The organism is Pseudomonas sp. MF08817 (genome assembly GCF_059862705.1).
Genome location: NZ_JCBCUY010000005.1, coordinates 112,138 through 168,445, shown reverse-complemented (window position 1 = coordinate 168,445; position 56,308 = coordinate 112,138). Strand labels below are relative to the sequence as shown.

50 protein-coding genes and 2 pseudogenes (2 of these 52 running past the window's edge) are annotated in these 56,308 nt (G+C 62.9%); 24 read left to right on the top strand and 28 right to left on the bottom strand.

The window, feature by feature from the left end; translation table 11 throughout:
• The 5 genes from AC19YR_RS05165 to AC19YR_RS05145 all read right to left on the bottom strand — a co-directional run.
• Positions 1-809: the 5' portion of a MetQ/NlpA family ABC transporter substrate-binding protein gene (locus tag AC19YR_RS05165; RefSeq protein WP_095109189.1), read on the bottom strand. 1 nt of this gene lie to the left of the window's left edge; only the first 809 of its 810 coding nucleotides appear in the window; it begins with the start codon at positions 807-809; its stop codon straddles the left edge of the window (only 2 of its three bases are visible, at positions 1-2).
• A gap of 80 nt (positions 810-889) precedes the next feature.
• The gene (locus AC19YR_RS05160) at positions 890-2,251 is read right to left on the bottom strand and encodes an LLM class flavin-dependent oxidoreductase (protein WP_500597423.1); all 1,362 of its coding nucleotides are present in this window, start codon (positions 2,249-2,251) and stop codon (positions 890-892) included.
• Positions 2,251-3,444: an SfnB family sulfur acquisition oxidoreductase gene (locus AC19YR_RS05155; protein WP_500597421.1), complete on the bottom strand. Its 1,194-nt coding sequence runs from the start codon at positions 3,442-3,444 to the stop codon at positions 2,251-2,253. Before AC19YR_RS05155 ends, AC19YR_RS05160 begins: the two co-directional genes overlap by 1 nt.
• 38 nt (positions 3,445-3,482) lie before the next feature.
• Positions 3,483-4,724, bottom strand: coding sequence for an SfnB family sulfur acquisition oxidoreductase (locus AC19YR_RS05150; RefSeq protein ID WP_500597419.1), 1,242 nt, complete (start codon positions 4,722-4,724; stop codon positions 3,483-3,485).
• 268 nt (positions 4,725-4,992) lie between these two features.
• Complete coding sequence (locus AC19YR_RS05145) at positions 4,993-5,754, bottom strand: hypothetical protein (RefSeq protein ID WP_095109185.1); 762 nt, start codon at positions 5,752-5,754, stop codon at positions 4,993-4,995.
• 819 nt (positions 5,755-6,573) lie between these two features.
• Between AC19YR_RS05145 and epsC the strand changes: the two genes are divergently transcribed.
• Together epsC and betT are read left to right on the top strand one after the other, a co-directional pair.
• Positions 6,574-7,500, top strand: coding sequence for a serine O-acetyltransferase EpsC (gene epsC, locus AC19YR_RS05140; protein ID WP_095109184.1), 927 nt, complete (start codon positions 6,574-6,576; stop codon positions 7,498-7,500).
• Between the two features lie 496 nt (positions 7,501-7,996).
• Positions 7,997-9,958 carry a choline transporter BetT gene (gene betT, locus AC19YR_RS05135; RefSeq protein WP_500597433.1) on the top strand — a complete coding sequence of 654 codons (1,962 nt, stop codon included), beginning with the start codon at positions 7,997-7,999 and terminating at the stop codon, positions 9,956-9,958.
• Positions 9,959-10,036: 78 nt separating this feature from the next.
• Here the strand turns inward: betT and AC19YR_RS05130 are convergent.
• The 9 genes and pseudogenes from AC19YR_RS05130 to AC19YR_RS05090 all read right to left on the bottom strand — a co-directional run.
• Positions 10,037-10,222 (bottom strand): annotated as a pseudogene (locus AC19YR_RS05130) (PIN domain-containing protein); the annotation flags it as partial.
• Complete coding sequence (locus AC19YR_RS05125; RefSeq protein WP_500597418.1) at positions 10,219-10,464, bottom strand: FitA-like ribbon-helix-helix domain-containing protein; 246 nt, start codon at positions 10,462-10,464, stop codon at positions 10,219-10,221. The pseudogene AC19YR_RS05130 and the gene AC19YR_RS05125, both read right to left, overlap by 4 nt.
• Positions 10,465-10,538: 74 nt before the next feature.
• Positions 10,539-11,375, bottom strand: a complete 837-nt coding sequence (gene tauD / locus AC19YR_RS05120) for a taurine dioxygenase (protein ID WP_095109180.1) — start codon at positions 11,373-11,375, stop codon at positions 10,539-10,541.
• Positions 11,376-11,417: 42 nt separating this feature from the next.
• On the bottom strand, positions 11,418-12,260 hold the full coding sequence (gene tauC / locus AC19YR_RS05115) for a taurine ABC transporter permease TauC (protein WP_500597416.1): 843 nt from the start codon (positions 12,258-12,260) through the stop codon (positions 11,418-11,420).
• Positions 12,257-13,036, bottom strand: coding sequence for a taurine ABC transporter ATP-binding subunit (tauB, locus tag AC19YR_RS05110; RefSeq protein WP_095109178.1), 780 nt, complete (start codon positions 13,034-13,036; stop codon positions 12,257-12,259). The genes tauC and tauB overlap by 4 nt, the downstream gene beginning before the upstream one ends.
• Before the next feature lie 91 nt (positions 13,037-13,127).
• Positions 13,128-13,292, bottom strand: a pseudogene (gene tauA, locus AC19YR_RS05105) (taurine ABC transporter substrate-binding protein); the annotation flags it as partial.
• Positions 13,293-13,536: 244 nt separating this feature from the next.
• Positions 13,537-15,120: a glutamate--cysteine ligase gene (gene gshA, locus AC19YR_RS05100; protein WP_095109177.1), complete on the bottom strand. Its 1,584-nt coding sequence runs from the start codon at positions 15,118-15,120 to the stop codon at positions 13,537-13,539.
• 215 nt (positions 15,121-15,335) lie between these two features.
• On the bottom strand, positions 15,336-15,719 hold the full coding sequence (locus AC19YR_RS05095; RefSeq protein ID WP_095109176.1) for a PaaI family thioesterase: 384 nt from the start codon (positions 15,717-15,719) through the stop codon (positions 15,336-15,338).
• Positions 15,719-18,043: a Tex family protein gene (locus tag AC19YR_RS05090; RefSeq protein WP_095109175.1), complete on the bottom strand. Its 2,325-nt coding sequence runs from the start codon at positions 18,041-18,043 to the stop codon at positions 15,719-15,721. Before AC19YR_RS05090 ends, AC19YR_RS05095 begins: the two co-directional genes overlap by 1 nt.
• Positions 18,044-18,403: 360 nt before the next feature.
• Between AC19YR_RS05090 and ompR the strand changes: the two genes are divergently transcribed.
• Together ompR and AC19YR_RS05080 are read left to right on the top strand one after the other, a co-directional pair.
• The gene (ompR, locus tag AC19YR_RS05085; RefSeq protein WP_095109174.1) at positions 18,404-19,144 is read left to right on the top strand and encodes an osmolarity response regulator transcription factor OmpR; all 741 of its coding nucleotides are present in this window, start codon (positions 18,404-18,406) and stop codon (positions 19,142-19,144) included.
• A gap of 116 nt (positions 19,145-19,260) precedes the next feature.
• Positions 19,261-20,574, top strand: coding sequence for an ATP-binding protein (locus AC19YR_RS05080; RefSeq protein ID WP_095109173.1), 1,314 nt, complete (start codon positions 19,261-19,263; stop codon positions 20,572-20,574).
• Positions 20,575-20,660: 86 nt separating this feature from the next.
• On the opposite strand, the gene rimK is transcribed toward AC19YR_RS05080, so the two are convergent.
• Positions 20,661-21,566 carry a 30S ribosomal protein S6--L-glutamate ligase gene (gene rimK, locus AC19YR_RS05075; protein ID WP_095109172.1) on the bottom strand — a complete coding sequence of 302 codons (906 nt, stop codon included), beginning with the start codon at positions 21,564-21,566 and terminating at the stop codon, positions 20,661-20,663.
• Positions 21,563-22,045 carry a retropepsin-like aspartic endopeptidase RimB gene (gene rimB, locus AC19YR_RS05070; RefSeq protein ID WP_095109171.1) on the bottom strand — a complete coding sequence of 161 codons (483 nt, stop codon included), beginning with the start codon at positions 22,043-22,045 and terminating at the stop codon, positions 21,563-21,565. The genes rimK and rimB overlap by 4 nt, the downstream gene beginning before the upstream one ends.
• 216 nt (positions 22,046-22,261) lie before the next feature.
• Between rimB and AC19YR_RS05065 the strand changes: the two genes are divergently transcribed.
• Positions 22,262-22,669: an RNA-binding S4 domain-containing protein gene (locus tag AC19YR_RS05065; protein WP_095109170.1), complete on the top strand. Its 408-nt coding sequence runs from the start codon at positions 22,262-22,264 to the stop codon at positions 22,667-22,669.
• 24 nt (positions 22,670-22,693) lie between these two features.
• Here AC19YR_RS05065 and AC19YR_RS05060 read toward each other — a convergent pair whose 3' ends face one another.
• Entirely contained in the window at positions 22,694-23,494 is an 801-nt protein-coding gene (locus AC19YR_RS05060) for a phosphatase PAP2 family protein (RefSeq protein ID WP_095109169.1), read from the bottom strand.
• A 101-nt stretch (positions 23,495-23,595) separates the two neighbouring features.
• Here AC19YR_RS05060 and hslO point away from each other — a divergent pair, with 101 nt between their 5' ends.
• Positions 23,596-24,498 (top strand): Hsp33 family molecular chaperone HslO, encoded by a 903-nt coding sequence (gene hslO / locus AC19YR_RS05055; protein WP_095109168.1) that lies wholly within the window; start codon positions 23,596-23,598, stop codon positions 24,496-24,498.
• A gap of 179 nt (positions 24,499-24,677) precedes the next feature.
• Entirely contained in the window at positions 24,678-26,225 is a 1,548-nt protein-coding gene (locus tag AC19YR_RS05050) for a phosphoenolpyruvate carboxykinase (protein ID WP_095109167.1), read from the top strand.
• 63 nt (positions 26,226-26,288) lie between these two features.
• Here the strand turns inward: AC19YR_RS05050 and AC19YR_RS05045 are convergent, their stop codons facing one another.
• A complete protein-coding gene (locus tag AC19YR_RS05045; protein WP_095109166.1) occupies positions 26,289-27,374 on the bottom strand; it encodes a S8 family peptidase in 1,086 nt (361 codons plus the stop codon).
• 161 nt (positions 27,375-27,535) lie between these two features.
• On the opposite strand from AC19YR_RS05045, the gene AC19YR_RS05040 reads away from it, so the two are divergent.
• Positions 27,536-29,467 (top strand): RecQ family ATP-dependent DNA helicase, encoded by a 1,932-nt coding sequence (locus AC19YR_RS05040; RefSeq protein WP_500597415.1) that lies wholly within the window; start codon positions 27,536-27,538, stop codon positions 29,465-29,467.
• A gap of 40 nt (positions 29,468-29,507) precedes the next feature.
• Here the strand turns inward: AC19YR_RS05040 and AC19YR_RS05035 are convergent, their stop codons facing one another.
• Positions 29,508-31,898 carry a penicillin acylase family protein gene (locus AC19YR_RS05035; protein WP_095109165.1) on the bottom strand — a complete coding sequence of 797 codons (2,391 nt, stop codon included), beginning with the start codon at positions 31,896-31,898 and terminating at the stop codon, positions 29,508-29,510.
• Positions 31,899-32,002: 104 nt separating this feature from the next.
• Complete coding sequence (locus tag AC19YR_RS05030) at positions 32,003-32,584, bottom strand: DUF6436 domain-containing protein (RefSeq protein WP_095109164.1); 582 nt, start codon at positions 32,582-32,584, stop codon at positions 32,003-32,005.
• A gap of 110 nt (positions 32,585-32,694) precedes the next feature.
• Here AC19YR_RS05030 and bipL point away from each other — a divergent pair, with 110 nt between their 5' ends.
• A complete protein-coding gene (gene bipL, locus AC19YR_RS05025; protein ID WP_095109163.1) occupies positions 32,695-33,636 on the top strand; it encodes a phospholipase BipL in 942 nt (313 codons plus the stop codon).
• A gap of 16 nt (positions 33,637-33,652) precedes the next feature.
• Here bipL and AC19YR_RS05020 read toward each other — a convergent pair whose 3' ends face one another.
• Positions 33,653-34,405, bottom strand: coding sequence for a DUF2059 domain-containing protein (locus tag AC19YR_RS05020; protein ID WP_095109162.1), 753 nt, complete (start codon positions 34,403-34,405; stop codon positions 33,653-33,655).
• Positions 34,406-34,513: 108 nt separating this feature from the next.
• Between AC19YR_RS05020 and AC19YR_RS05015 the strand changes: the two genes are divergently transcribed.
• Positions 34,514-35,146, top strand: coding sequence for a 2OG-Fe(II) oxygenase (locus tag AC19YR_RS05015; protein WP_095109161.1), 633 nt, complete (start codon positions 34,514-34,516; stop codon positions 35,144-35,146).
• Positions 35,147-35,148: 2 nt separating this feature from the next.
• A complete protein-coding gene (locus AC19YR_RS05010; protein WP_095109287.1) occupies positions 35,149-35,637 on the top strand; it encodes a 2-thiouracil desulfurase family protein in 489 nt (162 codons plus the stop codon).
• 9 nt (positions 35,638-35,646) lie between these two features.
• Here AC19YR_RS05010 and AC19YR_RS05005 read toward each other — a convergent pair whose 3' ends face one another.
• Complete coding sequence (locus AC19YR_RS05005; RefSeq protein ID WP_095109160.1) at positions 35,647-36,420, bottom strand: transporter substrate-binding domain-containing protein; 774 nt, start codon at positions 36,418-36,420, stop codon at positions 35,647-35,649.
• A gap of 133 nt (positions 36,421-36,553) precedes the next feature.
• Between AC19YR_RS05005 and AC19YR_RS05000 the strand changes: the two genes are divergently transcribed.
• Positions 36,554-36,991: a DUF4399 domain-containing protein gene (locus tag AC19YR_RS05000; protein WP_095109159.1), complete on the top strand. Its 438-nt coding sequence runs from the start codon at positions 36,554-36,556 to the stop codon at positions 36,989-36,991.
• Positions 36,992-37,097: 106 nt separating this feature from the next.
• On the opposite strand, the gene serA is transcribed toward AC19YR_RS05000, so the two are convergent.
• The gene (gene serA / locus AC19YR_RS04995) at positions 37,098-38,327 is read right to left on the bottom strand and encodes a phosphoglycerate dehydrogenase (protein WP_095109158.1); all 1,230 of its coding nucleotides are present in this window, start codon (positions 38,325-38,327) and stop codon (positions 37,098-37,100) included.
• Positions 38,328-38,531: 204 nt separating this feature from the next.
• Between serA and AC19YR_RS04990 the strand changes: the two genes are divergently transcribed.
• From AC19YR_RS04990 to AC19YR_RS04975, 4 genes are all read left to right on the top strand, one after another.
• Positions 38,532-39,926 (top strand): D-2-hydroxyglutarate dehydrogenase, encoded by a 1,395-nt coding sequence (locus AC19YR_RS04990; protein WP_095109157.1) that lies wholly within the window; start codon positions 38,532-38,534, stop codon positions 39,924-39,926.
• A 22-nt stretch (positions 39,927-39,948) separates the two neighbouring features.
• Positions 39,949-40,614 carry a fumarylacetoacetate hydrolase family protein gene (locus AC19YR_RS04985; protein WP_095109156.1) on the top strand — a complete coding sequence of 222 codons (666 nt, stop codon included), beginning with the start codon at positions 39,949-39,951 and terminating at the stop codon, positions 40,612-40,614.
• 257 nt (positions 40,615-40,871) lie between these two features.
• The gene (locus AC19YR_RS04980) at positions 40,872-41,798 is read left to right on the top strand and encodes an SdiA-regulated domain-containing protein (RefSeq protein WP_095109155.1); all 927 of its coding nucleotides are present in this window, start codon (positions 40,872-40,874) and stop codon (positions 41,796-41,798) included.
• A gap of 119 nt (positions 41,799-41,917) precedes the next feature.
• On the top strand, positions 41,918-42,832 hold the full coding sequence (locus AC19YR_RS04975; RefSeq protein ID WP_500597412.1) for an SdiA-regulated domain-containing protein: 915 nt from the start codon (positions 41,918-41,920) through the stop codon (positions 42,830-42,832).
• 6 nt (positions 42,833-42,838) lie between these two features.
• Here the strand turns inward: AC19YR_RS04975 and AC19YR_RS04970 are convergent, their stop codons facing one another.
• Positions 42,839-44,791 (bottom strand): autotransporter domain-containing protein, encoded by a 1,953-nt coding sequence (locus AC19YR_RS04970; RefSeq protein WP_500597411.1) that lies wholly within the window; start codon positions 44,789-44,791, stop codon positions 42,839-42,841.
• Positions 44,792-45,166: 375 nt separating this feature from the next.
• Positions 45,167-45,838: a ribose-5-phosphate isomerase RpiA gene (gene rpiA, locus AC19YR_RS04965; RefSeq protein WP_500597409.1), complete on the bottom strand. Its 672-nt coding sequence runs from the start codon at positions 45,836-45,838 to the stop codon at positions 45,167-45,169.
• A gap of 183 nt (positions 45,839-46,021) precedes the next feature.
• Between rpiA and ilvA the strand changes: the two genes are divergently transcribed.
• On the top strand, positions 46,022-47,536 hold the full coding sequence (ilvA, locus tag AC19YR_RS04960) for a threonine ammonia-lyase, biosynthetic (RefSeq protein WP_095109151.1): 1,515 nt from the start codon (positions 46,022-46,024) through the stop codon (positions 47,534-47,536).
• Positions 47,537-47,576: 40 nt separating this feature from the next.
• A complete protein-coding gene (locus tag AC19YR_RS04955; RefSeq protein WP_095109150.1) occupies positions 47,577-48,005 on the top strand; it encodes a DUF2269 family protein in 429 nt (142 codons plus the stop codon).
• Between the two features lie 111 nt (positions 48,006-48,116).
• Here AC19YR_RS04955 and AC19YR_RS04950 read toward each other — a convergent pair whose 3' ends face one another.
• Positions 48,117-48,773 carry a histidinol-phosphatase gene (locus AC19YR_RS04950; RefSeq protein ID WP_500597407.1) on the bottom strand — a complete coding sequence of 219 codons (657 nt, stop codon included), beginning with the start codon at positions 48,771-48,773 and terminating at the stop codon, positions 48,117-48,119.
• Between the two features lie 143 nt (positions 48,774-48,916).
• Here AC19YR_RS04950 and AC19YR_RS04945 point away from each other — a divergent pair, with 143 nt between their 5' ends.
• Positions 48,917-49,396, top strand: a complete 480-nt coding sequence (locus AC19YR_RS04945; protein ID WP_095109148.1) for an RNA pyrophosphohydrolase — start codon at positions 48,917-48,919, stop codon at positions 49,394-49,396.
• 22 nt (positions 49,397-49,418) lie between these two features.
• The gene (gene ptsP / locus AC19YR_RS04940) at positions 49,419-51,698 is read left to right on the top strand and encodes a phosphoenolpyruvate--protein phosphotransferase (RefSeq protein ID WP_500597405.1); all 2,280 of its coding nucleotides are present in this window, start codon (positions 49,419-49,421) and stop codon (positions 51,696-51,698) included.
• A 114-nt stretch (positions 51,699-51,812) separates the two neighbouring features.
• Here ptsP and AC19YR_RS04935 read toward each other — a convergent pair whose 3' ends face one another.
• Complete coding sequence (locus AC19YR_RS04935) at positions 51,813-52,559, bottom strand: NRDE family protein (RefSeq protein WP_095109146.1); 747 nt, start codon at positions 52,557-52,559, stop codon at positions 51,813-51,815.
• 111 nt (positions 52,560-52,670) lie between these two features.
• Between AC19YR_RS04935 and AC19YR_RS04930 the strand changes: the two genes are divergently transcribed.
• The 3 genes from AC19YR_RS04930 (at position 52,671) to AC19YR_RS04920 (ending at position 55,361) form a co-directional block, all read left to right on the top strand.
• Positions 52,671-53,453 carry a sulfite exporter TauE/SafE family protein gene (locus AC19YR_RS04930; RefSeq protein WP_095109145.1) on the top strand — a complete coding sequence of 261 codons (783 nt, stop codon included), beginning with the start codon at positions 52,671-52,673 and terminating at the stop codon, positions 53,451-53,453.
• Positions 53,454-53,528: 75 nt separating this feature from the next.
• Positions 53,529-54,341, top strand: a complete 813-nt coding sequence (gene lgt, locus AC19YR_RS04925; RefSeq protein ID WP_500597403.1) for a prolipoprotein diacylglyceryl transferase — start codon at positions 53,529-53,531, stop codon at positions 54,339-54,341.
• 48 nt (positions 54,342-54,389) lie between these two features.
• A complete protein-coding gene (locus tag AC19YR_RS04920; protein WP_500597401.1) occupies positions 54,390-55,361 on the top strand; it encodes a thymidylate synthase in 972 nt (323 codons plus the stop codon).
• A 31-nt stretch (positions 55,362-55,392) separates the two neighbouring features.
• Here the strand turns inward: AC19YR_RS04920 and cadR are convergent, their stop codons facing one another.
• Positions 55,393-55,842, bottom strand: coding sequence for a Cd(II)/Pb(II)-responsive transcriptional regulator (gene cadR, locus AC19YR_RS04915; RefSeq protein WP_095109142.1), 450 nt, complete (start codon positions 55,840-55,842; stop codon positions 55,393-55,395).
• A gap of 85 nt (positions 55,843-55,927) precedes the next feature.
• Between cadR and AC19YR_RS04910 the strand changes: the two genes are divergently transcribed.
• Positions 55,928-56,308, top strand: the start of a protein-coding gene (locus AC19YR_RS04910; protein ID WP_095109141.1) for a heavy metal translocating P-type ATPase. 1,845 nt of this gene lie beyond the right edge of the window; the window shows 381 of its 2,226 coding nt (coding positions 1-381); the start codon lies at positions 55,928-55,930; its stop codon lies off the right edge, out of view.

Below are 56,308 nucleotides of genomic sequence, written 5' to 3'. Positions count from 1 at the left end.
CAGCCTTCCCAGCCGGCTTGGTAGAGCGTGCCGTGGGCTTTATCCAGGGCGGCGCGCACTGCCGGCGAGTGCTGGTAGATGTCGACGAACTTAATCAGGCGCGGGTCGTCTTTTTTCTCGGGCTGGATGACGAACTGGATCACGTATTCCTTGTGGTCGAGGCCGTCGAACAGCAGGGCGGAGCCGGCATCGAAGGTGTTCGCCAGGCGGATATAGGCCGGGTAGCCCTGCACCAGGTCGGCGTCGTCATAGGCGCGCACCAGTTGTACCGCTTCGACTTGCAGGAGCTTGATGCCCTTGGGGTTGGCGATGATGTCGTCTTCGGTGGCCTTATAGCCCACGCCCGGTTTGAGGCTGATAAGCCCGGCCTTGGCCAGCAATTGCAGGCCGCGGCCGCTGTTGATCGGGTCGTTGGCGATGGCCACGCTGGCGCCCTGGGGCAGTTCGGCGAAGCTTTTGTACTTTTTCGAGTACAGGCCAACGTTGTTGATGATCCCGGGCTTGAACGGCACCAGGTCGAAACCGGCGGCGGCTTTGGCGTTTTCCAGAAAGGGGATGTGCTGGAAGTAGTTCACGTCGATATCCCCCGCCGCGAGGCTGACGTTGGGCGCGATCCAGTCGCTGAACTCCACCAGTTCGACCTTCAGGCCCTGCTTGCCGGCCTCTTGCACGGCGGCCTCCAGGGGGATGGCGAACGCCGCGGTGGTGCCGACCTTGAGCGGCGCCTCGGCGGCGAAAACGGTCGAACTCAAGAGCCCGAAGGCGAGGGCCAGTGCTTTGACTGGGTGGCTGAGGCGTTGGTTATTCATGGTCGGTTTCCAGTCAATAAAGGTGGGTGGTATCTGGCATCCATCTCCCTGTGGGAGGGGGTGTTCACTGGCATAAGAAATCAGTGGCGGTACTGGGCGCCGGTGTGCCGCTGGGGCAGGCGCGGGTGTTCGTGGAACAGTTTTTCCCGCAGGGTGCCGCTGTCGTAGGCGGTTTTGTACGAGCCGCGCCGTTGCAGTTCGGGGATCACCAGGTCGATGAAATCGACATAGCTTTGCGGGGTGACGATGCGGGTCAGGTTGAAGCCGTCCAGGCCGGTTTCGCCGATCCAGGATTCCAGTTCATCGGCCACTTGCTCGGCGCTGCCCACCAGGGTGATGTAGCGCCCGCCCAAGGCGTGCTGGTCGAGCAATTTGCGCCGAGTCCAGTCGTTGTTTTGCAGGATCTTGGTCGCCGATTGGATGGCGTTGCCCTTGACGTGCTGGATCGGTTCGTCCAGTGCGTATTGGGCAAAGTCGATGCCGGTGGAGCTGGAAAAATGCGCCACCCCCGCCTCGGCGCTGGCGTAGTGGCGGTACTCGGCCTGCTTGGCCAGGGCCTCTTGTTCGGTGGCGCCGACAATCACGTTCAGGCCCATGAACACCTTGATGTCGTTCGGGTTACGCCCGGCCGCGACGGCGCTGGCGCGTACCTTGTCCACCTGGGCCCGGGTCGCGGCCTTGTTCTGGCCGCTGATGAACACGCATTCGGCGTGCTGCCCGGCGAACTGCAAACCGCGCTCGGAACTGCCGGCCTGGAACAGCACCGGTGTGCGCTGCGGCGACGGCTCGCAGAGGTGATAGCCCTCGACCTGGTAGAACTCGCCGTGGTGCTCAACCTTGTGCACCTTGTCCGGGCGGGCGTAGATGCGCTGCACCGGGTCGTTGATGACCGCGTCGTCCTCCCAACTGCCTTCCCAGAGTTTGTAGAGCACTTGCAGGTACTCGTCGGCCTGGTCGTAGCGCCGGTCATGTTCGACCTGCTCGCTCAGGCCCATGGCTTTGGCGGCGCTGTCGAGGTAGCCGGTGACGATGTTCCAGCCCACCCGGCCACGGCTCAGGTGGTCGAGGCTGGACAGGCGCCGGGCGAACAGATACGGCGGCTCATAGGTGAGGTTGGCGGTCAGGCCGAACCCCAGGTGTCGGGTTACGGCGGCCATGGCCGAGACCAGCAGCAACGGGTCGTTGACCGGCAACTGGATGGCCTCCTTGAGGGGCACGGCCACCGAGTGCTGGTAGACGTCGTACACCCCGACGATGTCGGCGAGGAACAAACCATCGAACAGGCCGCGCTCCAGCAATTGGGCCAGTTCGGTCCAATACTCGAGTGTGTTGTAGTGGGTCGAGGTGTCTTGCGGGTGGGTCCACAAGCCGTGGTTGATGTGCCCGATGCAGTTCATGTTGAAGGCATTGAGGAGGATTTTTTTCTTCGCGCCCTGGCTCATCAGATCGTCCCCCGCAGTGGCGGGTTTGCGTCGTTGAGGTAGTAGTTGCCCACGGCGTGGTACTTCCAGCGCACCGGGTCATGCAGGGTATGCACGCGGGCGTTGCGCCAGTGGCGGTCCAGGCCATGTTCGGCCAGGGTGGCTTGGCTGCCGGCCAGCTCGAACAAGGTGCTGCCCGCCGCCAGGGACACTTCGGTGCTGATGGCCCGGGCCTCGGCGACGGCGATGGACGCGGCGGCCACGGTTTGCGTGTCGGCGTGGGCGTGGGCGCGGTCGAGGAATTCCCCGGCGCGCTCCAGCAGGGCTTCGGCGGCGTGCAGGCGGGCGCTGAGGTGGCCGAAGCTTTTCAGGGTCAGGGGGTCGTCGCTGGCCTTGTCGCTGAGGGCGTCGATCCACGGCCGGGTCTTGGTGCGCACAAAATGCAGGGCATCTTCAAACGCGGCGCGGGCGATGCCGGTGTCGATGGCGGCGTGCAGAAGCTGCGCCAGCGGGCCCACCGGCGTGGGGCGCTCGAAGGCACTCTGGAACGGGATCACGTCCTCGGCGGCGACGTAGACGTTGTCGAACACCACCGAACCGCTGCCGGTGGTGCGCTGGCCGAAGCCGCTCCAGTCGTCGATGACGGTGAGCCCGTGGCTGTCGGCGGGGACGAAGGCCAATTGCTGCACGCCGTGTTCGTCCACCACCGAGGTGGGGATGCGCTGGGCATAGATCGCCCCGGTGGCGTAGAACTTACGGCCGTTGATGCGATAACCGGCGCCGTCGCGACGCAGTTGGGTGGTGCGTTCGTGGGCGTTCTTGGTGCCCAGTTCGGCCAAGGCATTGCCAAAGCGCCGCCCGGCCAGCACCTCGGCGTAGAGGCGTTGTTGCTGGGCGGGGGTGCCGTTCACCCGCAGCACTTCGAGGGCGTAGAAGTGGTTCTGCGGGATCTGCCCCAGGGAGCCATCGGCCTGTGCGATCAGCGCGATGATCTTGGCCAGGGTGACGTGGGACACGTCCGCGCCGCCGTAAGCCTTGGGCACCGTGATGCCCCACAGCCCGGAGCGGGAAAACACTTCCAGCTCGGCGTGGGGCAAGCGGCGCTCGCGGTCGCGCAGGGCGCTGTCGCGCTTGAAGTCTTCGGCCAGGTCGCTGGCGACGATCAGGGCTTGCTCGTCGCTGGTAATCACCGCGACGTGGGGGGAATAGGTCATGTGTTTCTCCAGAGATCTGGTCAAAAGGCGGTGGGGCGTCAGATCCAGGAATGCCTGGCCGGCACGCTGCCATTGAGGCGATAGGCGCCGATGGCGTGGTACTTCCAGCGCACCGGGTCGTGCAGGGTGTGCACCCGGGCGTTGCGCCAGTGGCGGTCGAGGTTGAATTCGGCGAGGGTGGCGCGGCTGCCCGACAGCTCGAAGAGCTTTTCACTGGCCAGTAGCGCCAGTTCGGTGGTCAGCACCTTGGCTTCGGCCACCGCGATGGACGCGCGGGCGGCCGACGCGACGGTTACCGGCGCCGCGTTGACTTCGTCTAGCACCTGGCCGGCCTTGCGCAGCAGCACCTCGGCGGCGTGCAGTTCGATTTTCAGTTTGCCGATGTCGGCAATCACGTAGAGGTCGTCGCTGGCGCGCTCGACGTTGGCGTCGATCCATGGCCGCGCCTTTTCCCGCACGAAGCGGATGCTGTCGTCGATGGCTTCGCGGGCGATGCCCAGGTCGATGGCGGCTTGGATCAATTGCGAGACCGCGCCCTGGGTCGTGGGGGTTTCGCTCAGGCGCCAGTTATCGATGACCAACTCGGCATCCACCGGCACGTTGTTGAGCAGCACAGTGCCGCTGGCGGTGGTGCGCTGGCCAAAGCCTGACCAGTCATCGACGATGCGCAGCCCCGGCGTACCCCGGCGTACGAACGCCATGACCTGCTTGCCGTCATCGTTGAGCGCCTTGACCGCCACCCAATGGGCGAAGAGGGCGCCGGTGGAGTAGAACTTCTGGCCGTTGAGCAGCAGGCTATCGCCCTGGGCGGTGAGGCGGGCCTTGAGGGTCAGGGTGTTTTGGGTGCCGCGTTCGGGGCCCGCGTTGCCGATGCGCCAGCCGTCGAGGATGCTTTTGAACAGCTGTTTTTTCTGCGCCTCGGTGGCGCTGTCGATCAGCACGTGGAGGATGCCGAAGTGGTTCTGCGGGATCTGCCCCAGCGCCGGGTCGGCCGCCGAGATAATCGCGAACACCTCGGCCACGGTCGCGAACGACACCTGCGGGCCGCCGTACTGGCGCGGCACCGAGATGCTGCCCAGGCCGCTGCGGGTGAACTGTTCGATTTCCGACCACGGCAAGCGCCGCTGCTGGTCGCGCCGGGCAGCGTGTTGGCGTGCGGTTTGCGCCAGCTCGCGGGCCGCCAGCAGGGCTTGGGCGTCGTTGCGCAGCACTTGGGCGGGCAGCAGCAGCGGGGCGATGTCCAGGTCGCTGGACAGGGGTGCATCGGCCAGTGTGGACATCAGCGCCGCTCCTTGGCTGCACGCAATGCCCTGGCGTTATGCACTGGGGAAATTGTGTTCCGGACCATACCTACCTCACATCTCATGGAACGCCGCCGATGGGCGGCGAAAACGAAAACAAGAATGTCCGGTGGTCCGGTGCATATACCCTAATCGCGTATAAATAATTAATAAACTAACTTTTAGGAATATGCATAGAAGGTCAGAACGAGGCTTCGGGGCAAGGCAGGCCCGCCCCTGTAGCCATTGGCGGCTACAGGGGCGAGGGTCAGCCGCGCCGGGTTTCGGCGGCTTGCAGCGCGGGCCTGGCGGGGATCTGGTAGGGGGTGGCACAGCCGATGCGCAGCTTGCGCGGCGGCGCCCAGCGTGAGTTGTTGCCGGCGCGGTCGAGGATGCAATAGGTGATTTCCAACTGGTTGTCTTCGCCGGCCTCCAGGATCACGGCCGGCGGCACCCAGATGTTGATCGGCTTGCCCACCTCGTCGGCGCGCACCTTGGGCAGGTCCAGGCGCACGTCGCCCCAGCGCAGGGTGATTTCATCCTCGGCGGCCATGTTCAGGTACGGCGCGATGGTCAGTGGCACGCCGCGTTTGACCTGGTTGGCGTTCACCCCCTGGCGGCGAATGGCGCCAGGGATGGCCAAGGGTTCCAGGCTCTGATTCTCGTCGCCGCACAGGGGCGATGGCTGGCCCCCGGGGCAGTCGAGCTTGACCTGCACCCGCCGCGCCGCCGAGAGCAGCGGGCCGTGGCCCACGTGCATGAGGCGGTAGTGGACGCACGATGTGCCGTTGCGGATAAAGCTTTCGGGGACCCGCAGGCTGATGGTTTGGCCGATGTCGGCGGCTGCCAGCACGGTGGAGGTGACATAGCAGTCGTCCCAGAACAGCTCGATCAGGTCACCCTCATCCATGCCAGGGTAGGGCGCGATATCGATGAGCAGGTGGGCGGCGTTGGTCGCATTGACGTTGTGCTTGTGGGAACAGGACAGGCTGGGAGCAGCCAGCTCGGGTTGGGGGGCGGTACGGGTCATGGTGTTCTCCTTGAAACAGTGCAGCGAAGTCCGTTTCTGAACGGCCCTGGATGTTGAAAAGGAACATCCGTGGGGCGTCATAAGTTGCGCGTTCAATATGGGTGCGGTTGGAGTTTAAGTTGTTGTGGGGTGATCGGTATTAAACAGATAAGTGCTTGCTTGTTACAGTGTCAAGGGTGCGCGGGAGTGAACTTGTAAATAGAGATTTGTTCAGAAAACTCCTACTTGGAATTGGCATTAAGCGCTGGCCCTTGGCGAACTTTATGCCGATATAGCCGCGTTGAAATGGAGGTTGTAAGCGCTGCTGTAGACGGGGATAAGGGCGTGTTGTTACAAGCGCTGGGTGAATTTAATGTTGCTCGATATAGATATGTAGTGCCTGCGAAGTTCTAGAGTGTGAACTTCGATAAGTTATACCGATTTAATAAGGGGGCGAGCGCCGATGAGTGGAGTATGCCGGTAAGGAAGAGAAATAAAAATTCATTGAGTTGAAATGAAACTTTAGGGTGCGGCAGAGTTCGGTAACTTGCTCGAAAACTCTCGGGTGCGCCCATGTTGGGGGCGGCAAACAATGCCTTGTTCAGCACTCACGCCTTTATCGAAAAACCCTGGCAGGGGCTGTGGCTACCTCACCTGGCTTGTTGTTGAGCGCCGGCCAGCACCACGGCGGCGGAGTTCAGGCCGCCGCTGCCAGGAGCGACTGCCAACGGCTTATGCCCGAATGTGCTGGACACCATACAAACGGTTCTTAAACGGCGCTGGGCGGCGTGCCGTAAAGTGGAGGCCATTTTTGCCGCCGTCAGTGTGAGGAGTTCTACCGTGAGTGCGCGATCCAGCCATTGGCAATTGCAGACCATCGTCGGCCAACTGCGGGCCGCCCGCGATCAGTGGCGTTCGCAAAATGGCCGCATCAGCGGCGAGCAGGGCGGGCGGGAATTACCGTCCCGGGCGGCGATGGCCGAGATCCTCGAAGCCTTGTGCGGAGCGTTGTTCCCCATGCGCCTGGGGCCGGTTGACCTGCGTGAAGAGAGCGAGGACTTTTACGTCGGCCACACCCTGGACGTGGCGCTGAACGCGTTGCTCTGCCAGGCGCGTCTGGAGTTGCGCTACGTGGCGCGCCAGAGCGCCCGGGTCGATGAAGAGGTGGAGGCCCGCGCCATCGCGTTGATCCAGGACTTCGCCCTGGCCCTGCCGGGCCTGCGCAGCCTGCTGGATACCGACGTGCTGGCCGCCTACCATGGCGACCCGGCCGCCCGCAGCGTGGATGAAGTGCTGCTGTGCTACCCCGGCATTCTGGCGGTGATCCACCATCGCCTGGCCCACCACCTGTACCGCGCCGGGTTGCCGTTACTGGCGCGCATCAGTTCGGAAATAGCCCACTCGGCCACCGGCATCGACATCCACCCCGGCGCGCAGATCGGCCCTAGCTTCTTTATCGACCACGGTACGGGCGTAGTGATTGGCGAAACGGCGATCATCGGCGAGCGGGTGCGCATCTATCAGGCTGTGACCCTGGGCGCCAAGCGCTTCCCGGCGGACGAGGACGGCCAACTGCAAAAAGGCCACCCGCGCCACCCGATTGTCGAGGACGACGTGGTGATCTACGCCGGCGCCACCATCCTGGGGCGTATCACCATCGGCCAGGGCTCGACCATCGGCGGCAATGTCTGGCTGACCCGCAGCGTTCCGCCCGGCTGCAACCTTACCCAGGCCAACCTGCAACATGATGATGGGACGCAGAAGTAGGGGCTGGGCAATAGAGATCGCCGGTGGGAGCAACTGTCTTACCCCTGCCATTCGTCACTGCCACTTAGGCTGCCATCGCGAGCAGGCTCGCTCCCACAGAGGAAAAATGAAAATCCCACCCACACCACAGTAGGGCTGTGGTGTCGGTTGGTTTTCGGTTCAGGCAACGTGCTCTGTGGGAGCGGGCCCAGCCCGCGATGGTGTTTGGCTAGCCATCGCCTCGCTGCCGACGGTTTTAACGCTGAACGAAACTGTTTACCCCACGTCATACCCTTCCTTGAGCTAGCGTACGAAAGTACTGGCGAGCCTTACGATTAGTCCTCGAACCCTATCCATGTTTAACTTGAACGCTCGTTCAAGTTAAACCGGTGGTTCGCTGCCCGTACACAACAGGAGGCTTGCCTTTGCTGAGTCCGTTTTTTTCGGCCCCCTTTTCCATCCCTGAGGTGCATCGTCCATGAGTGCATCGTCTACTCCTACCTCCGGCCAGATGCGCATGAATGCGCCGGTGTTCTATTTCGCAGCCAGTTTCATCCTGGTGTTCGGCCTGGTGGTGATCGCATTCCCGCAGCAGGCCGGCGCCTGGTTGCTGGCGGCGCAGGACTGGGCGGCCAATACGGTCGGCTGGTATTACATGCTGGCGATGACCCTGTATCTGGTCTTCGTGGTGGTCACCGCGCTGTCTGGCTACGGCAAGATCAAGCTCGGTGCCGACCACGACGAGCCCGAGTTCAGTTACCTGTCATGGGCCGGGATGTTGTTCGCGGCGGGGATCAGCATCACGCTGTTTTTCTTCTGCGTTTCCGAACCCCTGACGCACCTGCTGCAACCGCCCCAGGGCGAGGCTGGCACCGCCGATGCGGCGCGCCAGGCCATGCAGGTGCTGTTTTTGCACTGGGGCCTGCACGGCTGGGGTGTGTTTGCCTTTGTCGGCATGGCCCTGGCGTACTTCGCCTACCGGCATAACCTGCCGCTGGCCCTGCGTTCGGCCCTGTACCCGTTGATCGGCAAGCGCATCAACGGCCCCATCGGCTATGCGGTGGATGGCTTCGGCATCATCGCCACGGTGTTTGGCCTGGGCGCGGACATGGGGTTTGGCGTGCTGCACCTCAATTCCGGCCTGGACTACTTGTTCGGCATCGCCCACACCCAATGGATTCAGGTCGGCCTGATAACCCTGATGATGGGCGCGGCGATCATCGTCGCCGTCGCTGGCGTCGATAAAGGCGTGCGGGTGATGTCCGACATCAACATGCTGCTGGCCTGCGCGTTGCTGTTGTTCGTGCTGTTCGCCGGGCCCACCCAGCACCTGCTCAACACCCTGATCCAGAACCTGGGCGACTACCTCGGCGCCTTACCGGCCAAGAGTTTCGACGTGTACGCCTACGACAAGCCCAGCGACTGGCTGGGCGGTTGGACGGTGTTCTATTGGGCCTGGTGGATCGCTTGGTCGCCCTTTGTCGGGCTGTTTATCGCGCGTATCTCCCGGGGCCGCACGATCCGCGAGTTCGTCTTCGGCGTGCTGCTGATCCCTCTGGGGTTCACCCTGGCCTGGATGTCGATTTTCGGCAACAGCGCCATCGATCTGGTGCTCAACCACGGCATGAGTGCCTTGGGCATGTCGGCCCTGGAAAACCCGTCGATGACCCTGTACCTACTGCTGGAAACCTACCCCTGGGGCAAAACCGTGATCGCGGTCACGGTGTTCATCAGCTTCGTATTCTTCGTCACCTCGGCGGATTCCGGCACCGTGGTGCTGTCCACGCTCTCGGCCCGGGGCGGCAACGCCGATGAAGACGGGCCCAAGTGGCTGCGGGTGTTCTGGGGCGCGATGACGGCCCTGGTGACCAGCGCGCTGCTGTTCGCCGGCAGTATCGATTCGCTGAAGTCGGCGGTGGTGCTGACCTCGTTGCCGTTCTCGATGATCTTGCTGCTGATGATGTGGGGCTTGCACAAGGCGTTTTACCTCGAATCCCAGAAGCAGATCGCCCAATTGCACTCCCTGGCACCGGTTTCGGCCTCGCGCCGGGGCAAGGGTGGTTGGCGCCAGCGCCTGAGCCAGGCGGTGCATTTCCCTTCGCGCGATGAGGTTTACCGCTTCCTCGACACCACGGTGCGCCCGGCCATCGAGGAAGTGACGGCGGTGTTCGTCGAGAAAGGCCTGAACGTCGTCGCCCAGCCCGACCCGGCCAACGACAGCGTCAGCCTGGAGATCGGCCATGGTGACGAGCACCCGTTCGTGTACCAGGTGCAGATGCGCGGTTACTTCACGCCGTCCTTCGCCCGCGGCGGCATGGGCCCCAAGGAACTGCGTAACCGCCGCTACTACCGGGCCGAAGTGCACCTGGCCGAAGGCAGCCAGGACTACGACCTGATGGGCTACACCAAAGAGCAGATCATCAACGACATCCTCGACCAGTACGAACGGCACATGCAGTTTTTGCATTTGGTCAGGTGAGGTTGGGGAGGCTCATCATGAGCGGGCCTATGCCCACAGGGCATTACGTAACCCCTGTGTGGTGATGGCGGTCTAAAGGCTTGCCAGCAGGCTGCTGCGGCGTTTGCCGGGCGGCAGACGCTCGATGCCGTGGAGAATCTGCGCCATGGTGATGGCGCTGATGTACAGATCACTGGCTACTTGCTGCTCTACCCAAAGCGAAACGACGAGCGCGGGTGGTGGCCGCATCAGCTCGGAAAGTAGGTTGGTGTCGAGCACAATCATTGTCCCAGGTCCACCACGCGGGGCGCGTCGCTGCGCTCGGGCAGATCAAGTTCCACGCTACCCACCTCGGCAAACCGCGCGCGAATGCGGCTGCCCCAGCCATCGCCGCTGGCCGCCTTGTTCAGTGCCTTGTGCAAAACCAAGCGGGCCTCTTCTTCCATGGAATGACCGCTGTGCGCTGCCTCGACCCGCAGTTGCTCTTTCACGCGGTCGTCTAGGTTGCGAATAGTCAGACTCGCCATGGTGCCTCCCGCTGCAATCAATGAAGTCATTGCGCTGTCAGCGGGCCGGCGGCTTGCCGTTGGTCATTTGCCGGCTAAAACGGCACATCCCCCAAAATCGTTGCCCGCTGCATCACCCGACGCTGCGGGCGGTAGTCGTCCACGGCGTAGTGCTGGGTGACGCGGTTGTCCCAAAAGGCGATGTCGTTGGCCTGCCAGCGCCAGCGCACGATGAATTCGGGGCGGGTGGCGTGGGCGAAAAGGAATTTGAGGAGGGTTTCGCTTTCGCTGCCGCTCAGTTCGTTGATGCGGCTGGTGAAGCCCTCGCTGACGAACAGGGACTTGCGCCCGCTGACCGGGTGGGTGCGTACCACGGGGTGGGACACGGGCGGGTTTTTCTGGCGTGCTTCTTCCCAACGCGCCAGGTCGGCGGGGGTGGTGCCGTAGCGCTCCACCGGGAAGGAGCGGGTGAAATCATGGGTTGCCGTCAGCCCGGTGAGCAGGTTTTGCAAGGGTTTGGACAGTGCCTCGAATGCCGCGATGCCGCTGGCCCACAAGGTATCGCCGCCCACGGCGGGCAGCAGTTTGGCGCTGAGCACCGCGCCCATGGCCGGGTTGGGCAGGAAGGTCACGTCGGTGTGCCAGATGGCGTTGTCGCCCACGTCGGTGACGGCGGTGTCGAGGATCAGCACTTCGGGCTGTTCCGGCACGTTGGGGTAGATCGGGTGAATGTGCAGATCGCCGAAGTTCGCCGCAAATCGCGCTTGCTGCTGAGGTGTGATCGGCTGATCGCGGAAAAACAACACCTGGTGCTTGAGCAGCGCCTGCTCAATGGCGTCCCGTTGTTCCAGGTTCAGCGGTGCGCTGACGTCGACGCCGCTGATCTGCGCGCCGAGGGCCAGGCTTATAGGGGTGATGGTCAGGCTGCTCATGGGGTTCCCTTTGAGTGTGTGGCGCCGAGCGCTCGGCGGTGATTAATGGGCCTGGCCGTGCCACGGCACCAGTTTGCGTTGCAGGGCGCGCAGGCCCATTTCCATGGCGAAGGCAATCAGGGCGATGACCAGAATCCCCAGCACCACCACATCGGTGACCAGAAATTGCGCCGCCGACTGCACCATGAAACCCAGGCCACTGGTGGCGGCGATGAGTTCGGCGGCCACCAGGGTGGACCAGCCCACACCCAGGCCGATGCGCACCCCGGTGAGAATGTCGGGCAGGGCGCTGGGCAGGATCACATGGCGAATCAGTTGTGCGCGGGTGGCACCCAGCGATTGCGCGGCGCGCAGTTTCGCCGGGTCCACGGTGCGCACGCCGGTGGCGGTGGCGATGGCGATCGGGGCGAAGATCGCCAGGTAAATCAGCAGCACCTTGGACAACTCGCCAATGCCGCACCAGATGACGATCAACGGCAGGTAGGCCAGGGGCGGGATCGGCCGGTAGAACTCGATCAGCGGGTCGAGGATGCCGCGAGCGATACGGTTGTGGCCGATGGCGATGCCCACCGGCACGGCGGTGAGCACGGCAAAGCCCAGGCCCAGGCCGATGCGCCCCAGGCTCGCGGCCAGGTGCTGCCACAGGGTGGAATCCATGTAGCCGCTGGTGGCCAGCAACCAGCCTTTTTGCAGCACGGCCGAGGGCGGCGGCAAAAACAAAGGCTCGATCAGGCCGCTGGCGGTCACCGCCCACCACAGGGCGAGCAGCGCCAACAGCGTCAGCACGCTGATGGTGCGGGTGCCGAGGCTGCGGCGCGGGGCGCCGGTGGGTGCCGCGTGGCCGGCAGGTTTGGCGACGGTGGCGGGGAGTTCGTAGCTGCTCATGCGCGCTCCTGGCGTTGGGAGAACACGCGGCTTAGCACATGCTCACGGGTTTCGATAAAGCGCGGGTCGGACTTGATCGCCCGCGCCGATTCGCCAGCGGCGTAGCGCTGGCCGAAATCCAGGCTCAGGCGCTCGACAATTTGCCCGGGGTTGGGCGCCAGCAAAATCAGGTCGGTGGCCAGGAACACCGCTTCTTCGATGTCGTGGGTAATCAGGAACACCGGTTTGGCGGTGCGCCGCCAGACTTGCAGGAGCAACTCCTGCATCTGTTCGCGGGTGAAGGCATCGAGGGCACCGAACGGCTCATCCATCAGCAGCACACGCGGGTCGGCGGCCAGGGCGCGAGCTAGGCCGACGCGCTGTTTCTGCCCGCCGGAGAGCTGCCAGATACGCCGTTGGTCGAACCCGGCCAGGTCCACCAGGGCCAGCATCTCGCGGGCGCGGCTGTCCCGTTGTACGCGGGGCACGCCGGCCAGTTCCAGGCCGAAACCGACGTTGGCAAGCACGTCCTGCCAGGGCAGCAGAGCATCGTCCTGGAACACCACGCCGCGCTCGGCACTGGGGCCTTGCACGGGCACGCCGTCGAGGGTGATGCGCCCGGCGCTGGGGGTGACGAAACCGGCAATCAGGTTTAACAGCGAGGTTTTGCCACTGCCGGATGGGCCCAGGGCCACCAGCAGTTGCCGGGGCCCCAGGTTGAGGGTGATGTCGGCCAGCACCGGCTCGGGGCTGCCCGGGTACTGTGCGCTGATGCGCTCCAGTTCTAACAAGGCCATCGCGGCGTACTCCGGGTCAGTTGGGGATGAACAGGGCGCTGACGTAGGGCGCGTAGTCCGGCAGCACGGCTTGCACCTTGCCCTGCGCCTTGAGGGGCGCGTGGGTGGCTTTTGCATAGCTGCCGTCGGCCCGGGCGACTGTGGCTGGGGCCACGGTGGTGTGGTACGCGACGGTGAGGTCCGCCGCGTGGGCGAACAGGCTGGCCGCCGCCAGGGTTAGGGCCGCCAGGAGGCGAAGGGGGGCGTGCAGTTTCATCGTGAAGCTCCTCATCGGGCGGCCGAGGTTTCGGCTGATGAGGAGACTAAATGATCTAAGAATTCAAAAATAAATAACTTTTTAGAATTAGCTTATGAGCAAGGCGCACGGCGGTGGGGGTTTTGTGCCAGCGCTTAACCTGTGGGAGCGAGCCTGCTCGCGATAAGGCTGGGGCAGGCGCTGCATATGTACTGGCAAGGAGGCCGCTAGCGCGAGCGGAGCGCCGCCCGGCCAGCTCCCACCGTCAGTTACTGATGGCCAGAATGCTCGCCTGGTAGGAACCGACAAATACGTCGAAATCGCCCACCTCGGTTTGCTCCAGTTCGGTTTGCTGGGCCAGGGAGCTGCGGGCCAGTTCTTCAAAGCGGGCCTGGTCCTCGGTGCTCAACGGCTCGCGGCGGAAGAATTCGGCGTGGGCCTGGCTCTGGCGCATGGAGAACTGGGTGAAGCTTTCCTGGTGCTCGGCCATGGCGGCCAGGACCTGGGCCGAGGGGGTCAGCGACGGGTCGCGGACCTTCGCCATTTGCGCATCCAGGGCCTTACTGTGGGCGTTGCCGCCGTGGCTCTGGTCGAGCAGGGCGGCCAGCGGGGCGATGTTCTCCAGCAACTCGGCGGCCCATTCCTTGAGGTCCACGGCCTGGCCATTGCGCTGCAATTGCAGGCCCGGGCGGCGGCCTTCCTTGACCACGCTGAGGAAGTTGGAGGTGCAGTTGCCGCATTCGTTGTTCTGGAACAGCGGGCTCTCGTTCAGGGCGCAATACAGCAAAAACGCATCGAGGAAGCGCGACTGCGGCAGGTCGATGCCCATCGGCAGGAACGGGTTGATGTCCAGGCAACGCACTTCGACGTACTGGATGCCGCGCGCCATGAGGGCCTGGATCGGCCGCTCGCCGGTGTAGGTGACGCGCTTGGGGCGGATGTTGGAGTAGTACTCGTTTTCGATCTGCAGGATGTTGGTGTTGAGCTGCACCCACTCACCGTCCTGATGGGTGCCGATTTCGACGTAGGGCGCGTAGGGCGTGGCCACGGCCTTGCGTAGGCTGTCGGTGTAGCTTTCCAGGTCGTTGTAGCAGGGCGTGAGGCCAGCCTGGGCGTTGCTCTGGTAACCCAGGTCGCTCATGCGCAGGCTGGTGGCATGGGGCAGGTAGAGGGTGTCGGCGTCCCACTGTTCGAGCTGGTGGGCGCGGCCCCGCAGGAAACCGGCGTCCAGCGCCGGCGAGGCACCGAACAGGTACATCAGCAGCCAGCTATAACGGCGGAAATTGCGGATCACGGCGATATAGGCGGCCGACTGATAGTCGCGGTCGGTGCCGACAAAACCTTCGGCCTGCTTGAGCAGCGGCCAGATTTTTTCCGCCAGGGAAAAGTTGTAGTGGATCCCGGCGATGCACTGCATGGTCTTGCCGTAGCGCAGCGCCAGGCCCTTGCGGTAGACGTACTTGAGCTGGCCGATGTTGGAGGTGCCGTAATAGGCGATCGGGATATCTTCCTCGGCCGGCAACGGGCACGGCATCGATGGACTCCACAGGTACTCGTCGCCGAGCTTGCTGTAGGCGAAACGGTGGATCTTGTCGAGGCTGGCCAGGGTGTCTGCCGGGTCGGGCAGGGCCGGGGTGATGAATTCCAGCAGCGACTCGGAATAGTCGGTGGTAATCAGTTCGTTGGTCAGCGCGGCGCCCAGGGCTTCGGGGTGCGGCGTCTGGGCCAGGCGGCCGGCCTCGGTGACGCGCAGGCATTCGCGTTCGATACCGTGCAGGCACTGTTGGAGCACCGAAAGGTTGGCGTGCTCGCTGAGCAGGGCCAGGCGGCGGTTGAGAAGTTCGCTCAAGTTGGATTCCTTCACGCGTCAGTCGCCCCAATATGGGGGTGGGCAGGACGGTCTACAAGGGTGAAGTAGAAACTGGCGTTTTCGCCTGGTTTTAGAGCCGGATCGGCCCGCATTGAAAATGCCGACTTCCATTCGTGAAATTGGCTACCGCGGATGAAGAAAATTCCGACGCCGCGTTTGCAGCGCCGAAATTAACCCAAATCCATGACCGGCAGCTATAGCGTTGCGAAGGTGCCTTGCGCCTTAGCGACCAGTTTGTCGCCCTGCATCACCTCGGCTTCGACCACCAGCGTGCGCCGGCCCGGGTGGATGACCCGCGCGATGCACTGCACCTCGCCGCTGTCCACGGCGCGGATGTAGTTGATCTTGCACTCGATAGTGGCGCTCTGCTGGTCAAAGCCGTGGCTGCTGGAACACGCCAGGCCCATGGCGATATCCACCAGGCTGAACAGCGCCCCGCCATGCAACTTGCCACCGCGGTTGCGCAGTTCTGGCGCCAGCGCCAGGGCGACTTCGGCCACACCGCCCTCCAGGCGCAGCAAGCGGCAGCCCAGCAGTTGGCTGAATGCGCTTTGCACCACCTCGGCGGGGGCGGCCATCAGCGCTTCTTCAACTGCTTGGCGTTGGCGAACAGCGATGCCATGGCGTTGTTGCTCGCCGCCGGCGCTGGTGCTTCCTTGCGTGGCGCGCTGCCTTGGGACTGGCGCGGTGCAGAGCCTGGGCGCGAGCCACGGGCGCCGTCGATTTTCTCGCCCGGAGTGTCGCCCATGCGCATCGACAGGCCCACGCGTTTGCGCGGGATATCGACCTCCATGACCTTGACCTTGACCACGTCGCCAGCCTTTACCGCTTCGCGCGGATCTTTGATGAACTTCTCCGATAATGCAGAGATATGCACCAGACCGTCCTGATGAACGCCGATATCCACGAACGCACCGAAGTTGGTGACGTTAGTGACGACGCCTTCGAGGATCATGCCCAGTTGCAGGTCCTTGAGGTCCTCGACGCCGTCCTGGAATTCGGCGGTCTTGAACTCGGGCCGGGGGTCGCGCCCTGGTTTTTCAAGCTCTTGCAGGATGTCGGTGATGGTCGGCACGCCGAAGGTTTCGTCGGTGTACTTTTTTGGGTCCAAGCGCTTGAGGAACGCGGCATCGCCGATCAGCGAGCGGATATCGCGCTCGGTTTCGGCGGCGATGCGCTGTACCAGCGGATAAGCCTCGGGGTGGACCGCCGAGGCGTCTAGCGGGTTGTCACCATTCATCACGCGCAGGAAGCCTGCCGCTTGCTCGAAGGTTTTTTCCCCAAGGCGCGAGACTTTTTTCAGTGCGGCGCGGGTCTTGAAGGCGCCGTTCTCATCGCGGTGGGTGACGATGTTCTGCGCCAGGGTGGCGTTGAGGCCGGAGATGCGCGCCAGCAGCGCCACGGAGGCGGTATTGACGTCCACGCCCACGGCGTTCACGCAGTCTTCGACCACGGCATCCAGGCCGCGGGCCAGTTTCAACTGCGACACGTCGTGCTGGTACTGGCCGACACCGATGGATTTCGGGTCGATTTTCACCAATTCCGCCAACGGGTCTTGTAGGCGCCGGGCAATGGACACCGCGCCGCGGATCGACACGTCGAGATCCGGGAACTCCTTGGAGGCCAGCTCCGAGGCCGAGTACACCGAAGCGCCCGCCTCGGACACCATGACCTTGGTCATTTTCATCGCCGGGTACTTCTTGATGAGCTCGGCGGCCAACTTGTCGGTTTCGCGGCTGGCGGTGCCGTTGCCGATGGCGATCAGGTCCACCGCGTGCTTGGCGCACAGAGCGGCGAGGATGGCCAGGGTCTGGTCCCATTTGTTGTGCGGCACGTGGGGGTAGACGGTGGCGTGGTCCAGCAGTTTGCCGGTGGCATCGACCACCGCCACCTTGCAGCCGGTGCGCAGGCCCGGGTCCAGGCCCAGGGTGGCGCGCGGCCCGGCGGGGGCGGCCAGCAGCAGGTCGTGCAGGTTGTGGGCGAAGACGTTGATCGCTTCGGTTTCGGCGCCGTCGCGCAACTCGCCCAGCAGGTCGGTTTCCAGGTGGGTGTAGAGCTTGACCTTCCAGGTCCAGCGCACCACTTCACCCAACCATTTGTCGGCAGGACGGTTCTGGTTCTGGATGCCGAACTGCTGGCCGATCATGCCTTCGCACGGGTGCATGGTGCCCGGCAATTCGTCGCCGACCTTGAGCGCGGAGCTGAGGATGCCCTCGTTGCGGCCCCGGAAAATCGCCAGGGCGCGGTGCGATGGCATGCTCTTGAGCGGTTCGTCGTGCTCGAAATAGTCGCGGAACTTGGCGCCTTCCTCTTCCTTGCCAACGATCACGCGGGCACTGAGGGTGGCTTCCTGCTTGAGGTAGTTGCGCAGTTTTTCCAGGAGGTTGGCGTTTTCGGCGAAGCGCTCCATGAGGATGTACTTGGCGCCTTCGAGGGCGGCCTTGACATCGGCTACACCTTTTTCCGCGTTGACGAAGCGTGCGGCCTCGGTTTCCGGGGTTTGCGTCGGGTCGTTGAACAGGCCGTCGGCCAAATCGCCCAGGCCCGCTTCCAGGGCGATCTGGCCCTTGGTGCGGCGCTTTTGCTTGAACGGCAGGTAAAGGTCTTCGAGGCGGGTCTTGGTGTCGGCGAGTTTGATATCGCGGGCCAGTTCCGGGGTCAGCTTGCCCTGCTCCTCGATGCTGGCGAGGATACTGACGCGCCGTTCGTCGAGTTCTCGCAGGTAACGCAGGCGCTCTTCCAGGTGCCGCAATTGGATGTCATCGAGGCTGCCGGTCACTTCTTTACGGTAACGGGCGATAAAGGGCACCGTGGAGCCCTCATCCAGTAGGGCGACGGCCGCTTCGACCTGTTGCGGGCGGACACCGAGTTCCTCGGCGATGCGGCTGTTGATGCTGTCCATAAAACCACCTGAAAAATTGTGAAAGCAGGCCCGCACCACCGGCTTAAGGGGGGCGCGCGCCTGGTTGAGCGGCCTGGCCGGCACCGCTGCCTGGATCGACAGGCAGCCTGTGGACCCGTGAAATCGAACGTTTACTGCGCGACCCGTGAAAATGGATAACGGCCACCGACAGTAACGATCAGACATTGCCCTACACAAAAGGCGGCGCATTATAACCAGCGATCTGTGCTTCGGGGGCATTGCACCGCGTAGGCACAATGGCTGGATTGCTGGCGCCAGAGGAAAAATCTGCTAACAATGCACACGGTGCGTATAACGGCAGCTACGCCATAATGCGCGCCGAGATCACAGGAGCATCCAATGAGCAGCACTGCACACACTGCTGAAGGCGAAAAAATTCTCATCGTTGACGACGATCCGGGGCTGAGCAGCCTGCTGGAGCGTTTTTTCGTCAGCAAGGGCTATCGCGCACGCGCGGTGCCGAACACCGAGCAAATGGATCGTCTGCTGGCCCGCGAGGTGTTCAACCTGGTGGTACTCGACTTGATGATGCCCGGCGAAGATGGCCTCAGCGCCCTCAAACGCATGCGCAGCCTCAAAAACCAAATTCCGATCATCATGCTGACCGCCAAGGGCGATGAGCTGAGCCGGATCAATGGCCTTGAAAAAGGCGCTGACGATTACCTGGCCAAGCCGTTCAACCCGGATGAGTTGATGGCTCGCGTCAAAGCGGTGTTGCGCCGTCAGTCGGCACCGGTACCTGGCGCGCCGGGTAGCGAAGACGAGAGTGTGACCTTCGGCGATTACGAACTCTCCCTGGCAACCCGCGAACTCAAGCGTGGCGACGAAGTACATATGCTCACCACGGGTGAGTTCGCCGTGCTCAAGGCTCTGGTGATGAACGCCCGCCAGCCGCTGACCCGCGACAAACTGATGAACCTGGCCCGCGGTCGCGAATGGGATGCCTTGGAGCGTTCTATCGATGTACAGATTTCCCGTCTGCGCCGGATGATCGAGCCTGACCCGTCCAAGCCACGCTACATCCAGACTGTCTGGGGTGTCGGCTACGTGTTTGTCCCGGATGGCACTGCGACCAAGTGACCGGTGATTTGTAGGAGTGAGCTTTTCGGGCCCTGTCGGATACCGGTAGCCCCGCAGGTCGCCCTCCGCAATTTTGCGAGCGCTGCTCGCTCCTGCAAAGTGTGTAGCTGTCGTCTATGAAGACCCCACTGTGGTTCCCCCAAAGTTTTTTCTCGCGCACCCTTTGGCTGGTGCTCATTGTCGTCCTGTTCTCCAAGGCACTCACCTTGGTTTATCTGTTGATGAACGAGGACGTGCTGGTAGACCGACAGTACAGCCACGGGGTTGCCTTGACCTTGCGTGCTTACTGGGCTGCTGACGAAGCCAACCGCGAAAAAATCGCCGATGTCGCTGGGCTGATCCGCGTGGTGGGCGCCGGTGTGCCGGAAGGCGAGCAGCATTGGCCCTACAGCGAGGCCTATCAGCGCCAAATGCAGTCTGAGCTGGGCGCTGACACCGAGGTGCGCTTGCGCATGCAGGCACCCCCAGCGCTGTGGGTACGGGCGCCGAGCCTGGGGGATGGCTGGCTGAAGGTGCCGCTTTATCCGCACCCATTGCGTGGTCAGAAAATCTGGAACGTCTTGGGCTGGTTCCTGGCCATCGGCCTGTTGTCCACTGCGTCTGCCTGGATCTTCGTCAGCCAACTCAACCAACCCCTCAGGAGGCTGGTGTATGCCGCCCGCCAACTCGGCCAGGGCCGCAGCGTGCGCTTGCCCATCAGCGACACCCCGAGCGAAATGGCCGAGGTGTACCGTGCGTTCAATCAGATGGCCGAGGATGTCGAACAGGCTGGGCGTGAGCGTGAGCTGATGCTCGCTGGCGTGTCTCACGACCTGCGCACGCCCTTGACGCGCCTGCGTTTGTCCCTGGAACTGATGGGCGACCACAGCGACTTGAGCGACGAAATGGTGCGCGATATCGAGGACATGGACGCAATTCTTGACCAGTTTCTGGCATTTATTCGCGACGGTCGTGACGAGTCGGTAGAGGAAGTCGACCTCAGTGATCTGGTGCGCGAGGTTGCGGCCCCCTACAACCAGAATGAAGAGCGCGTACGTCTGTGCCTGGAGCCGATCCAGCCGTTTCCGCTGCGCCGTGTGTCCATGAAGCGGCTATTGAACAATCTGATCGGCAATGCCTTGCACCACGCCGGTACGGGAGTTGAAGTCGCGGCTTATGTTTCGGGCGACACCAATGCACCGTATGTGGTGCTCAGTGTCATGGACCGCGGTGCGGGTATCGATCAGTCGGAGTTGGAAGCCATCTTCAATCCCTTCACCCGTGGCGACCGCGCCCGGGGCGGTAAAGGCACAGGTTTGGGGCTGGCCATCGTCAAGCGCATCGCGTCGATGCACGGCGGTAATGTCGAACTGCGCAACCGCACCGGTGGTGGCCTGGAAGCACGGGTGCGCTTGCCGTTGGGGCTCATGCTGCCGCGAGATGCAGTTTGACGGCAGCTGCAAGCGGCGAGCGATGAGCTGCAAGAGAGGTGCCATGCCTTGCTTTCCTCTTGCAGCTTGCAGCTAAAACCTTGCCGTTATCCTTTTCCTTTGGTTCGGGTCATGTTCGGCCCGCCATTCTTTTCCAAGTGCTGAATGATGATTCCCGCCACGTCCTTGTTGGTGGTGGTCTCGATGCCTTCCAGGCCGGGTGAGGAGTTCACCTCCATCACCAGGGGCCCGTGGTTGGAGCGCAGGATATCGACGCCTGCCACGCTCAAGCCCATGACCTTGGCTGCCCGCAGGGCGGTCATGCGTTCTTCCGGAGTGATTTTGATAAGGCTGGCGCTGCCGCCACGGTGCAGGTTGGAACGGAACTCGCCGGGCTTGGCCTGACGCTTCATTGCTGCGATCACCTTGTCGCCCACCACGAAGCAGCGGATGTCCGCGCCGCCCGCTTCCTTGATGTATTCCTGCACCATGATGTTCTGCTTGAGGCCCATGAACGCCTCAATCACCGACTCCGCCGCCGTCGCCGTTTCGCACATCACCACGCCGATACCCTGGGTGCCTTCGAGCACCTTGATGACCAGCGGCGCGCCGTTGACCATTTCGATCAGGTCGGGAATGTCGTCTGGCGAGTGGGCAAACCCGGTCACCGGCAGGCCAATGCCACGCCGCGACAGCAGTTGCAGCGAGCGCAGTTTGTCCCGCGAGCGGGCGATGGCCACGGACTCATTGAGGGGGAATACGCCCATCATTTCAAACTGACGCAACACCGCGCAGCCGTAGAACGTCACCGAGGCGCCGATCCGTGGGATCACCGCGTCGAAGCCTTCCAGCGGTTTGCCACGGTAATGGATCTGTGGCTTGTGGCTGGCGATGTTCATATAAGCACGCAGGGTATCGATCACCACCATCTCATGGCCGCGCTCGGTCCCCGCTTCAACCAAGCGACGGGTGGAATACAGACGCGGGTTACGCGACAGCACAGCGATCTTCATGCAACACCTGTGGCAGAGGTAGTGGAGGCCGGAAATACCGGTTTGTCTTGAACGTACTTGAGGCCCGGATTAACCACCAATTGGCCGGCGATCAGGGCTTTGGAACCGAGTAGTAAGCGGTAGCGCATGGACTTGCGGCAGGCGAGGGTGAATTCCACCTGCCAGACGCGATCGCCCAGGGCCAGGGGGGTGCGGATGACATACCGCACTTGCGCATGGCCGTTGGAGCTTTTTATCGTCTTGATCGCCACCAGCGGCGCTTCACAGTGGCGATGGCGCAGCTGCACCACGGTGCCCAAGTGGGCGTTGAAGCGCACCCATTTTTCGCCGCCGCGCTCGAAGGGTTCGATTTCGGTGGCGTGTAGGCTGGAAGTGCTGGCGCCGGTGTCGATCTTCGCCCGCAGGCCTGCCACTCCCAGGTCGGGTAGGGCGACCCACTCGCGTAGGCCGACAACGGTCAAATGGTCAAAAGTCTTCAAATAGGCTCAACCCGTAAAAAACCGTTCGCGCCGCAAGCGGCCGAATTTGCGGTATTCACGCAGAATAATGGGTAAAAGGCGACAGATATCTACGGCCCGCAGTGCCCGCCCTCAAGCGTCGGGCTGGGGCGCGGCATTCTAAACCGAGCGGGTGTCAGTCATGGCACAACAGAAACGGTAGTACAGTTCGGAAATATTTCAGAATGAGGAATTCCGATGGCACAAAAAAGCGAAGAGGATGACAAGGTTCGTCTGGATAAGTGGTTGTGGGCGGCGCGTTTTTTCAAAACCCGCGCCCTGGCCAAGGCGGCCATCGAGAGCGGCAAAGTGCATTGGCGCGGCGAGCGCTGCAAGCCCGGCAAAGAGCCTCGGGTGGGCGATGAGTTCCAGATCCGCGCCGGGCTCGATGAGCGCACGGTGGTGGTTTTGGCGTTGTCGATCGTGCGCCGAGGCGCGCCCGAGGCCCAGGCGCTATACGCCGAGACCGAGGCGAGCATCGCCAAGCGCGAAGCTGCCGCGGCCATGCGCAAGGCCGGTGCCCTGGGGGTGAGCACCGATGGCAAGCCGAGCAAGAAGCAGCGCCGCGACCTGTTCAAGTTCCGTGGCGCCAGTCACGCCGATTGACCGGCCAGCCACAGGGGGCCTAACTCACGCGGTGCGTACCACACTCAGGCGCGAGACCATGGGGATATGCCCCAGCAGCCGGAACAGCGGCTCGCTGACCCGCAACAGCGCCCCCGAGACCTTGGCCGCGAAGGGCGTGTAGTAACCCCAGCCGAGGGCCAGCACCGCCAGCAGGACACCGCCTATATAGTCGTCCTGGCCCCAATGGGCGCCAGCTACCAGGCGCGGCAGCATGAACAGGATCGCCAGGCCCCAGACCACCAGGCGTTGCCCCAGCGTGCGGCTGAACAGGCCCATGAACAGCGCCCAGATAATCAGCACTGAGGCGTGGTCACCGGGGAAGCTCTGGCTGGAACGGTCCTTGAGCTCCCAGGTTTTTTCCAGGCCCGGGAAATAGTCGCTCATGCGCACCGCGCCTTCGATCACCATGGACGGGCTGTGGTGCTGCCAGCCCATCTGGGCGGCTAGTTTGGAAAACAGCATGCGCACAAACAGCAACAGCAGCAGGATGGCGAGGAAGCCAAAGAACGCCTGGCGCACATGGATGGCCTTGAACACCCAGTCACCGCGAATCAGCAGCGCCAGTAGGATCACCCCCACTACCGCGTCGAACGGGCGCAGGCTGGCGACGGCCCAGGTGTGCAACCAGGCCGGATGGGTCGCCAATGGCGCATTGAGCAGGCCGAACAGCCACTCGTCGAAAATGACACAGAGCATCTGGCCCGTAGGCCACAACCAAAAACACAGCAGTGCAAGAGGTAGTAAGTTACACAACGCCAAGCGACCGAGGTTCCACCTTGCTTGGAACAAACCCGGATTGTTCATAAAATGCCTCCCGTGGCCGAACATTAATGCACCAAAATGGTGCTAGTCCGTGATTTTCGCCTCTCGTACACATTTTGTCATTACTTCAGATACCCAAACCTATGACCGATCTACCAGATACCGACTTCACCCAACGCTTCATCTTTGATGACAGCGACACTCGCGGCGAGCTGGTTGCGTTGGAACGTAGCTATGCCGAAGTTCTCGCCAAACACCCTTACCCGGAGCCTGTCGCGCAACTGCTCGGTGAGTTGATGGCGGCGGCGTCGCTGCTGGTTGGCACCTTGAAGTTCGACGGTTTGCTGATCCTCCAGGCCCGCTCCGAAGGGCCGGTGCCGATGCTGATGATCGAGTGCTCCAGCGAGCGCGAAATCCGTGGCCTGGCCCGTTACGAAGCGGACCGCATCGCTCCGGACGCGACCCTGGCCGACCTGATGCCCGGCGGCGTCCTTGCGCTGACGGTCGACCCGACCCAGGGCCAGCGCTACCAGGGCATCGTCGACCTCGATGGCGCGACCCTGTCCGAGTGCTTCACCAATTACTTCGTCATGTCCCAGCAGGTGGGCACGCGTTTCTGGCTGTATGCCGACGGGCGCCGCGCGCGCGGCCTGCTGTTGCAGCAACTGCCGGCCGACCGGATCAAGGACGAAGACGACCGCGCCGCCAGTTGGCAACACATCACCACCCTGGGCGGCACCCTGACCGCCGACGAGTTGCTGGGTCTGGACAACGAAACCGTGCTGCACCGCCTCTACCACGAAGAGCAGGTGCGCTTGTTCGATCCACAGCACCTGCACTTTCATTGCAGTTGCTCGCGGGACCGTTCCGGCACTGCGCTGGTTAGCCTGGGCCTGGAAGATGCACAGCAATTGGTGGTCGAACACGGCGGCCACATCGAGATCGACTGTCAGTTCTGCAACGAGCGCTACCTGTTCGATGCCGCCGATGTCGCTCAATTATTCGCTGGAGCAGGCGTAGACACACCCTCGGATACTCGCCACTAAAACGTTTCAGCGCAGGTGATTTACCTGACATTTGTTCAAATGAGGCCGTACTGACGGGAGGACCCTACTTTTTTTGGGTGTTTCTGGCATAATCCGGCCCACTTTTTTCGCGGTAGTAGTGCACAACTTTCTACTACAAAACGTTTGGAGCACTCGGCCACTGGCCGACGGGGAACCTCATGACGCAAGCCAACAACGCCGTGTACACCGATCTGAGTGTCGACGATCTGGTTAAAGAAGCCTTGAACCGCGGTGAAGGCGAGCTGTCCGACACCGGCGCCCTGGTTGTCCGCACCGGCCACCGCACTGGCCGCTCGCCAGTCGACCGTTTCATCGTTGAAGAACCTTCCACCCAGGACGCCATCGCCTGGGGCCCGATCAACCGCAAGTTCCCGGCTGACAAGTTCGATGCCCTGTGGGACCGCGTTGAAGCCTTCATCGGCGAACGCGAGCGCTTTGTTTCCCACGTCCATGTAGGTTCCGATCCTGCGCACTACCTGCCGGTCAAGATGACCACCGGTACTGCCTGGCACAACCTTTTCGGCCGCTGCCTGTTCATCAACCCCGAAGCCGGCCAGTACAACGCCGGTGGCAAGGCTGAGTGGCAGATCCTCAACGTGCCCGAGTTCGAATGCGTTCCGGAACGTGACGGCACCAATTCCGACGGCACCGTGATTCTCAACTTCGCCGCTCGCAAAGTGCTTATCGCTGGTATGCGTTACGCCGGCGAAATGAAAAAAGCCCTGTTCTCGGTACAGAACTTCCTGCTGCCAGCGGTCGACGTGCTGCCGATGCACTGCGCCGCCAACATGGGCGAGGCGGGCGACGTGACCCTGTTCTTCGGCCTGTCTGGCACCGGCAAAACCACCCTGTCGGCCGACGAAAGCCGTTACCTGATCGGTGACGACGAACACGGCTGGGGCGTTGGCGTGGTGTTCAACATCGAAGGCGGTTGCTATGCCAAGTGCATCGACTTGTCCGAGAAGAACGAGCCGGTCATCTGGAAAGCCATCCAGCACGGCGCCGTGCTCGAAAACGTCGTACTCGATGCGAACAAGAAGGCCGACTACGCCGACGACAGCCTGACCCAGAACAGCCGTGCGGCCTACCCACGTGAACTGATCGAAAAACGCGCCCCGCTGAACCTGGGCGGCGAGCCCAACGCGGTGATCTTCCTGACCTGCGACCTGACTGGCGTACTGCCGCCAGTGTCGATCCTCAGCGAAGAACAGGCGGCCTACCACTTCCTGTCCGGCTACACCGCCTTGGTGGGTTCGACTGAAATGGGTTCGGGCAGTGGCATCAAGTCCACCTTCTCCACCTGCTTCGGCGCGCCGTTCTTCCCGCGTCCGGCCGGCGAATACGCTGAGCTGCTGATTAAGCGCATCCGTGGCTTCGGCTCCAAGGTGTACCTGGTCAACACCGGTTGGACCGGCGGTGGCTACGGTGTGGGCAAGCGTTTCAACATCCCGACCACCCGTGGTGTTATCGCCGCCATCCAGAGCGGTGCTCTGGTGGGTGCCGAGACTGAGCACCTGGACACCATCAACCTCGACGTGCCGCTGGCCGTACCGGGCGTTGAAACTGGCCTGTTGAACCCACGCAACACCTGGGCCGACAAGGCTGCCTACGACGAAGCCGCCAAGGCATTGGCCGCCCTGTTCGTCGAGAACTTCAAGAAGTTCGACGTCAGCGACGCCATCAAGGCCGCCGGCCCGAAGTTGTAATGACTTCGCGCTAGCGCAACGAAAAAACCGCCCTTCGGGGCGGTTTTTTTCGGTCATTGAAAACTACGGCAGTTCGCCGCGCGAGGCCGCTTCCAGGTCCATTAAGCCCCGGCCATAGGCCTCGCTGTTGGCGTAGATGCCGGTGCGATTGGCGGTGCTGAGCAGCCGATCGCGGATCTGCTGCGGGCTGAGGTGCGGGTAGCGGCTTTGCAGCGCGGCCAGTGCGCCACTAACGATGGCCGTGGCCGGAGAGGTGCCGGCGGTCTGGGTATAGCCACCGTCCTTGGCGGTGGTGGTCAGGCCCATGTCATTGCCGGAATCGCCACCGGGGACGGCGATGCACCAGGCCGCGGCCACGCCGCAGTAGTTGGATTTGGCATTGACCACGGTGCCGTCGCGTTTGAGGGCGATGACCGCTATCCAGCCTTTTTCCAGCTCCGGGATGGCCAGCGGCAAGCCGGGTTCGGCCAGGGGTTCGCGTTTGAGTTCATTGCCGGTGGGGAAGACAAACACCGCGCCCTCGGCCACCAGTTTGCGCGCCATCTCCAGGGATTGCGGCATCACCTGCTTGTAGCGGGCTTCGGTGATTTCCGTGGCCGGGATCGCATTGGCCCAGGCGTTGCTGAAGATCCGCGCGCCTTGGTCGAAGCCGAACTGCCAGGATTGAGCGATCTCGCTGTCGAAGAAAAACGGCTCGTTGTCGTCACCGAAGCGCAGCGGGATCAGTTGCGCGTTGAACGCTACGCCGTGCATGCCGGCACCGTCCTTGTTGGCCGCCAGGATGCCGGCCATCTGCGTGCCGTGGCCCAGCCTGTCGATGGTGCCGGGGCGGTCTTCGACATAGTCGTAGCCCGGGTGGCCGATGCGGCCCTTGAATTCCGGCAGGTCGGCATTGAGGCCCGAATCGACAAGGGCCACCTTCACGCCCTGGCCGGTGCCGCCGCGGGCGTACAAGGCGGAGGCCTTGATGACGGTCAGGGCTTTTTGCTCGATGTATTCAGGGGTTTCGAAGTTGGGAGCCTCAGGCTCGATGACAGGTTGTTGGGGCACGGTCAGGCATCCGGTCAGGGTCAGCGACAAGCCCGCCAGGCTTATCCATGGTAAAAAGCCGGGCTTGTACGGTCGGGCACTCAAGAGGGGGGTGTGCATGGTTCATTCCTTTAGGTTGATGTGCTTCGGGCTTCCAGCCGCGATGTGGGCGAATCTTAGCCCCGGTTGCCAGGGGTGGTGCAGTGGTTATGTCGTTGGTTTTGTTTCAGCGTGTGGAGCCGTATTCCGCCCTTTTTTCGACTTTTTGGAGCCGCGACCTTATGTACAGCACCCTCGAGCGGGTTTTCGGTTATCCACAGTTTCGCCCTGGCCAGGAGGCGGCGGTCAGTGCGGTATTGGCCGGGCGTTCGGTGGCGGCGATATTTCCTACGGGCTCCGGTAAATCTCTGTGCTACCAGTTACCGGCGTTGCTGCTGCCGCATCTGACACTGGTGGTGTCGCCGCTCTTGGCATTGATGCAGGACCAGTTGGCGTTCTTGCAACGCCACGGCATTGCGGCGGCGAGTATCGATTCGGTGCAGAGCCGTGAAGACGCCAGTGCGGTGATGGCGCGGGCGCGGTCCGGTGAGTTAAAGATCCTGATGATCTCCGTGGAGCGCCTGAAGAACGAACGCTTTCGTAACTTCCTACAACAGGTGCAGATTTCTCTGTTGGTGATCGATGAGGCGCACTGTATTTCGGAGTGGGGCCACAACTTCCGCCCGGATTACCTGAAGCTGCCGGACTACCAACGCCAGTTCGCTATCCCCCAGGCCTTGCTGCTCACCGCCACCGCGACGCCGCAGGTAATTGCCGACATGCAGGCCAAGTTCGCTATCGCCCCCGCCGACGTGGTGACCACCGGTTTCTACCGGCCCAACCTCAACCTGCTGGTGGAGCCGGTAAGCGGCCAGGACAAGCGTCGGCGGCTGGTGCAGTGGATGAGCGCGCGAGCAGGGCAGGCGAGCATCGTCTACGTCACGCTGCAAAAAACCGCCGAGCAGATTGCCGAACACCTGAGCCAGCACGGTATCGCCGCCCAGGCTTATCACGCCGGGTTGCCCCATGAGCGGCGCGAGGCCATCCAGCGCCAGTTCATGGCGGGCCAGGCCGGTTGCATCGTCGCCACCATCGCGTTCGGCATGGGCATCGACAAAAGCGATATCCGCAACGTGGTGCATTTTGACCTGCCCAAATCCATCGAGAACTACAGCCAGGAAATCGGCCGCGCCGGCCGCGATGGCCAGCCCTGCGATTGCCTGGTGCTGGCCAACCGCGACAGCCTCAATGTGCTGGAAAACTTCGTCTACGGCGACACTCCGGAGTTGAGCGGCATCCGCTGTGTGCTGGAAGAACTGCAAGGCGCCGCACCGGACGGCCAGTGGGAATTTTTGCTGGGGCCGCTGGCAGACCAGAGCAACATCCGCCAACTGCCCCTCAAGACCTTGCTGGTGCAGTTGGAATTACGGGGGTTGATCGCCCCGCGTTACGCCTATTTCGCCGAATATCGCTTCAAATTACTCCTTGAACCAGAGGCATTGCTGACGCGTTTCGAGGGCGAGCGACGCGACTTCGTGGCGGCGATCATCCACACCTCTAGCCGCGCCCGGACCTGGGCCACGGTGAATTTCGACGCGCTCTACGAGCAGTACGGCGCCGAGCGCAACCGGGTGGTCAAGGCGCTGGATTACTTCCAGGAAAAGGGCTGGGTGGAGCTGGAAAGCAAGCAGATGACCGAGGTTTACAGCGTGCTGGCGGATTTCGATGCGCCAGCCCTGAGCGCCGAACTGCACGCCTACTTTACCCGCCACGAACGCGGGGAAATTGCACGCATCCACGCCATGCTCGACCTGTTCGCCACTGAGCAGTGCCTGGGCCATCGCCTGGCCCGCTACTTTGGCGACGAGCAGGCGCCGCAACGCTGCGGCCACTGCTCGGTGTGCCATGGCCAGGTCGCGCATTTGCCGGCGCCGCCCGAGTTGCCCGCGCTTGTGGATAAAAACTTCGCGGTGCTGTGCGGCACATTTATCCACAGGCACCAGCAGCACACGGGGCTTGAGCCCAGCAGCGAATTGCTGACGCGCTTCCTGGGCGGCATCAGCGCGCCGCTGTTCACCAAGCTCAAGGCCCGCGCGATCCCCGGGTTCGCGGCGCTGGAGGATTACCCTTACGCGCAGGTGCGTGCGTGGGTCGAAGGCCAGTTGCCGGGCTGAGGCCTGTCACCCGCCGCCGCTGTTGTCGTAGCCAGCGGGGCTACAACTTCGCAGGCAGCAGGCGCAGGGTGCTGCGGGTGTTGGCGCTGACTTCTTCTTCGCTGAAATGGGCCTGTTGATAGAGGCCCTCGATGTACGCCTCGGCCTGGTCGCCGTAGTGCTTGTCGAACGGTACGCCACTCTGGCCGACCGGGTTGATGGTCAAGCTGTGGGCCGGGTCGGCGAAGTCGATCAGGCGCCGGGTCGAGGGGCCGTAGGTGACCGGCCATGGCGCGGGGCCGATTTTGGCCGAGAGATTGTTCGGCACTTCGTGGCTGCCCGGCGCGGCGAACGGGCCGACATTGAACAGCCGATCTAGCGGTTTTTGCGTGCCCAGTGGATGGCTGTGGGTCAGGGTGTGGGCCTTGCCCCACTGCCATTGGCCGGGGTCGTCGCCCAGGGTGGCGCTCAGGTGGGCGATGCTGTTCTGCCAGGCCAGCAGCACGATCTGGGCGCGGGTTTCCTTGGCTGGCGTGTGGCGGTTGTCCCACCAGGGCGAGTCGACGGTGGCGGCCAGGCGCGGCAATGCGGCGTCGATCACCCGGGTCGAGAGCAGGGTGTCGAAAAAGCTGTCGCCCAACTCATCGCGAAACACGGCATCGCTGAGGTTGTAGAGAAACTGGTTGAACAGCGTCGCGCTGGTGGATGCCAGCGGATAGTCGCCCGGCCACTGCGCCAGTTGCTCCAGTAGCTTGCGTTGGGCCGGGTCTTTGACCTCGGCGCGCAGGTCCGCCAGCAAAGGCGCCAACAGGCGCGGGCCGTAGGCGGTGGTGGTGCCCAGTTGCAGTTTCTGGCTGTTTTCCAAGTCCCAACTGATGCTGGCGTCGCTCAGTTGCCGGTTCAGGTGTTGGCCGCGATCGGCGAGGTTGTAGTAGCCAGGGATCTCCATGCCGGTGGGTGAAGCCGGTTGGTAGTTGGCCGAGAGGATATAGCCGCGCGGCGGGTTTTCTTCCTGCGGATTGGCGCTGAACGGGTAGAAGCCTTCCTTGTCGGCCTGGGCCGTAGTGCCGTCGAGGATGAACGCCGGGTTGGCCCCCGCTGCGCGTTTGGGCAACTGCGCCGCGGCCCACCAGGCGATGTCGCCGCGGGCATTGGCCCACACCAGGTTCAGCCCCGGCGCATGGACCTTGGCCGCCGCGCTGCGGGCCTTGGCCAGGGTGTCGGCGCGGTTGAGCTGGTAGAAGCCTTCAAGGATCGGGTTCTGGGTTTCCAGGAAGGCCCACCACATGGCGATGGGGGTCTTGCCTGCCGTGGCACCCAGCACGTCGTTGATGATCGGGCCATGGGGTGATTGGCGCAGCTCCAGGGTGACTGGGGCCTGGCCCTTGACCGCGATCTGTTGTTGGCTGCGGATCAGGTCTACCCATTGCTCGCGGTACCAGACCTGGTTGGGGTTGTCCGGGTTGACCTTCTCGGCGATCAAGTCGAGGTCGTCGTTCTGGAACATCGTCAGGCTCCAGCCGAAATCCCGGTTGTGGCCCAGGAACGCGAAGGGCACCAGGGCCTGGTGATGGCCGTATAGCTCAAAATCCGGCGTGGACAACTGCGCCTCGTACCACACCGCCGGCACCGAGAAGCGGATGTGAGGGTCGCCGGCCAGCAGCGGTTTGCCGCTTTTGCTGCGGGTGCCGTCCACCACCCAGGCGTTGCTGCCTTCCATCTGCGGCAAGCCATTGTCGGCCAGGGCTTGTTCGCTGAGACGGGCGATGGCGTTCAGGTCCTGCCAGTCCCCGGCGCTCAGGCCCGGAGCCTGGGCCAGCATGCCTTTGGGCTGCCAGCTCAGGTCGAAGACGTCCAGGTAGTCGGGGCCCACCTGGTCGCGGATGTAGGTGAGCAAGGGCTCGGTACGAAACGCGGCAGCGAAGCTGTAGGCCATGTACCCGGCGACGCTGATGGTGTCTTCCACGGTGAAGGGCCGCGGGGTGATGCCTAGCACATCGAACTCCAGCGGGTGCGGTCGGGCATCCTGATATTGGTTGATGCCGTCCAGATAAGCCTGCAAGGCCTGCGACGCGGCAGATTGGCGATCCAGGCTGGCGGCATAGCTAGCGGCGCGCTCGCGGATGCGCAGGCTGCGGAACAGTTTGTCGGTGTCTACCAGTTTGGGTCCCAGCACCTCGGCCAGTTCGCCCCGGGCCAGGCGCCGCATGATTTCCATCTGGAACAGGCGATCCTGGGCGTGCACATAGCCCAGGGCGCGGTAGAGGTCGAGGTCATTGCTGGCGCGGATGTGGGGCACGCCACGTTCGTCGTAGCGCACGGTGACCGCATCCTTGAGGCCGTTGACCGCCACCAGGCCCTGGCGCGACGGCTGCTTGCCATACAGGTACCAGCCACCGCCCAGGGCGAGTACGAGCAGTAGCAGGGCCAAGAGGGTCAGGATGCGTTTCATTGAAGCTCCTTGTTGTTTCTTATGGGGGTGCCACCCGCGAACCGCGAACATTTAGCACAACCACCCCGGTGGCGCAGGCTTGTCCGTGAAAAGTCGCAATTGCCTTACTCGGCCGGCACCGCCGTCCACGGGCAGTAGCAGCCCACCGCCAGGGTATGCGTGGCGTTGACCGGGCGGTTCTCGCTCAAGGCCTGGAGGATGGGCTCGATGAAGCTGTTGCTGGAGTTGCAGGTCAGGCCTTCGCTGTACGGGCCGAAGTAGGCCAGTTTGCCATCGCGGTTCCAGATCGCCACGGCGGGGCTGGCGGGGATCTGCTCGGCGCCGGGCAGGCTGTCGAGGTAGGTCATTTGGCTCAGGTCGGCCGGTAATTTGCCTTGGCTGCCAGGTTTTTGCACGGCGTAGAACGCCACACCCTGGGGCGCGAAATGCGCGATCAGTTCGCTCAAGTGCTGCTGGTTGCCGACGTTGCAGGGGCAGGCCGGGTCCCAGAAATGCACGAGGCGGATCGGCCCCGGGCCATCGATGGCGGCGGGCAGGCGCAGGGCATCGCCGGAAAACACCGCCGTGTGTTCGCTGAAGGTGCGCACATAGCGCTCCTGGAACCATTGGTAGGCGGCCCAGAGCGTCGCCGCGCACACCAGGGCGAGCAGGCTGGCAATCAGGGTTGTGCGGTAGGGCAGGCGCATGCGGATCAATCCTCGAAGGTCGCGTAGCTTGCCATGCCGGGCGCGACAGATGAATATCGCAGGCCCATAAAGTCTGTTGCGCAGCCTGGCGCATTTGTCTGGAACCTCTTATGCCTGCGACCTTCGACCCCGATTCCCTACGTGCCAGCCTGCGACCATTGGCCGCCGCGCAGCCGTTGTCGGTACAGGCCCGGGCCTACCAGCACTTCTACGGGTTGGACCTGGCCGACTGCGAAGCGGGCCTGGGGTGTTTTGCGGCAGGTGGCTACGAGGTGGTGAGCCAGGTGTGGCGACCCCGGCAGGCGCGGGGCACGCTGTTTTTGCTGCACGGTTTTTACGACCACATGGGCTTGTATCGCCACGTCATCCAGTGGGCGCTGGCGCAGCAGCTCGTGGTGATTGCCTGCGACTTGCCGGGCCATGGGCTGTCCAGCGGCGAGCGTGCCAGCATCGCCGATTTCGCTGAGTACCAGGCGACGCTGCAAGGCCTGTTCGCCGAGGCGCAGTCCCTCGACCTGCCGCAGCCCTGGCACCTGTGCGGGCAGAGCACGGGCGGGGCGATTGTGGTGGACCATGTGCTCAGCGAGGGTGCCCGCAGCCCGGCCCAGGGCCAGGTAATCCTGCTCTCGCCCCTGGTGCGGCCGCGGGCCTGGGGCTGGTCGCAGCTCAGCTATTACCTGCTCAAACCTTTCGTCAACGGTATCGCCCGGCGGTTCAGCGAAAACTCCAACGACCCGGCGTTCCTGGCGTTCCTGCAGGCCGATCCGCTGCAACCCTTGCGCCTGCCGACCGCGTGGGTCGGCGCGTTGGCGCGCTGGATCAAACGCATCGAGGCGCTGCCGGGCAGCCCGCGGCGGCCGCTGATCGTCCAGGGGCAAGCGGACATGACGGTGGACTGGCAACACAACCTGGAGGTGCTCAAGCACAAATTCGACCGCCCGCAGGTGTTGATGCTGCCCACGGCGCGGCATCACCTGGCCAATGAAACCCAGGCCCTGCGCGACGAGTATTTTGCGTTCTTGAGCAAGCGGCTCAAGGGCCGCGGCCTTTGACTTGGGGCGCCCCGGTTTACGGGTTGAGGCTGGAGCTGCTCTGGCCCACGGCGAGCCCGGCGCGGATCGCCGCCAGCGCAGCCTGGTAGTAGGTCTTGCCCTCGGCCGACTCGGCGAAGGTGGCGAATTCTTCCAGCTCGGCGTCGGACAAATCGCGATAGACGTAGAGCAGGGTGTTGTTCAGGTCGGCACCGATCTGTTCCATCAGCCGCTGGCGCTGGCCGTTGAGCATGCCTTGGGCCTGGCCGCCGCCCAACAGCCCGGGAATCATCTGGCTCAGGCTGTCGGCCGCCACGCCGGCGATGGCCAGGCTGACTTCGGCCCCCGCCTCGCGCGCCGGTAGGGCTTGGGCCAGGTGGCCGATGATGAGCAGACGGTTGTCGCTGGCTTCGATTTTCGGCAAGCCCTGGGCGTTTTTCGCCAATTGGTCGCGGCGCGTGGCCAGCAGTTCGGCGGCGATGACCTTGCGTCCCAGGGGCGACTGGAAAAACGCCAGCGCCGGCGCCGGGTCGGCAAGCTTCTGGCGCAACTGGGCCAGGGCACGCTGGTCCATGGCTTGGGGCGCGAAACGTTGGTTGCTGTTGTCCACTAACGCCTGGTACACCGCCGGCGGCAGGCTGCTGCGGTAGCGTTGCTGGGCGGCGGTCAAGGCATCGGTGAAATGCGCACGTTGCTGCGGCCAGCCGGCGACCGTGTAGAGCTGGTCGAGGCCGTCTGCCCAGGTGGGCAACGCGCAGAACATCAACAATGAAAAAAGCAAACGGCGCATAGGGACTCCTGTCAGCAGGCCACCATTGTCCGTGGCACTTTGGGACTTGTCGAGAATTCGTATCAGTCCGCTATGCGGCTCTGTCGGATATTGGGCCGTATCGATACTATGCGCGCCATGCAAATACCCTCTGAACACCCGCTGTTGTTACGCATCGTTGACGACCTGGCTACGCGGGGGTGGTCACAGCAGAATATTTTCCTGCCGGAGGCTCTGACTCTGGAACTGGCGGCTGAGTGCCATAAACGTGCCGCCGAAGGTGAGCTCGCCCCGGCCGCCGTGGGGCGAGGGCCGTTCCAGGAGATTCGCGAGGGGATTCGCGGCGACCATATTCAGTGGCTCGAACCCGGCCAGGCCCTGCCTTGCGATACCTACCTGGGCTTGATGGACAGCCTGCGCGTGGCCATGAACCGTGGCCTGTACCTGGGGCTTGAGGATTTCGAGTGCCATTTCGCCCTGTACCCACCGGGGGCGTTTTACCTCAAGCATGTGGATCGCTTTCGCGACGATGACCGGCGCATGGTCTCGGCGGTGATCTACCTCAACCAAGGCTGGCTGCCGGAGCATGGCGGCCAATTGCGCATGTACCTGGACGATGGCGTTGAATACGACGTGACCCCCACGGGCGGCTGCCTGGTGGTGTTTCTGTCGGGAGAGGTGCCCCATGAAGTGCTGCCCGCCACCCGCGAACGCCTGTCGTTGACGGGCTGGTTTCGCCGTCGCGGCAACGAGCCGTTTTGACCCTGCACAAGGTGCTGGTGAGCCGCTGCCTGCTGGGGCATCGGGTGCGTTACGACGCCGGCGCCAGCGGGCCGTTCGATCAACTGGAACAGTGGCTCGCGCAAGGGCGGGTGGTGGCACTGTGCCCGGAGGTCGCCGGCGGCTTGCCCACGCCCAGGCCCGCGGCGGAGATTCCCGGTGGCCAGGGTGTCGAGGTGTTGGCGGGCGATGCGCGGGTGCTGACCGCTGCCGGTGAGGACTTCACCGCAGCGTTTTTATCCGGGGCCCAGCAGGCGTTGGCGTTGGTGCAGCGTTTCGACATCCGCGTCGCCGTGCTCAAGGCCAACAGCCCTTCATGCGGCAACCTTTTGACCTATGACGGCACGTTCAGCGGGGTCAAGGTGGGAGGCGAGGGCGTCACTGCGGCGCTGCTCAAGCGCCATGGCGTGCAGGTGTTCAACGAGCTTGAATTACCTGCTGCCGCCCAGGCCCTTGCGGCGCTCGGCCGGTAGCGGCGGGCTTCAGTTCTTGGGCGGTGTGCTGGCGTCCATGCCGAACCATTTCTCCGACAGCGCCATTAGCCGGCCATCTGCTTTGATCCGTTGCAACGCCTTGTCCAGGCTGGCCTGGAACGCCGGGTTGCCCTTCTGGAAAGGGATCACCAGGCTCAATGTCGGGCCGACCTTGGCCCCTTCCTTAACCGGCAGTTGGCTATCGCGGATCGCGAAAGGCACCAGCAGGCGATCGCTGATGGCGGCGTCGATCTGCTTGGCGGCCACGTCCTTGAGCGGTTGCTTGGCGTCGGGGTAGCTGCGCAGGTCGATCCCCTCGACGGTGCGCGCCTGCTCCACAAACTGGCTGCCCTGCGCCACGCCCAGGGCCTGGCCCTTGAGGGCGTCGAGAGTGGAGAGTGGGCGCTGCTCTTCCTCACGCACGATCAATTGCGCGTTGGAATAGCTGTAGGGCTCGCTGAAATCGAAACGATCCTTGAGTTGCGGGGTCAGTGCTATGTGGTTCAGGGCGATGTCGTATTTACCGCTCTCGACACCCGGCAGCAGGTCATTGGCGTCGGTGACGACGAAGTCCGCGCGAACATCGAGTTCGTTGGCGAGCAATTGCCCCAGTTCCACTTCAAAACCGGTCAATTTGCCGTCGTCCTTGAAGTTGAACGGCGGGTTGTCGGCTTGCAGTGCGATGCGCAGTTCACCGCGGTCATTCACATCGTCGATCAATTCGGCTTGAGCACAAACGCTCACAAGGGGGAGCAGCATTAATAGGCCAGGCAAAAAGCGCATGGTTACTCCTTTGATTTCTAATGTGCCGCGCAGGGTGCTGATGCGCTTTGCTATGGTGTTGAGTGCCTTCGACAACGAATAGCCACGAAGTTGTCATAAACCTACAAAATTTGCGAAAGAACTGGAGAAGTTAATGAAAACCTTTATGTCGCGTGCAGCGTTTGCAGGTTTGTTATTGAGCGCCTCGATGCTCGCCATGGCTGCCGAGGTTCCGCGTACAGCGGCACCGGCGGGTGCCAAAGTGTTCATCGTGTCGCCGGCCGATGGCGCTACGGTGGCGAAAACCTTCAAGGTCAAGTTTGGCGTCGAGGGCATGGCCCTGGCCCCTGCCGGTGACCAGACGAAGAACACCGGCCATCACCATTTGCTGATCGATGTCGACAAGTTGCCGGCAGAAAATATGCCAATCCCCGCCGATGCCAACCATATCCACTTCGGTAAGGCGCAGACCGAAACCGAAGTCACTCTGGCCCCGGGCAAGCACACCTTGCAACTGGAATTGGCGGACAAGAACCATGTGCCGTTCAAGCCGGTGCTGGTCTCGGAAAAAATCACGGTCACCGTGGAATAAAAAAGGAAGCCCCCGGCAAATCGCATTTGGGTGCGATCTGCCGGGGGCTCCTTTTTTAGCTGCAAGCTATAAGCGGGCAAACATCAACTTGCCGCTGGCCCGGTTCTTAGAAAAGAACCCGGCTACGGATAGTGCCGTTGATGTGCTGCAACTTCTCTTGCGCCAGGTCCGAGTACTCGGCGTCAACGTCGATCACAACGTAGCCGACTTTCTCGTTGGTTTGCAGGAACTGACCGGAAATGTTGATGCCGTTTTCGGCGAAAACCTTGTTGATCTCGCTCATCACGCCCGGGATGTTCTCGTGGATGTGCAGCAAACGGTGCTTGCCAGGGTGAGCCGGCAGGGCCACTTCAGGGAAGTTAACCGACGACACGGACGTGCCGTTGTCGCTGTACTTGACCAGTTTTTCCGCCACTTCCAGGCCAATGTTGGCTTGGGCTTCTGCAGTCGAACCGCCGATGTGCGGGGTCAGGATGACATTGTCCAGGCCACGCAGCGGGCTCTCGAACTCTTCATCGTTGGAGCGTGGCTCCACCGGGAACACGTCGATGGCGGCGCCAATCAAGTGTTTGTCCTTGATCGCGTCGGCCAGTGCGTCGAGCTCGACCACCGTACCGCGTGCCGCGTTGATGAGGATGCCGCCCTTCTTGATGGCGCGGATTTCCTTCTCGCCGATCATCCACTGGGTGGCTGCGGTTTCCGGCACGTGCAGGGTGACGATGTCGGACATGCCCAGCAGGTCGTGCAGGCTGCCGACCTGGGTCGCGTTGCCCAGTGGCAGTTTGGTCACGGTGTCGTAGAAGAACACCTGCATGCCCAGGCCTTCGGCCAGCACGGACAGCTGCGTGCCGATCGAGCCATAACCGACGATACCCAGCTTTTTGCCGCGGATTTCAAAGGAGTTGGCCGCACTTTTGATCCAGCCGCCACGGTGGCAGGAAGCGTTTTTCTCAGGGATGCCACGCAGCAGCAGGATCGCTTCGGCCAGCACCAATTCAGCCACTGAGCGGGTGTTGGAGTAAGGCGCGTTGAACACCGCGATGCCGCGCGCGCGGGCCGCGCTGAGATCCACCTGATTGGTGCCGATGCAGAAACAGCCGACTGCCACCAGCTTCTTGGCGTGATCGAAGATTTCTTCAGTCAGCTGGGTGCGGGAGCGAATGCCGATAAAGTGCGCGTCGGCGATCTTTTCCTTGAGCTGGGACTCCGGCAGAGAACTGGTGATGTACTCAATGCTGGTGTACCCGGCGGCCTTTAGGACGTCGACGGCCGATTGGTGGACGCCTTCCAGAAGAAGGAACTTGATCTTGCTCTTATCGAGAGAAGTCTTGCTCATCTGCGTAAACCTGTATCCCGGAGAAAAATGGCAGGGAATCGAGCAGCGCAAGCTGACCCGGACGGCAGGAAAGCCGTCACCGCAGGAGGCCCTTGGGCACTCTCCTGCGGGGGCGGTATGCTAGCATACGCGCCCCGCTAAACACTCATTCCTGCGACGTGAAGCGTTCTCAGGATGACCATGAATTGTTCGAGAGTTCTATCCATGACCAATCCTGCCCTGATTGATGAGCTGAAGACCCTGGTCGAGCCCGGCAAAGTCCTCACCGATGCCGACTCCCTCGCTGCCTACGGCAAGGATTGGACCAAGCATTTTGCTCCGGCGCCCTGTGCCATCGTCTTCCCGAAAACCACCGAACACGTCCAGGCCATCGTGCGCTGGGCCAACGCCCATCACGTGGCGCTGGTGCCTTCGGGTGGCCGCACGGGCCTGTCGGCGGCGGCCGTGGCGGCCAATGGTGAAGTGGTGGTGTCTTTCGACTACATGAACCAGATTCTCGACGTGAACCTCACCGACCGCACTGCCGTGTGCCAACCGGGCGTGGTCACCAAGCAGTTGCAGAACGCTGCCGAAGCACAGGGCCTGTACTACCCGGTGGATTTCGCGTCTTCGGGTTCCAGCCAGATTGGCGGCAATATCGGCACCAATGCCGGCGGGATCAAGGTCATTCGCTACGGCATGACCCGCAACTGGGTCGCGGGCATGAAAGTGGTCACCGGCAAGGGCGACGTGCTGGAACTGAACAAAGACCTCATCAAGAACGCCACCGGTTATGACATGCGCCAGTTGTTCATCGGCGCCGAAGGTACCCTGGGCTTTGTGGTCGAAGCCACTATGCGCCTGGACCGGGCCCCGAAAAACCTCACAGCGATGGTGCTGGGCACCGCGGATTTCGATTCGATCATGCCGGTGCTGCACGCCTTCCAGAGCAAGCTGGACCTGACGGCATTCGAGTTCTTTTCCGACAAGGCGCTGGCCAAGGTCATGGCCCGAGGCGATGTGCCGCCGGCGTTCGAGACCGACTGCCCGTTCTACGCCCTGCTGGAATTCGAAGCCACCACCGAAGAAGTGGCCAACCACGCCCTGGAAACCTTCGAGCACTGCGTCGAGCAGGGCTGGGTGCTGGACGGCGTGATGAGCCAGAGCGAAACCCAATTGCACAACCTGTGGAAACTGCGCGAGTACATCTCCGAGACCATTTCCCACTGGACGCCGTACAAAAACGACATTTCGGTCACTGTGTCGAAAGTGCCGGCCTTCTTGAAGGAAATCGACGCCATCGTCGGCGAACACTATCCAGACTTCGAAATCGTCTGGTTCGGCCACATCGGCGACGGCAACCTGCACTTGAACATCCTCAAGCCCGATAACCTGAGCAAGGATGAGTTCTTCGCCAAGTGCGCCACCGTCAACAAGTGGGTGTTCGAAACCGTCGAGAAGTACAACGGTTCGATCTCCGCCGAGCACGGCGTGGGCATGACCAAGCGCGATTACCTGACTTACAGCCGTTCCCCGGTTGAAATCGAGTACATGAAAGCGGTCAAAGCGGTGTTCGACCCGAACGGCATCATGAACCCGGGCAAGATTTTCGCGGTTTGAAACCCCCTCCAGGAGTCGGTCAATGAGCTACCAGCACCAGTACGTCGATGGCACGCGCATTCATTTCCCGGTCGGGAAAGTGGTCTGCATCGGGCGCAACTACGCCGAGCACGCCAAGGAACTGGACAACCCGGTGCCTAGCGAACCGTTGTTGTTCATCAAGCCCGGCAGTTGCGTGGTGCCGCTGGAGGGTGGCTTTGCCATCCCCGCCGAGCGCGGTTCGGTGCACTACGAAGCGGAAATCGCGGTGCTGATCGGCAAGCCGCTGTCCGCCAAGCCCAGCCGCGAAGAAGTGCTGGATGCCATCTCCGGGTTCGCCCCGGCGCTGGACCTGACCCTGCGCGACAAGCAGGCCGAGCTCAAGGCCAAGGGCCTGCCTTGGGAAATCGCCAAGTCGTTCGACGGCGCGGCGGTGATTGCGCCGTTCGTAGTCAGCAGCAGCTTCAGCGACCTGACCGATATCGGCATTCGCCTGACCATCAACGGTGAAGTGCGCCAGGATGGCAACAGCGCCATCATGCTCAACCCCATCGTGCCGATGATCCAGTACATGGCCGGTTGCTTCTCACTGCAGGCCGGCGACGTGATCCTGACCGGCACCCCAGTGGGCGTCGGCCCGCTGAGTGTTGGTGATGAGCTGGTGCTGGAACTGCCAGGCGTGAGCCGCTTCGAAAGCCGCGTGCGCTAAGCACGATATGTGTGGGCGCGCGGGCGAGCCTGCGATGAGGCCGGTACATCCGCTACCGCTTTAGCGGCTGGGCGGTTGCCATCGCGGGCGAGCGGAGCGCCGCCCGGCCCGTTCCCACACACGGCTATACCGACCGTTATCGCTTCGCTTTTCCTTTGCATTTTTTTCACATCCAGTCTGGATAATTCGGCCCGCCGGGCATCCGAGCCTGTCTTCTTGTGCTATTACCCTTGGCTCACTTTCCGGAACGCCCCGTCATGGCCATTCTCCCAGCCTCAAAACCCGCTGCCGCTCGTCGTTCCCGCTTTGTCATGCGCTGGTATTCCTGGCTGTTGCTGGCGGGTGTGGTGATTTATGGCCTGTCGGCGGCCATGCACTGGGACGATCGCGGGGTGTTGTGGGTGCTGGAGCGGTTTGAAACGCCACTGGAACGCAAAGAAAGCATCTGGCTGCCGGATTATCACGCCGTCATCGACGCCAAACCCCTGGTGGGCATGGAAGACGACGAGGCCTCGGACGTGGCCTATAACCCGCTGACCAAGACGCTGTTCGCGGTGATGGGCAAAAAGCCATTTTTGAGTGAGCTGACCCTGCAAGGCGACCTGCTGCGCAAGATCCCGCTGGTGGGCTGGGCCAACCCGGAAGGGGTGGCGGTGCTGGAGAACGGCCTGATCGGAATTGTCGATGAGCGCCGCCACACGCTTTCCATGGTCACGGTGGATGCCGCGACCCAACAGTTGAACTACGGCGACTTCCCCAAGTACGACCTGGGCCCCTCCGCCGACCAGAACAAGGCGTTTGAAGCCGTTGCCTGGGACCCGCGCAAGCAGCAGCTATGGCTGGGGGAAGAGCGCCCGCCGGCGTTGTTCTCCTGGAAAAGCGATGGTAGCGCCACCCTGCGCGGTGACAAGCACAAACTCGACAGCGATGAGCTCGACCTGCGTAACCTTTCGGCCTTGTCCATCGACCCGCGTACCGGGCACATGCTGGTGCTGTCGGCCGACTCCAACCTGCTGTTGGAGTTGGATGAAACCGGCGAGCAAGTCAGTTTCATGACCCTGCTGGGCGGCTTCAATGGCCTGAAAAAAACCATCCCCCGTGCCGAAGGCGTGGCGATGGACGAGGCCGGTACTCTGTACATCGTCAGCGAGCCAAACCTGTTCTATCGCTTCGAGCGTAAGTAAGTTCTTCAAGCCGACATCGGTTGATAAATATTCCTTGCCAGACAGGCAAGGTAATTAAGTTTAAATTCAGGCCGTGGTGATATTTCATCCCGCTGCCTGAATACTGAGCTTGCCAACCGATGCGCAAATTCCTACGTCCAAAACCTCTTCTTCTTATTGCTGGCCTTATTGCCCTGGTGTTGGCCGGGTTTGCCGGGCAGCACTACCGTCTCTTCGAGCGCGCCTGGTTCAACTGGCAGGTGTGGCTGCATCCGCTCGATAGCCGCTCCATCGGCTTGGGGGATTATCGGGTGGCGGTTGAGGCGCGGGTCATCGAGGGCCTGGACGACGATGTCTCGGCGCTCACCTTCGACCCGGTGCGCAAGAGCCTGTTTACCGTGACCAACAAGAATGCCGAGCTGATCGAGTTGTCCCTCGACGGCAAGATTCTGCGGCGGGTGGCGTTGGTGGGTTTTGGCGACGCCGAAGCGGTGGAATTCATCAGTGCCAACACCTATGTGGTCACCGATGAGCGCCAGCAACGCCTTATCAAGATTCACTTGGACGACGACACGGTGTTCCTCGATGCCGCAGACGCCGAGCAGATCAGCATTGGCGTGCACATGAGCAGCAACAAGGGTTTCGAGGGGTTGGCCTATGACTCGGTGGGCAAGCGCCTGTTCGTCGCCAAGGAGCGCGACCCGATGCTGATCTACGAGGTCCATGGCTTTCCCCATTACAACCCGGACAAAGCCTATTCGGTGCATGTGGTGAACAACCCCAAGCGTGACGCCGGGTTGTTTGTGAGGGATCTGTCCAGCCTGCAATACGACGAGCGCAGCGGCCATTTGCTGGCGCTGTCGGATGAGTCGTTTCTGGTGTTGGAATTGGGCATCGACGGTCGGCCCATCAGCAGCCTGTCGCTGCTCAAGGGTCGCCATGGCCTGAGTAAAAGCGTGCCCCAGGCCGAGGGCATCGCCATGGACGATGAGGGCACGCTGTATCTGGTCAGCGAGCCGAATCTGTTTTATGTGTTCAAACAGCCGGCTCGCTGAGGTCGGTCAGAACTGCCACTGCACCCCGAGGGAATAGCCGGTCTGGCTGCCCTCGTCATGGCCTAAGCGCCCATTGACCTCCGCGTAGAGCCCCAGTTGCGGGGTGATCGCCAATTGGCTGCCCAGTTGCGCGCGGCCGAAGCTCTTGTCCACTGTGCCCAGGCCTGCGCCGCGGGCCTGGTTGTCGGCGTGGCTGGTCAGCAGGATGTCGTCCAGGCGCCCGTCGCCCAACTCCTTGACCCAGGCGATATCGCCGTACGGCATCAGGCTCAGGCCATAGGGTAGGCCGACGGTGCCGCGCGCGCGCCAGCCGAGGCTGGCTTCCAGGGAGTCGAAACTCTGCTCTTCATAGCCCAGGGCGGTGCGTAGGTCTTGTTTCTCGTGGAACTTGTCGATGCGGTAGTGGCTGTAGTCGAGGCCGGCGAACGGCCCGCTTTTGATGGCGCCGAAGTCGAAGTCGTAGCCGCCCAGCACGCGGGCGCCCAGGCTCAGGGCGTCGGTTTCGCCAGTGAGTTTCTGGTTAAGCAGCACCGGGCCACCATTGGCCTGGATCACCAGGTTGCGTTTGGAGTCGAAGCTGCTGTGGCCCACGCTCAGGTCGCCGGCCAGCCACTGTGGGCCGCCGTCGTTGAGCAAGGCGTAGATCGCCGCTTGCCAGCTATCGCTGTCGAGTTTGCCGCCGTGCTCCAGTTTGTCGCGGCCGTTGAGGTAGCTGAGGCTGGCGCCGATGGCCAGGCTCGGGCTCAACTGGTAGTCGCCCAACGCGTGTAGGCCCAGGCGCCGGGCCTCGGGGTTGGGGGCGCTGTCGAAGCCGCTGTCGGGGCTGTATTCGCCGTCGAGGCCGATCTCACCGTCGAAGCTGCCGACTTCACGGGTGGCTGATTGCAGGGTTAGCCAGCGCCGGTCGTGCAGGCGCACCAGGGCTTGGTGCTGGCGTTGCAGGTTGTCTTGCATGTTGCGTGCAACCGCGCCACCGGACGCGGTAGAGGCCATCAGGTCGGCGTTGGTCAGCTCCAGCACTAAACGGCTAAGCAGGCGCGAGTAGTCGCGCAGGCGCTGGTCGATGCGCTCCTGGCCGAAGGCGTTGGTCAGCACCGCTTCGTTGTCTTCTTTGGGGTCGTGCCAGGTCGAGCCGCCGGGGATGGCCGGGTTGTCGGTCTGGGTGTAGCCGTCCAGGTCGCCCAGTTCCCAGTTGGTGGCTTCGATATAGAGGATGGGAATGTTCAAACCCTCGAACGCTTCGCCATCGCTGCAGCAACCGGTGCCGGCGGGGTAGGCCGGGTCGAGGCCGGGGTTGGTGAACAGGTTGATATTCAGCTCTTTGGCGATCTTGAAGGTCTGGTCGCGCAGGGCGGTGAGGGCCGGATTATCGACGCTGTTCTGACCGGCGTGGGCGTACATCATGTCGCCAGTAATCAGGCTGTCGAGGTTAATCATGGCCAGCATGTTCTGCCGTTCGCTGGCGCTCAGGGACGCGACAAAAGCCTTGGAGCCGCGCAGGCCTTCTTCTTCGGCGCCGAAGCCGACCACTTGCAAGCCGTTCTCCAGCTTCAGCCCGCCCAGGTTGCGGGCGATTTCTGTCAGCACGCTGGCGCCCGAGCCGTTATCGTCCAGGCCTTGCAGGGTGGGGCGGCCGAAGTAGGTGTCAAAGTGCGCGCCCACCACCACGTACTGCGGTTTGGTGCCGGCGGCGTAGGCCACGACGTTCTGCGAACTGCGGGAGCTGCCGCCAGCGGTCCAGGAAAAATCCTGGCGGCTGATGCCGTAGGCATTGCCCATCTGGCTTTGCATCCAGTCGGCGGCCCCGGCGAAATTGGCCGTGCCACGGTAGCGGCCAGGGTAGTCGTTTATCAGCTTATCGAGGGTGGTGGCTGCGTGTTCGCCGTAGTTGTAGGCAAAGCTTGGGGCGCTCAGCAAGGCACTGGCAACACTGATGGCGAGGGCGAGAGGTTTTATCACGGGGTCTTCCTTGAAGCGTTGAAGGATAGGGTTGTCGGCCTGACCCTTTGCACGATGTGCGCCTTATTCCGTGTCCAGGCTCGATTTGGCGCCTGAACTTAACCGTTCGTCGCCTTGTTGTAAGTTGTAACGAATTTAAGACTAAAAGCGAAGGGGGGCGCTGCGACGCGTTGCTCAAATGTGGGCAAACGCGGGGGGAAGTGCTGCGAAAAGTAGCATTTTGGTGGGGGCGCAAGTACAGCGAACAGGGTGGGAGCGGGCCGGGCGGCGCGCCGCTTGCCCGCGATAGCGGTGTATCAGCGGCCTAATCCAGTGGCTGAAAGTTCGCTATCGCGGGCAGGCCCGCTCCCACAGAGAGAGGCCAAACCCCAGGCATCAAGCCTTGAGGGTTTTCACCCCTTCAGCGGTGCCCAGCAGCAGCAGGTCGGCGGGGCGGGCGGCGAACAGGCCATTGGTGACGACGCCGACGATGGCGTTGATCTGGCGTTCCAGTTCCACCGGGTTGGTGATCTGCATGTTGAACACGTCGAGGATGATGTTGCCGTTGTCCGTCAGCACGCCTTCGCGGTACACCGGGTCGCCGCCCAGTTTCACCAACTCGCGGGCAACGTGGCTGCGGGCCATGGGGATGACTTCCACCGGCAGCGGGAACTCGCCCAGCACCGGCACCAGTTTGCTGGCGTCGGCGATGCAGATGAAGGTCTTGGCCACGGCGGCGACGATCTTCTCGCGGGTCAGGGCTGCGCCGCCGCCCTTGATGAGGTTCAGGTGCGCGTCGCTTTCATCGGCGCCATCGACGTAGAACTCCAGGTCACTGACTGTGTTGAGTTCGTACACCGGGATGCCGTGGGCCTTGAGGCGCGCGGCGGTGGCTTCGGAGCTGGCGACCGCACCGTCGAACGCGCCCTTGTGCAGGGCCAGGGCGTCGATGAAGCAGTTGGCGGTGGAGCCGGTGCCGACCCCGACGACGCTTTTGTCGTCGAGTTTGGGAAGGATGAAATCGACGGCGGCCTGGGCCACTGCCTGTTTGAGTTGATCCTGGGTCATGCGGGCTCCGGAAGCGGGCGAGGGGGGTAGCACAAAGGCCGGCATTATAGGCGCCGGCACTGTGCAGGTCATGGGCAATGTGGCCAATGGGGGGCAATTAAACCGTGGGAATCGTGTGGTCGCCCGGCCAAACGCTGGGTTAGACTCCGTGACCCTGCCCAACCCGCCCAGTGATGCTTTCCGATGCTCGAACAGTACGTCAAGAAGATCCTCACCTCGCGCGTTTATGACGTTGCCGTAGAAACCCCGTTGCAGGCTGCCCGCCAGCTCTCCGAGCGCTTGGGTAACCAGGTCTGGCTCAAGCGCGAAGACTTGCAACCGGTGTTCTCGTTCAAGATCCGCGGCGCTTACAACAAACTGACCCAGCTCAGCGAGCAGGAACGCCAGCGCGGCGTGGTCACGGCGTCGGCGGGCAACCATGCCCAAGGCCTGGCCCTGGCGGCCAAGGTGCTGGGGGTCAAGGCGACCATCGTGATGCCCAAGACCACCCCGGAAATCAAGGTTGAAGGCGTGCGCTCGCGCGGCGGCAAAGTGGTGCTGCACGGGGATTCCTTCCCCGAAGCCCTGGCCTACTCGCTCAAATTGGTGGACGAAAAAGGCTACGTCTATATCCACCCCTACGACGACCCGCACACCATTGCCGGGCAGGGCACCGTGGCCATGGAGATCCTGCGCCAGCACCCGGGGCCGTTGGACGCGATTTTCGTCCCGGTGGGCGGCGGCGGTTTGATCGCTGGGATCGCGGCCTACGTGAAGTACCTGCGCCCGGAAATCCGCATCATCGGCGTCGAGCCGGATGACTCCAACTGCCTGCAAGCCGCCCTGGCGGCGGGCGAGCGCGTGGTGCTGCCCACCGTGGGCATCTTCGCCGATGGCGTGGCGGTGGCGCAGATCGGCCAGTACACCTTCGATATCTGCAAGGATTACGTCGATGAAGTGATTACCGTCAGCACCGACGAGATCTGCGCGGCGATCAAGGATATCTACGACGATACCCGCTCAATCACCGAACCTGCCGGCGCCCTGGGCGTGGCGGGGATCAAGAAATACGTGGAGTCGCGCGGCATCAGCGGCCAGACCCTAGTGGCCATCGACTCGGGCGCCAATGTCAACTTCGACCGCTTGCGCCATGTGGCCGAGCGCGCCGAATTGGGCGAGGGCCGTGAAGCCATCATCGCCGTGACCATCCCGGAGCAACCGGGCAGCTTCAAAGCGTTCTGCGAAGCGGTCGGCAAGCGCCAGATCACCGAATTCAACTACCGCTACAACACCGGCAGCGAAGCCCACATCTTCGTGGGCGTGCAGACCCACCCCGACACCGACCCGCGCAGCGCACTGCTGGCCAGCCTCACTGAGCAGGGTTTCCCGGTGCTGGACCTGACCGACAACGAACTGGCCAAGTTGCACATCCGCCATATGGTTGGCGGCCACGCGGCGCGGGTCAGCGATGAGTTGGTGTTCCGCTTCGAGTTCCCCGAGCGGCCGGGGGCGTTGTTCAACTTCCTGCACAAGCTGGGCGGGCGCTGGAACATCTCGATGTTCCACTATCGCAACCACGGCGCAGCCGATGGCCGCGTGGTCGCAGGCCTGCAAGTGCCGGCCGACGAGCGTCACCTGGTCCCGGCGGCGCTGGCCGATATCGGTTACCCGTACTGGGATGAAAGTGACAACCCGGCCTATCAGCTGTTCCTCGGTTGAACGGCTACGCTCTGGGGCACGGCCTCAAGGAACTGAATCAATGGAAACCCTGACCACACTCAAAATCGTCCACGTCGCCGCCACCGTGTTGCTGCTGCTCAGCGCGCTGGGCCTGGCGATCTGGGTCTGGCGCACCCGCCGCAATGGCGATGCCCTGGCCCACACTCGCACCTTGCAGCGCCCGCGTGTGTTTGTCTGGTTGCTGATGGGCATTTGCCTGGCCAGCCTGCCGTTCAGCGGCTGGTGGCTGGCGCACCTGATCGGCTGGCCGCTGGGGCAGACCTGGATTCTGGCCTCCAGCGTGCTCTACACCCTCGCCGCACTGAGTTGGTTCTGGCTGGTGGCGCGGCTCAATCGCCTGCGCACGGCGCCGAACGGCAGCAATGGCACGTTCAGCTTGGCGTTGGCGCTGTTTGGTTTCGTCTGCGTGATCGCCATTGCGGGGTTGATGGGGGCCAAGCCGGTTTAGGGGCCGGAACTGAGCCGGCCCCGATCGCAGGCAAGCGGAGCGCCGCCCGGCCAGCTCCCGCAGGGGCTAGGTGGCTTGTTTGTGGGGGCGAACCTGCTCGCGATAGCGATCTCAACCGCGCAGCGAAATCACCGGCCAACCGCGCTTCGAGGCTTCGGCCCGCAGGTTCGGGTCCGGGTCCACTGCCACCGGGTTGGCCACTTGCTCCAGCAGCGCAAGGTCGTTCATCGAGTCGCTATAGAAGTAGCTGCCGTCCAGCGAGTGCCCGCTTTCTTCCAGCCAGCGCTTGAGGCGCGTGACCTTGCCTTCGCGAAAACACGCCACGTCTGTGGTGCGCCCGCTGTAGCGGCCGTCGATCATTTCGCACTCGGTGGCGATCAGGTGCTCCACGCCCAGGCGTGCGGCAATTGGCGCGGTGACGAAACGATTGGTGGCGGTAATGATAAGCAGCGTGTCGCCGGCGTCGCGGTGCCGGGCCAGCAGTTCCAGGGCTTTGGGCAGAATGATCGGCTCGATGCAGTCGCGCATGTAGTCGCGATGCCACTCATCCAACTGGGCCATTTCGGTGCGCCCGAGGATTTCCAGGCAGAAGTTCAGGTAAGCGGTGTTGTCCAGCTTGCCGGCCAGGTAATCCTGGTAGAACTCGTCGTTGCGGGTCTTGTAGGTGACGGTATCGAGGATGCCGCGTTCGCACAGGTAATCGCCCCAGGCGTGGTCACTGTCGCCACCCAGGAGAGTGTTGTCTAAGTCGAATAAAGCCAGGCGCATTGCAGTTACTCGCTGAAAAGTCTGTAAAAAGGCGTCAAGAATACGGTCTTTTCACAAGAGTGCACATAAGGTAGGACGTCTCGTTGCTGCTTTAACAACCTTTGTGGAACAATGCGGCGACATGCGTCTGCGAGGTTGTTGCCGTGATCGATCCCGATGGTTTCCGCCCCAATGTGGGGATCATTCTTACGAATGATGCTGGGCAGGTGCTATGGGCTCGTCGTATCAATCAGGATGCCTGGCAGTTTCCACAAGGGGGGATCAACCCCGAAGAGACGCCAGAAGACGCCTTGTACCGCGAGTTGAACGAAGAAGTTGGCCTGGAACGCGAAGATGTGCAAATTCTGGCCTGCACCCGGGGCTGGTTGCGTTATCGTTTGCCGCAGCGTCTGGTACGCACCCACAGCCAACCGCTGTGCATTGGCCAGAAACAGAAGTGGTTTCTCCTGCGCCTGGTCTCCAACGAGCAGCGGGTGCGGATGGATTTGACCGGTAAACCGGAGTTCGATGGCTGGCGCTGGGTCAGTTATTGGTATCCGTTGGGCCAGGTGGTGACATTCAAGCGCGAGGTGTATCGACGCGCTCTCAAAGAGCTTGCCCCGCGCCTGCTAGCGCGCGACTGACGACGGAGTTCGACCCCGAGCCATGCTCAATACGCTGCGCAAGATCGTCCAGGAAGTTAACTCCGCCAAGGATCTCAAGGCGGCGTTGGGGATTATTGTGTTGCGCGTCAAGGAAGCCATGGGCAGCCAGGTCTGCTCGGTGTACCTGCTGGACCCGGAGACCAACCGCTTCGTACTGATGGCCACGGAGGGCTTGAACAAGCGTTCCATCGGCAAGGTCAGCATGGCGCCCAACGAAGGTCTGGTCGGCCTGGTCGGCACGCGCGAAGAACCCCTGAACCTGGAAAACGCCGCTGACCACCCACGCTACCGCTACTTTGCCGAAACCGGCGAAGAGCGCTACGCCTCCTTCCTCGGCGCACCGATCATTCACCACCGCCGCGTTGTCGGCGTGTTGGTCATCCAGCAAAAAGAACGGCGCCAGTTCGATGAAGGCGAAGAAGCCTTCCTGGTGACCATGAGCGCGCAACTGGCCGGGGTTATCGCCCACGCCGAGGCCACGGGTTCGATCCGCGGCCTGGGGCGCCAGGGCAAGGGCATCCAAGAAGCCAAGTTCGTCGGCGTGCCGGGTTCGCCGGGCGCGGCGGTCGGTACCGCGGTGGTCATGCTGCCGCCGGCCGACCTGGACGTAGTGCCCGACAAGACCATCACCGATATCGACGCCGAACTGGGCTTGTTCAAGACCGCCATCGAAGGCGTGCGCGCCGACATGCGCGCCCTCTCGGCCAAGCTCGCGACCCAGTTGCGCCCCGAAGAGCGCGCGTTGTTCGACGTCTACCTGATGATGCTCGACGACGCCTCCCTGGGCAGCGAGGTGACCACCGTCATCAAGACCGGCCAGTGGGCCCAGGGCGCTCTGCGCCAAGTGGTCACCGACCACGTCAACCGCTTTGAATTGATGGACGACGCCTACCTGCGCGAGCGCGCCTCGGACGTCAAGGACCTGGGCCGGCGCCTGCTGGCCTATTTGCAGGAAGAACGCCAGCAAACCCTGGTCTACCCCGACAACACCATTCTCATCAGCGAAGAACTGACGCCGGCCATGCTCGGCGAGGTGCCGGAAGGCAAGCTGGTGGGGCTGGTTTCGGTGCTTGGCTCGGGCAACTCCCACGTCGCGATCCTGGCCCGCGCCATGGGTATCCCGACCGTGATGGGCCTGGTGGACCTGCCGTATTCCAAGGTCGACGGCATCCAGATGATCGTCGACGGCTACCACGGCGAGGTCTACACCAACCCCAGCGAGGTGCTGCGCAAACAGTTTGCCGATGTGGTGGAAGAAGAGCGGCAACTGGCGCAGGGGCTCGATGCCTTGCGCGATTTGCCGTGCGTGACGGTGGATGGCCACCGCATGCCGTTGTGGGTCAACACCGGCCTGCTGGCCGATGTGGCGCGGGCGCAGAAGCGTGGCGCAGAGGGCGTGGGCCTGTACCGCACCGAAGTGCCGTTCATGATTAACCAGCGCTTCCCCAGCGAAAAGGAGCAGCTTGCGATCTATCGCGAGCAACTCGCCGCCTTCCATCCGCAACCGGTGACGATGCGCAGCCTAGATATCGGCGGCGATAAGTCACTGTCCTACTTCCCGATCAAAGAAGACAACCCGTTCCTTGGCTGGCGCGGGATCCGCGTTACCCTCGACCACCCTGAAATCTTCCTCGTCCAGACCCGCGCCATGCTCAAGGCCAGCGAAGGGTTGAACAACCTGCGCATTCTCCTGCCGATGATCTCCGGCACCCACGAACTCGAAGAAGCCCTGCACTTGATCCACCGTGCCTGGGGCGAAGTGCGTGACGAAGGCACCGACGTGCCGATGCCGCCGATTGGCGTGATGATCGAAATCCCCGCAGCGGTGTACCAGACCCGCGAACTGGCGCGCCAGGTGGACTTCCTCTCGGTCGGCTCCAACGACCTGACCCAATACCTGCTGGCCGTGGACCGTAACAACCCGCGGGTGGCCGACCTCTACGACTACCTGCACCCGGCCGTGCTGCAAGCCCTGCAAAACGTGGTGCGCGACGCCCATGCCGAAGGCAAACCGGTGAGTATCTGCGGCGAAATGGCCGGCGACCCGGCGGCGGCGGTGCTGTTGATGGCCATGGGTTTCGACAGCCTGTCGATGAACGCCACCAACCTGCCGAAAGTGAAATGGATGCTGCGCCAGATCAACCTGAGCATGGCCAAGGACCTGCTGGCCGAGTTGATGACCATCGACAACCCGCAGGTTATCCACAGCTCTCTGCAACTGGCCCTGAAAAACCTCGGGCTGACGCGGATGATAAACCCGGCCTCGGCCAAGGGCCTCTGACACCGGTTGACGGCCCCTCAACGCCAGTGGGAGCGGGCTTGCCCGCGATAGCGGTTTTGAATGTACCGCCGCCATCGCGGGCGGGCCCGCTCCCACAGGTTTGCCTACGCGTTGTCAGGCCTTTATCTCTACCTCCCCCAGATGCCCGCCATAGGGCCCGAAGCTGCGCTCCACCAAGTGCCGCGTGCCATCGGCGTGGACGATCAGCGCAGTGCTCGCCCGCGTGCCGTAGCTGGGGCTGGCGATAAACACGCTCGAGAGCAGCGTCTCGGTGGCCAGGCCCACGCCGGTGTCCGGCAGGTCGGCGAACGGCGCGACCTGGTTATCTCCCAGCAACGCCAGTAGGGCTTGCGGTTGCGGGTCGTGGAGCACTTCGCCCAGGGCCGCCCGGGCCTTGAGCAGTTTCGGCCACGGTGTATCGAGCCCGGCGTTGGACAGCCCGTAGACGCCTGCCTGCACCTGCACGGGCGCTGTCGTCAGGGCGTTGTAGTACCACAGCTGCTGCGCGGTGCCGATCAGCAGGTTGAATCCCGCGTACTCGATGGAGCGCCCGGCCACATCGGTCAAATAATCATCAATCGGGATCTTTCCATCGAGAAACCGCGCCACCAGCTCGCCCCGCGACTTGCGCGCCGGTGGTTGGTGGGGGTTGCGGATATTGGTCAGCGCGGCGAAGCGCCCGTCGGCGCCAATGCCCAGCCAGGTGCCACCCGCCTCCAGGTCGCGGCCGGCGTAGATCTGCGGGTTTTCCGGCCATTGCGCCAGCGGCAGGCTCGGGCGGGCATAGAATTCATCGCGGTTGGCCGCAACGACCAAAGGCTGCGCGTGGCCGGGACGCCAGGCAAATACGATCAGGCACATAAGGTTGTCCCTTGTGTTTTTTGCCCACTCTACGCAGACAAACCTGGCTCATCCAGTTCCGCCGCAGGCCATGCATCCGTTACCATGCCGCACTTATTACGGGGTGCGACCATGGAATTTCTCCTCTATCTGCTGCTGGGCGCCTGTGCCGGCGTGCTGGCCGGGCTGTTTGGCGTGGGCGGCGGGATCATCATCGTTCCGGTGCTGGTGTTCAGCTTCACCCTGCAAGGCTTCGACGCCTCGATCCTCACTCACCTGGCGGTGGGCACCTCCCTGGCGACCATCATCTTCACCTCGATCAACGCCGTGCGTGAACACCAGCGCAAAGGCGCGGTGCGCTGGCCGATCTTTGTGTGGATGACCCTGGGCATCCTGATCGGCGCCGGTTTTGGCGCCCTCACCGCTGAAGCGATCTCCGGCCCCAACCTGCAAAAAATCATCGGCGTGTTCGCCCTGGTGATCGCCGTGCAGATGGCCCTGGAGCTCAAGCCCAAGGCCAGCCGAACGGTGCCGGGTAAAGTCGGTCTGACCCTGGCCGGCTCGGTGATTGGCTGGGCCTCGGCGATTTTCGGCATCGGCGGCGGTTCGTTGACCGTACCGTTCCTGACCTGGCGCAGTGTGCCGATGCAACAAGCCGTGGCCACGTCTTCGGCGTGCGGCTTGCCGATTGCCCTGGCCAGCGCCCTGAGTTTCATGGTGCTGGGCTGGAACGACCCGCACCTGCCGGCCCAGAGCCTGGGTTTCGTGTACTTGCCGGCGCTGCTGGGGATCGCTTTGACCAGCATGTTTTTCGCCCGTTATGGCGCGCGCCTGGCCCACAAGCTGTCGCCGCGTTTGCTCAAGCGCTTGTTCGCCGCTTTGCTGTTCTGCGTGGGTCTGAGTTTCCTGATCTGACCTGCAACGCAATGCTGGCTTAATCCCGCCCGGGCATGGTCCCGGCGGACTGTTGAAAACTGACGAGGAGTCGCAATGCTGCCTTACCCGCAGATTGACCCGGTGGCCCTGGCCATCGGCCCGCTGAAAATCCACTGGTACGGCCTGATGTACCTGATCGGCATCGGCGGCGCATGGTTGCTGGCCTCCCGCCGGTTGAACCGTTTCGACCCGACCTGGAGCAAGGAAAAACTCTCGGACATGGTGTTCTGGATGTCCATGGGCGTGATTGTCGGCGGGCGCCTGGGCTACGTGCTGTTCTACGACCTGAGCGCCTACCTGGCCAACCCGCTGCTGATTTTCGAAGTGTGGAAGGGCGGCATGTCGTTCCACGGTGGCTTTATCGGCGTGATGCTGGCGGCGCTGTGGTTCGGTAAACGCAACGGCAAGTCGTTCTTCGAGCTGATGGATTTTGTCGCACCCATGGTGCCCATCGGCCTGGGCGCCGGGCGCATCGGCAACTTCATCAACGCCGAGTTGTGGGGCAAGCCCACCGACGTGCCGTGGGCGATGGTGTTCCCGCCCTACAGCGACCCCTCGCAACTGGCGCGCCATCCGTCGCAGCTCTATCAGTTCGCCCTCGAAGGCGTGGCATTGTTCGCCATCCTCTGGCTGTTCTCGCGTAAGCCACGGCCGACCATGGTGGTCTCCGGCATGTTCGCGCTGTTCTACGGCCTCTTCCGGTTCATCGTCGAGTTCGTGCGTGTGCCGGATGCCCAGCTCGGCTACCTCGCGTGGGACTGGCTGACCATGGGCCAGGTGCTCTGCCTGCCGATGATCGTCGGCGGCCTGGCCTTGATCTGGCTGGCCTACCACCGCGCACCAGCGGCCAAGAACGCCGCGCTTTAAATTCGCAGCGCAGGGCGCCAGCCCTGCGTTCAAGGACACAGGTAATTCATGAAGCAATATCTCGATCTGGTCGCCCACGTCATCAAGAACGGCACCAAACAGGCCAACCGTACCGGCGTGAACACCATCAGCGTTCCCGGCGCGATGCTGCGCTATGACCTCAAGGAAGGTTTTCCGGCGATCACCACGCGGCGCATGGCGTTCAAGTCCGCCATCGGCGAGATGTGCGGCTTTTTGCGCGGGGTGAACAACGCCGCCGAGTTCCGCGCCCTGGGCTGCAAGGTCTGGGATCAGAACGCCAACGAAAACACCCAGTGGCTGGCCAACCCGTTCCGCCAGGGCGACGACGACCTGGGCGAGATCTACGGCGTGCAATGGCGCAAGTGGCCGGCGTACAAGCAAGTCCCGCGCAGCAACGCCGCCGCCATCGAGCAGGCGCTCCAGCAAGGCTACCGCCAGATCGCCGAAGGCGAGGAAAACGGCCAGGCCTATGTGGTGCTCTACAAGGCCATCGACCAGGTGCGCCAGTGCGTGGACACCATCATCAACGACCCGGGCAGCCGCCGCATTCTGTTCCACGGCTGGAACTGCGCCCAACTCGATGAAATGGCCCTGCCGCCGTGCCACTTGCTGTACCAGTTCCACCCCAACGTCGAAACCCGGGAAATCTCCCTGACCCTCTACATCCGCTCCAACGACCTGGGCCTGGGCACGCCGTTCAACCTCACCGAAGGCGCCGCGCTGCTGAGCCTGATCGGCCGCCTCACCGGCTACACGCCGCGCTGGTTCACCTATTTCATTGGCGATGCCCACGTCTACGAAAACCACCTGGACATGCTCAACGAACAGCTCACCCGCGAGCCGTTCCCGATGCCGCGCCTGGTGATCGCCGACCGCGTACCGGAGTTCGCCAAGACCGGCGTCTACCAGCCCGAGTGGCTGGAGCAGGTCGAACCCGGCGACTTCTCGCTGGAGGGCTACCAGCACCACGCGCCGATGACCGCACCGATGGCGGTCTGACCCCCTCCCTCAAAAACTGTGGGCTGAGCCGTCAATGCCCGTGGCTTCTGCCCACATGTGAAGGCTCACCCTCGCTGGTCACCACCGAGCCACTGACTTCCAGGCGCTGCAATATCCCGCATTGCTCGATGCCGGGCGCTTCGTGGCAGCGTTGGCGCAGGTCGATCAATTGCACCTGCAAGGCCAGCAGGCCATCGATGCGGGCCTTGACGTGGAGGATGTGCTCGTCCACCAGGGCATTGACGTTCTCGCACTGGTCCTGCGGGCTGTCGCGCAGTACCAGCAGGCTGCGGATTTCTTCCAGGGTCATGTCCAGCGTGCGGCAGTTACGGATAAACGTCAGGCGCTCGCTGTGGGCCTGGGTGTACAGCCGATAGTTGCCTTCGCTGCGCGCGGGTGGTGGCAACAAGCCTTCGCGCTCGTAATAGCGGATGGTTTCCACCGGGCAGTCAGTCAGTTTGGCCAGTTCGCCGATTTTCATCAGGTGCGTCTCCAAAAGGGTGCTTGACCCTATAGTGGCTATAGGGTCTTTACTTGGCAACAGGCACATTCTTGGAAGCACCGCGATGAGCGATTCCCTGCATATCCACAAACACAAAACTGAAGAAAAACACGACCACGGCCATTCCTGCTGTTCAAGCAAAGCCGCGCCCGCCGTGGTGAAAATCACCGCTGCGGTCAGCGCCAATGGGCGCCTGAGCACGTTCCGCATCGAAGCCATGGACTGCCCCACCGAGCAGACGCTGATCCAGAACAAGCTCGGCAAAATGGCCGGCGTGCAGCAACTGGAATTCAACCTGATTAACCGGGTGTTGAGCGTGACCCACGATCTGCCGTCCACGACGCCGATCATCGACGCCATCGCGTCCTTGGGCATGCAGGCCGACCCGTTCGAGGCAGGCGTCGAGGCTGAACACCCGCCGGCCGCCCCGGCGAAAAAACCTTGG

What these genes read in the sequence shown, in the direction of transcription:
- AC19YR_RS05160 (WP_500597423.1), bottom strand. Translation starts at nt 2,251, where the DNA reads ATGAGCCAGGGCGCGAAGAAAAAAATCCTCCTCAATGCCTTCAACATG.
- AC19YR_RS05155 (WP_500597421.1), bottom strand. Translation starts at nt 3,444, where the DNA reads ATGACCTATTCCCCCCACGTCGCGGTGATTACCAGCGACGAGCAAGCC.
- AC19YR_RS05150 (WP_500597419.1), bottom strand. Translation starts at nt 4,724, where the DNA reads ATGTCCACACTGGCCGATGCACCCCTGTCCAGCGACCTGGACATCGCC.
- AC19YR_RS05145 (WP_095109185.1), bottom strand. Translation starts at nt 5,754, where the DNA reads ATGACCCGTACCGCCCCCCAACCCGAGCTGGCTGCTCCCAGCCTGTCC.
- betT (WP_500597433.1), top strand. Translation starts at nt 7,997, where the DNA reads ATGAATGCGCCGGTGTTCTATTTCGCAGCCAGTTTCATCCTGGTGTTC.
- AC19YR_RS05125 (WP_500597418.1), bottom strand. Translation starts at nt 10,464, where the DNA reads ATGGCGAGTCTGACTATTCGCAACCTAGACGACCGCGTGAAAGAGCAA.
- tauD (WP_095109180.1), bottom strand. Translation starts at nt 11,375, where the DNA reads ATGAGCAGCCTGACCATCACCCCTATAAGCCTGGCCCTCGGCGCGCAG.
- tauC (WP_500597416.1), bottom strand. Translation starts at nt 12,260, where the DNA reads ATGAGCAGCTACGAACTCCCCGCCACCGTCGCCAAACCTGCCGGCCAC.
- tauB (WP_095109178.1), bottom strand. Translation starts at nt 13,036, where the DNA reads ATGGCCTTGTTAGAACTGGAGCGCATCAGCGCACAGTACCCGGGCAGC.
- AC19YR_RS05095 (WP_095109176.1), bottom strand. Translation starts at nt 15,719, where the DNA reads ATGGCCGCCCCCGCCGAGGTGGTGCAAAGCGCATTCAGCCAACTGCTG.
- AC19YR_RS05090 (WP_095109175.1), bottom strand. Translation starts at nt 18,043, where the DNA reads ATGGACAGCATCAACAGCCGCATCGCCGAGGAACTCGGTGTCCGCCCG.
- ompR (WP_095109174.1), top strand. Translation starts at nt 18,404, where the DNA reads ATGAGCAGCACTGCACACACTGCTGAAGGCGAAAAAATTCTCATCGTT.
- AC19YR_RS05080 (WP_095109173.1), top strand. Translation starts at nt 19,261, where the DNA reads ATGAAGACCCCACTGTGGTTCCCCCAAAGTTTTTTCTCGCGCACCCTT.
- rimK (WP_095109172.1), bottom strand. Translation starts at nt 21,566, where the DNA reads ATGAAGATCGCTGTGCTGTCGCGTAACCCGCGTCTGTATTCCACCCGT.
- AC19YR_RS05065 (WP_095109170.1), top strand. Translation starts at nt 22,262, where the DNA reads ATGGCACAAAAAAGCGAAGAGGATGACAAGGTTCGTCTGGATAAGTGG.
- AC19YR_RS05060 (WP_095109169.1), bottom strand. Translation starts at nt 23,494, where the DNA reads ATGAACAATCCGGGTTTGTTCCAAGCAAGGTGGAACCTCGGTCGCTTG.
- hslO (WP_095109168.1), top strand. Translation starts at nt 23,596, where the DNA reads ATGACCGATCTACCAGATACCGACTTCACCCAACGCTTCATCTTTGAT.
- AC19YR_RS05050 (WP_095109167.1), top strand. Translation starts at nt 24,678, where the DNA reads ATGACGCAAGCCAACAACGCCGTGTACACCGATCTGAGTGTCGACGAT.
- AC19YR_RS05045 (WP_095109166.1), bottom strand. Translation starts at nt 27,374, where the DNA reads ATGCACACCCCCCTCTTGAGTGCCCGACCGTACAAGCCCGGCTTTTTA.
- AC19YR_RS05040 (WP_500597415.1), top strand. Translation starts at nt 27,536, where the DNA reads ATGTACAGCACCCTCGAGCGGGTTTTCGGTTATCCACAGTTTCGCCCT.
- AC19YR_RS05035 (WP_095109165.1), bottom strand. Translation starts at nt 31,898, where the DNA reads ATGAAACGCATCCTGACCCTCTTGGCCCTGCTACTGCTCGTACTCGCC.
- AC19YR_RS05030 (WP_095109164.1), bottom strand. Translation starts at nt 32,584, where the DNA reads ATGCGCCTGCCCTACCGCACAACCCTGATTGCCAGCCTGCTCGCCCTG.
- bipL (WP_095109163.1), top strand. Translation starts at nt 32,695, where the DNA reads ATGCCTGCGACCTTCGACCCCGATTCCCTACGTGCCAGCCTGCGACCA.
- AC19YR_RS05020 (WP_095109162.1), bottom strand. Translation starts at nt 34,405, where the DNA reads ATGCGCCGTTTGCTTTTTTCATTGTTGATGTTCTGCGCGTTGCCCACC.
- AC19YR_RS05015 (WP_095109161.1), top strand. Translation starts at nt 34,514, where the DNA reads ATGCGCGCCATGCAAATACCCTCTGAACACCCGCTGTTGTTACGCATC.
- AC19YR_RS05005 (WP_095109160.1), bottom strand. Translation starts at nt 36,420, where the DNA reads ATGCGCTTTTTGCCTGGCCTATTAATGCTGCTCCCCCTTGTGAGCGTT.
- AC19YR_RS05000 (WP_095109159.1), top strand. Translation starts at nt 36,554, where the DNA reads ATGAAAACCTTTATGTCGCGTGCAGCGTTTGCAGGTTTGTTATTGAGC.
- serA (WP_095109158.1), bottom strand. Translation starts at nt 38,327, where the DNA reads ATGAGCAAGACTTCTCTCGATAAGAGCAAGATCAAGTTCCTTCTTCTG.
- AC19YR_RS04990 (WP_095109157.1), top strand. Translation starts at nt 38,532, where the DNA reads ATGACCAATCCTGCCCTGATTGATGAGCTGAAGACCCTGGTCGAGCCC.
- AC19YR_RS04985 (WP_095109156.1), top strand. Translation starts at nt 39,949, where the DNA reads ATGAGCTACCAGCACCAGTACGTCGATGGCACGCGCATTCATTTCCCG.
- AC19YR_RS04980 (WP_095109155.1), top strand. Translation starts at nt 40,872, where the DNA reads ATGGCCATTCTCCCAGCCTCAAAACCCGCTGCCGCTCGTCGTTCCCGC.
- AC19YR_RS04975 (WP_500597412.1), top strand. Translation starts at nt 41,918, where the DNA reads ATGCGCAAATTCCTACGTCCAAAACCTCTTCTTCTTATTGCTGGCCTT.
- rpiA (WP_500597409.1), bottom strand. Translation starts at nt 45,838, where the DNA reads ATGACCCAGGATCAACTCAAACAGGCAGTGGCCCAGGCCGCCGTCGAT.
- ilvA (WP_095109151.1), top strand. Translation starts at nt 46,022, where the DNA reads ATGCTCGAACAGTACGTCAAGAAGATCCTCACCTCGCGCGTTTATGAC.
- AC19YR_RS04955 (WP_095109150.1), top strand. Translation starts at nt 47,577, where the DNA reads ATGGAAACCCTGACCACACTCAAAATCGTCCACGTCGCCGCCACCGTG.
- AC19YR_RS04950 (WP_500597407.1), bottom strand. Translation starts at nt 48,773, where the DNA reads ATGCGCCTGGCTTTATTCGACTTAGACAACACTCTCCTGGGTGGCGAC.
- ptsP (WP_500597405.1), top strand. Translation starts at nt 49,419, where the DNA reads ATGCTCAATACGCTGCGCAAGATCGTCCAGGAAGTTAACTCCGCCAAG.
- AC19YR_RS04935 (WP_095109146.1), bottom strand. Translation starts at nt 52,559, where the DNA reads ATGTGCCTGATCGTATTTGCCTGGCGTCCCGGCCACGCGCAGCCTTTG.
- AC19YR_RS04930 (WP_095109145.1), top strand. Translation starts at nt 52,671, where the DNA reads ATGGAATTTCTCCTCTATCTGCTGCTGGGCGCCTGTGCCGGCGTGCTG.
- lgt (WP_500597403.1), top strand. Translation starts at nt 53,529, where the DNA reads ATGCTGCCTTACCCGCAGATTGACCCGGTGGCCCTGGCCATCGGCCCG.
- AC19YR_RS04920 (WP_500597401.1), top strand. Translation starts at nt 54,390, where the DNA reads ATGAAGCAATATCTCGATCTGGTCGCCCACGTCATCAAGAACGGCACC.
- cadR (WP_095109142.1), bottom strand. Translation starts at nt 55,842, where the DNA reads ATGAAAATCGGCGAACTGGCCAAACTGACTGACTGCCCGGTGGAAACC.